Raw genomic sequence first — 57,671 nt, forward strand, 5'->3', positions numbered from 1 at the left:
GCCGGACAATCTTTCAGAAAGGGCCACCCCCAACGGGGTGGCCCTTTCTGCTTATCGGTTGATCGACTCGGGTTCCCGAAAACCGCGGTGTCCGGGGTCGTTCGCGAACGCTCACGTGACTTCGTACGCTCACCTCGGCCACCGGCGCCTGCTCGGCCGGATCCTCCCAGCGCAGAAAAAACTCGACGATCTCCGGGTACGCGTCGCCGACCCGGTTGCTGCCCAGCGAGAGCCTGGCCATCCTGTTTCCTGAGCTTGCGAGCGAACTGGTAGAGAACCTGACGCGTCCGGAGATGAGCGCGCAGTGGCTGCTTCCCGGGTCGGCGGACCGGTGCGTCTGGCAGTGCAGGACCTGCCAGCACGTCTGGCGTACCCCAGTGGCCGACCGGGCCCAGCGCAACACCGGCTTCCCGCCGTGCTCACGGCGGGAAAGCTCCTACCGGGCTCGTCTGAGCCGTACCGAACTCCGGGTCCGTGACGTCGCTCCCGAACTTTTCACCCAGGCCGTGCGCATCCTCGACGTCGACAAGACCCGCGACATCAAGCTGCTCGACCTGGCTCGGGGGTCGACCGTCCGAGTGCTCTGGCGATGCCCGGACTGTGCGCACGAGTGGGTGGCGCCAGTTGTCACCCGTACCTCCGGGCGGGGCTGCCAGCCGTGCGGCATCCGCCGGCGCACCGCCTCTCGCCAGCAGCCTTCGCCCGGTGGATCGCTGGCCGACCTGCATCCCGAGATCGCGGGCACCTTCCTGGCGAACCTGGACCACCCCGATCGAGGGCCTGATCGGCTCCGCCCGGGATCCCACGACCGCTGCCGGTGGCACTGCCCCTGTGTGGGTCGAAGGAGTGGGAAACGACGGTCTCAGCCCGAATCCAGCGGCAGGGCTGCGGAGGGTGCCGCGGCCTGAGGATCGGCAGGCCCGGCAGGCGGGGCGTCATCGCCAACAAGGACGAGGGACCGCAGTTCGATGTCCTTCTACTGTTCTGACGGCTCGCACGGGTCCGGGGCGTGCCGATGCAACAGGCGAGCGGCGGTGGCGCCGAGCAGCGTCAGCAGGTACGTCGCGCCGCATGATGCGCTGGCCGGTACGGCGAGTTGCACGGCTTCGTCGACCAGGTCCGCCTCACCGAGGCTCTGGATTACGGCGAACAGGCCGCAGGCCAGCAGGATGACCTGCACCACGACGATGTGGAACCATGCGCGCCGGATCGGCTCCCGGTCCACGAGCCAGGTGTAGACGACTGCGCAGACTGCGGCGGCGACACCCCACGCTGTGCCGGTCACGACTCGCGCCGCCGGGGTTTCGGGCAGGTCCATCAGGCCGGCGATGAGCAGCGCCAGCGGCATCCGGAACGACAGGCCGGACAGGAACGACTCTTGCAGGTCGGCCGAGCGCCGGCCAGCCGACGGTTCCATTGCCCGCTTGAACGCGCCGACGAGCGAAAGCCCAACGCTGATTCCCGTGCCAGCCAGCGCACTCAGCAGGCTGGACAGCAGGACGTCGCGCGCGCTCAGGTCGGCGAGACCGAGCGCCAGGACGAGCAGTTTGACCCCGACAACCACGACGTACACGATCGGCAGGCCGAGCACGAAGGCGAGGATTGCCGTGAAGGTGGCCTCGCCCGTGTGCTCGTCAAGCAGTGCCCACAGCAGCACGCCGATGCCGTACACCACGGCCAAGCCCACTTCGCCTTGCCCGCCCAATGCCTCGCCGACGAACCAGCCGAGCGCGCCCGGCACGGCGACGGCGAGCGCGCCCAGCACGAGCAGCATGTCCTCAGTGTGCGGCCGCCCGTCTAGCCGCGGGTTCAACCCTGGTTCGGGTTAAAGCCATTCGTCGATTGCGACGACGTTGAAGTCTGGCTCGGTGGCCCGACGATCTTAAGAGGCCCCTTGTATGAGCAGTCCTGCTTCCGAGTTGCGCTGAGCCACGGTGGGCGGCGAACGCCTCCAGGATCGCGCGAACCGCCCTCCTCGCAGCGATCGGGCGCAGCACCGTGGTCACACTCGTTGTGGCAGGTTCACGCGGAGTTGCGCCACTTGCGGCCGTGCCGGCCGATGAGCCGGTCGGCGTCGGTCGGGCCCCAGGAGGCGGCCTCGTAGGTGGGGATCGGCGAGTTGTCCTTCCCCCAGTTCTCGATGATCGGGTCGACGATCCGCCAGCACTGCTGCACCTCGTCGCTGCGGATGAACAGCGACGCGTCACCGATCAGCGAGTCCAGGAGCAGACGCTCGTACGCCTCCGGAGACTCCTCGACGAACGTCTGGTCGTAGGAGAACTCCATCGTGGCGGTGCGGACCCGGAAGGAGTGGCCCGGCACTTTGGCACCGAAGCGCAGCGAGATGCCCTCGTTCGGCTGGATCCGCAGGATCAGCGCGTCAGCATCGAGGCCGGTGAGCTGGTCGGTCGGGATCGGCAGGTGCGGCGGCCGCTGGAACTGTAGCGCCACCTCGGTGAGCCGGGCCGGCAGGCGCTTGCCGGTGCGTACGTAGAACGGCACCCCGGCCCAGCGCCAGTTGTCCACGTTGAGCCGCATAGCGGCGTAGGTCTCGGTCCGCGACAGGGGGTCGACGCCGGTCTCCTCGCGGTAGCCGGCCATCAGCTCCTCGCGGGTGCCACCCCGGGTGTACTGTCCCCGGACCGCGGCCTCGGCGATGTCCCGGTCGGTGGGGAGCCGGATCGCCTGCAGCAGCTTCACCTTCTCGTTGCGCAGGCCCTCAGCCTCGAATGAGGCCGGTGGCTCCATCAGTGCCAGCGCGAGGACCTGGAGTACGTGGTTCTGCACGATGTCCCGCATCGCGCCAGCTTCCTCGTAGAAGCCGCCGCGGCTGCCGACGCCGAGGGTCTCGGCGACGGTGATCTGCACGTGGTCAACCCAGGAGCGATCCCAGATGGGCTGGAAGATCGAGTTCGCGAAGCGCAGCGCCAGCACGTTCTGGACGGTGTCCTTGCCCAGATAGTGATCGATACGAAAGACCTGGTGCTCGTCGAACGCGCTGTGCACGACGCCGTCGAGCTCGCGGGCCGTGACCAGGTCGCGCCCGTACGGCTTCTCGATGACCAGGCGGGAGAAGGAGCCTTCGCGTGGTTGGTTGAGCCCGACACCGGCCAGTCCGTTGATCACCGGCTCGAAGGCCCCGGCCGGGGTGGCCAGGTAGAAGAGCCGGTTGCCGGACGTGCCCCGCTGTGCGTCCAGCTCGTCGAGGGTCTCCACGAGCCGCTTGTAGGTCTCCGGGTCGTCGTAGCCGCCGGCCACGTACCGCACGCCGCCCTGGAGCTGGCGCTTGCTGGCGAGGGTGCGTTCGCCGAGGGCGCTCTCGGCGAACTGTTCGTCGGTCATCGATGTGCGCGCAACGCCGACCAGCGCGAACTGGTCCGGGAGCCGCTCGTGCCGAGCCAGGCTCTCGACTGCGGGCAGCAGCTTACGCCGGGTCAAGTCACCGGAGGCACCGAAGATCACCAGCGTGGCCGGCGGGGCACTCCGCTCCTGGATGAGCTGGGATGCGTGGTCCATGGTCTGCGTTCCTCCGGGCACAAGGGGTGTGGGGTTGGGGGTGAGGTGCTGTCAGGCAAGGAATTGTGCGGCTATGGCGGTAGTGTCCGGGGGCCACGCGGCGTGGCCCGTTGGTCGCGGAGCTTGAGCGTCGCATGCCGGGCGGACGGGTGGGCGACTCGATGACGATTCGGTGCGGTCCGTCGGCGTACGAGGTGGTGGTGCGAACGATCGTGGCTGGGCAGCAAACCAGCGAAGTGGTCGCCCTTCCGAAGGGCTCAACCGATCGTGTCGCGGCCATACCGCTGACCACCAGTGATTCGTGCTCCGGGGTGTTTGACCTCCCAGTACGGGTCGACATGGTCAGGCGCGGCTGCTCCCGAGATGGCAGACGCCGGCCGGCGTTTCGGGGTCGCCTGACGCCACGCCGGTAGGTGTGCCGACGGTCGATGTGAAGCGTTGCGGGCGAGCTCGCTGGAGTCCGCTCCGGTTCCGTCATCTGGGACACCGGTCCCACGGGCAACGTCCTGAGTGGACCCTTCAGGCTGGAGACCCCTTCGGCGAACCCGAAGAGGTCAAACCCCCACCTCTGGTGGAGAAGGCGGGAGACGGTGCCTACCCGTCGACCACGTTCAAGCTGGGATCGGCATGACAGCGCCGCCTGTGCCAGCCCTGTCGTGCTGCGGGTGCTCCGCAGGTAGCGAGGTGCGCTTCTGCGTGGCCCAGCACCGATCTGCCCGCAGTGCCACTTCACCTTCGTCTCGCGTTGCCCGAGCCCACTGGTCCGTATCTACCTTGACCATTGCGAACGGCCCTGAGAGCCTGACCGGATGTACTTCCGCGCCGACGACAAGGGGAACCCGGATTTTACGCGTCCGCTGAGCCAGCTAGAGCACGTTGAGGCTTACTGGGACAGCGCCGACGATGATCCGACCTCACTCGCAGATCTTTACCTGAATTTTCACGACTTTGATCGGATCGAGTTCCTACTGTTCAAAGACCGGCTGAGCGCTGCAATACTCATCGCCCGCTCAGCCGGAAAGGCCATCTCGCGACTGCAGGATAGGTTTGAGCAAGAACGGCAAGATGGATCGCATCGCGTGCCGGGGTGGGAGGCCGAGTCCGACCTCGTCCTTGAGGAATCGCTCGGTGTCGTTCAGGATGCACAAGGCATTGCGGTTGGCGCCGCAATACTGAGTGCCGTCGCCGCACTGGAACTCTTGCTCAAGGAGTTGTCGGCGAGTACTGGCAAGCGGCGTGGGCTCGATCAATCCCTCAGGGACTTGCTGGCCCAACAAAACGCCTCCTCAGATGAGACGAAACGCATCATCGAGATGGTCTCGAGGGTGCGGAGGCGTCGGAACGCTTTCGCGCATTCCCTGACGGGATCATATTGGGATGCGCCGACCGCAGAAGACATGTTCACCCCGGAGTCCATGGAGGATACGCTGTTCACGGTCGCCAAGATAGCTGTCGCGCTGGAAGCCCTGATTGACGCAACGAGGCAGGCAGCGACCGGTCCGGGTGCTGTGCAACAGCCATGATGCCGTCGAAACCACCGATCATGGCGTGCTCCGTCCTGTCGTGGCGACTTCGCCGACTGCTTGGGTAAACAGGGCGTCACGGCGCGTGATGGAAGAATGACAGCGACCGGCGGGGTCATGCCGTACGACATTTCGGTCAGTCGGGAGGACGTCTGTGCGGGCGTTGTCTGCCGACAGGCCCGGTAATCTGCGGGAATGGGCAACCGGCAGAGGCAGCAGTACCTCGGAGATCTGGGCGAAGCCGAGGTCTACAGGGAACTCCTTCATCTGGGCGCAAGCATCAACTACCTAACCCAGTCAGATAGCGGCTGGGATCTACATTTGCACCTACCTTCTGAGCCGGTCGATGTCGTTCGTTCGCCACTCAAAACGTGGACGTTGGATGGCCGCGTGGCTCACGTGCAGGTAAAGAAGAAGACGTCAAGGGCCGCGCCGAAGTTGGATCCAGAGACGGCGCGTGGATGGGTAACGGGAACGCGATCCGGTGTGCCGACTTTTCTCTTCGTGGTAGACGAAGAGGGCGATTTCGAGTACGCAACACCGAAAAGTCTTTCAGAGTGGATCGGGCAAGCGTCAACGCCGCCGCAAGATGGCAAAGTGGGCACGAGTAGGCTGAGGACGTATTCGTACGCCCGTCCCAAGTTCGGCAGGGTGCTGCACCTGTGGTCACATTACCCCAACGCATTATTGGGCCTAAGTAAGCTGGACTCCGCCCTCCATGCGGAGGGTGACACAGATTCCACGGACATCCTCGAGATCGTCGCGGACGTCGCTGTTGGCTGGCTTGCCTTTGCCGGGTTGACGTATGCCGACGAGGGCGCCCAGGGCTGGGAGCGGGCGATCCGTACTTTCACCGGGACCGTCGACGAGCTAGGCCTAAGCGAAGGGTGGGCGCGGCGGGAGTTGCTGCGCAGCGCTGTCGAACGGCGCCAGAACTATGACAACGATCCGGGCCTGTCTGTCGCCACTTACTCGCTGCAGTCGGACGCGCAGAACTGCCTCGATGACGCACTTCAGATGCTACGCATGGCGTTCAGGGTTATTGGCACCGACTCTCGAAGGTAGTTTGCAAGGTTGGGATGCCCTGTTCGTCGAGGCATACTCCTGTGTCTACTATCGACAGTTTGCCGAGCGCTCCGCTATCCGCGCAGGCGGCTCGCGATCCGGTCGGCCTCATCGGCGTCCAGGGGGTAGGGGCTGCCGTGCAGGATTGGGCCGGTGACAACGGCGGGGCCGGTGACCGACGGCGAGCCATGCTCGGTGGCGAGCAGGCTTGCTGCGGGGTTGGGCTGCCCTGGTTGGGCCCGGCCAGGCCTGTCCTCGGCGTGCCACAAGGTCAGGTCGGTGCCGAGCCTGGTGGATCGGATGTTCTCCGAGCCGAGCAGTCGGGCCACCTCCCGCACGAGATCCATCCCGACGAAGGGTGTCGTCACCCGCTGGACGCCGCCGACGGTCACCAGCAGCAGCTCGGCCGTCTTGCCACGTTCCTGTGCTATTCCGGCATCTGCTATTCCGGCATCACTTGGCCCTCCTGTCGACGCGGTCGCGGTCTGACTGGACGGGGCCTGAGGCTGAGCCGGCCGGGACGCACGCTGTATCAGCACGACGATCCCGCTCACCACGGTGGCCAGCATCGCCACCGCCCCAAAGGGCACGGCCAGCAGGAAAGGCCACCGCCAACCGACCGCTCGTCCCACAAGCACCCCCGCCACGGGCCCGAGGCCCAGCGCCAGCAGCACCACACCGGCGACGAGGGGCGTGACCCACCCGCGTCGTGCCCCCATCTGCGTCACCAGTATGGCCGTGACGCCCCACGCCAAACCGGCCCCGAATCCCGTCACCGCGCGGCCGAGTAGCAGCAAGGCGTCCCCCGGGGCCAGCGAGGTCAGCAGCGACCCGGTAACCAGTAGCGCGATCGCGGACAACGCGACGGCAGTCGGCCACCGCCGACCGGCGAGAGCGCCGACCGCACCCGCCAGTACCGCCGGCAGCAGGTAAGCGACGAAGATCCAGAGGACTGCCGAGGTCGGCAGGTGCATGTCCCGCTGCATCGCAACCCATTGCGGCCCGACGGTGACGGCGAGCAAGAAGGCGCCTAGCGACGCAGCGAGTGTCGGCCCGATCAGCAGCCAGACTGGGCGGAGAATGTGCGACTGATCAGCGGGCACGACGGAGCGCGAACCGTACGGGGAAACCTGGTTGGCGGTGCTGGGGGAGGGCGCGGTCACGCCGGCGAATATACCGGGCCCGCGGCTCTGTGAAGCGTCCGAGCGAGGGCACTGTCTCGCATTCGGTGCCGACGGAGGGCTTCGACCGCCCCGGGTTGCGGCCGGGTAGCGATATGGCCCTTGTGGCCGATCCAACCTTCCAGGCCACCGATCAACATCCACGTCCGTCGCACGCAGGCCAACGAACTCGACCCGAAGGCGGTTCGCCTACCGCCGTTTGCAGTACTGAGAGGTTCATTGGCTGGTCGGGGCCGATTCATCTCAGATTCGGTCAAGATCATTAGCGTCGGCTCGATCCCCGGACCGAGCGGGGGCGTAGCGCGGCCTCGTCGCCCGCTGTCTTCTGAGTTGAGGATCCACGTGAGATCTAGAATCTTGAACGTAAGGCGGGTCACGCCGCTTGTCGGCGTGCTCGCCACGGCCGTCACGCTGGTGGCGTTCCCGGCCATGGCGAGCGCCGATCCTGGCCAGCCGGACGCACCCGTCACCGGCGGACTCCAACTGATCAACACGAATGAGAAGATCGGTCCGGGAATCGGTCTTCAGCACGTGAAGGCGTTGGACCAGAGCGGTTGGTACGACGCGCAGTATCTGACGGTGGACCTGTCGAACAGCGCGGTCAGCACCGACCTGCTGACCTCCGGCCCGGTCGCATCCGGCGGCCCGCTCAGCGTCTCGGCCAACAAGGCCGGCGCCGTGGCCGGCGTCAACGGCGAGTTCTTCGACATCGGCAACAGCAACGCCGCGCTCGGCGGTGAGATTCAAAACGGCCAACTGGTCAAGACGGCGGACATCGGCGGGCGGCAGCACGTCGGAGTCAGCAAGGACGGCATCGCCCAACTCGTCGACCTCGCAGTCGACTCGAACGCGAACTTCGCCGACGCCGACCACAAGGTCCTGTCGATCAACGCTGCCAACGGCGGCGGAGTACCCGCCAACGGCATGGTCGCCTACACCACAGCGTGGGGAACTTACAGCCGCAACCGGGGTTTCGCCGGGGTCGACGCCAGCCAGATCGCCGAGGTTCTCGTCTCCGGTGACAAGGTCGTCTCCGTCGCTCCGACCGGGCCGGCCGGCTCGGGCGCGATCCCGGACGACAGCTTCGTGCTCGTCGGCCGCGACGCCGCGGCGACCGCGCTGCGCGCGCTTCAGCCGGGCGACCCGGTCACGCTGAAGTACTCGCTGTCCAACGACGTCGCCAAGACGATGAAGTTCGCGCTCGGCGAGGGCGGAACGATCGTGTCCGGCGGCAAGGTCGTCGGCGGCCTGGACACCTCGATCGCGCCGCGCACCGCCCTCGGCTTCAAGGACGGCGGCCGCACCCTCGTACTCGCCACCTGGGACGGCCCGGGCGGCACCGGTAAGGGCGGCGTCGGCATCGACAAGGAGGCACGCGACCTAGCCACTCTGGGTGTGGAGACAGCGGTCAACCTCGACGGTGGCGGCTCCACCACGATGGTTGCCCGCGCGCTGGGTGGGAACGACGCGACGGTGCGCAACACGCCGTCCGACGGCCACGAGCGCAACGATCCGAACGGCGTCGGCGTGTTCGTCACCCCGGGCGACGGCAAGCTCCACCAGCTCCTGATCAACCCGGCCCCGGGAGGCGCGTCCAGCGACGCAGGCGTGAAGGTCTTCCCAGGGCTGCACCGCGCACTGCTCGCCCAGGGCGTCGACAACCACGAGACGCCCGTCGCGGTGAAACCACAGTCGATTCGCTGGGACGCCGATGGCGCGTCGGTGCAGTCCGGCATGCTGCAGGCCTCGTCGCGAGACCACGGCACGGTCAAGGTCACCGCCACCGTCGGCCGCGAGCGCGCCACGACCAAGGTCGACGTGCTCGGCAAGCTCGACAGCGTGGAGCTGTCGGCCGGCCGCCTGTCCATCGCCGACGTTACGTCCGACGGCACGGCCACGGTGAGCGTCACCGGTCGCGACGACCAGGGCTACACCGCCCCGATCGACCCGACCGACCTCAAGCTGGACTACGACCACAGCGTCATCGACGTCCGGCCCACGGCCGGTAAACTGCAGATCATCCCGCTGAAGGCCGCCGGCACGATCCTGACCATCTCCGTCGGGGGCAAGTCGGTGCAGCTGCCGATCACGATCGGCGTGCAAAACGTGTCGGTGTACGACTTCAACGACGACGTGCTCGCCCGCTGGCAGAACAACAGCACCGCGGCGACCACGTTCGCCAAGGACCCTGACGGCCTACGGATCGACTTCGCTGCTATGCGCAACGTCGGCATGGCCTCGACCTCCACCGCCAACCGGGTGACGGTGCCGGGTCAGCCGCTGCGCGTACGGGTACGGATCAAGTCGAGCATCGCGGTGCCGAGCGGGCTCACCTACCTCGGCTACACCGACGCCAACGGCAAGGGCACGGGCGTCTACGGAACAGCACTGGTGGCCAGCGACGACTGGCAGTACGCCACGTTCACCCTGCCGGCCAACACCGTGTTCCCGATCGCGATCTCGGGCTTCCAAGGGATCAACACCAGCGTGCCCCAGCAGCACGCGGGCACGTTCATCCTCAACCGCATCGAGGCCGACATCCCGACCTCGATCGACCTGCCGGCGCAGCCGGACCTGCAGCCAGACCGGCTCGTGTCGACCGACGGCTCGTCGCTGCACGGCGCGGGCACCTGGACCTTCGCCTCGTTGTCGGACGTGCAGTTCACCGCGGACAACCCGGGCCTGGCCCAGGTCGCGACGGCCGCCCTGCAGCGGATCCGTCAGACCAGGCCGGACCTGGTGCTCCTCAACGGCGACATCACCGACCGAGGCCTGCCGCAGGATCTCGCGCTGGCCCGGCAGGTACTGACCGACGCGGGATGCGACCTGATCCCGGTCGGCCAGGAGCCGGCCGAAAACAGCACTCCGAATCCGAACACCGGCAAGGTGCCCTGCTACTACGTCCCGGGCAACCACGAGTCCTACGGGCTCAACAACACCCAGTCGGACCTGTCCAACTTCAAGGCCGAGTTCGGGCAGCCGTACCGGACGTTCGACCACAAGGGCACCCGGTTCATTCTGCTGGCCAGCTCGCTGGGCACGCTGCGCGGCACCGCCTGGGAGCAGCTGCCGATGATGCAGCAGGCGCTCAACGACGCCAAGCGTGACCCGTCGGTACACAACGTTGTCGTGTCCGCCCACCACCCGGTGGACGATCCGGCCGAGACGAAGTCCAGCCAGCTCGGCGATCGCGACGAGGTGGCGCTCATCGAGAAGCTGCTCACGGACTTCCGCGACGAGAGCGGCAAGGGCGTGACCATGTTCGGTTCGCACGCCCAGATCGCCAACGTCCACCGCGTCGAAGGTGTCCCGTACGTCGTGCTGCCCTCGTCGGGCAAGGACCCGTACGGCACGCCGGATCGGGGCGGCTTCAACGGCTGGGTGAACTGGTCGGTGGACAGCCGCCGCAACGCGAGCCAGCAGTGGTTGCAGGCGGACGTGCGGGCCTTCGCGCAGTCGATCACGCTGGACGCGCCGGAGACGCTCGACCTGAACAAGACCGCGCAGCTCGGCGGCAGCATCGTCCAGCCTGAGGGGGTGTCCGCCGGCTCGCGCGTCGTGCCGCTGCGATACCCGATGTCCGTGCACTGGAGCGGATCGTCGAGCCTGGCGATCGGCAGCGGTACCGAGGCCGTCGCCGCTGCCCGCCACGAGGGCAAGGTCGCGATCCTCGACCCGCAGACGCGGACGCTGACGGCACTGCGCCGTGGTTCGGTGACGGTCTCGGTGACGAACGACTCGATGCGGCAGTACACCGATGCCGCCTCGCTCGCACCGGTCAGCACCGCGAAAACCATCCAGGTCGGACCGCCGGCGCCGACCGGGCCGAAGTTCTCCGCCGAGGCCCCCGTGTTCACCACACAGCCGGTGGGCACGATCGGTCAGGTGCAGAAGGTTACCGTCACCAACACCGGCGACAAGGCGTTGCGGATCTCCTCGATCGACGTTAAGAGCCTGGAAGCGCGAGACGCGTTGCGCGCCGACCGTGACCGGGACGTATTCCGGGTCGACCGTGACCAGTGCTCGGGCCGCACGATCGCCCCGGGGGGCACCTGTGTCGTGTCGGTGCGCTTCACACCGGTGCGGCCGGACGTGACCTCGACGGCGTCACTGGTCTTCCAGACGAACACCGCCGCGCGCCGCGACACGGTGACGCTGACCGCAACCAGCGCCAAGCTCCAGTGGAGTTGGGGTGCTGGAGACGGCCCGGCGCAGTACCCGAACCAGACCGGCTTGGCCTGGGCCGAGTAGTTCCTTAGCAGGCCGGGAAGACGGTCTGCAGGCCGGCATCGTGGCTGGGGGTGGGTGGTACGCGCCCACCCCCAGCCACGATCGGTGTCCGCCCTCCAGATAGAGGGGGCTGGACCATGCGTGCTCCGGACAGCCAGTTGACCATGGCCATTAGCCGTAGGCAATTCCAGCGTGATCGAGTAGACGACACATATCGTGGAAACCTTCCGCGCAGGCATCGACGACAGCACCATGCCGGCCGGAGGTCTTCGCGTACTGCAACAGGAAGTACGGATCGACGAGATCGGGGGCATAGATGTTGGCCTCGACGACCTCGCCGCTTGCCGGATTATCGAACTGGCAGTGCTCTCCGTGCGCGTACAGGTACCAGGTCGCGCCGTGATATCGCACCGACTCCGGGGGGTCCGCGTCGACGTCGCCTACCGATGACGAACCAGCCTCCATCTGCTCGATGAGCGCGGCTGCTACCCGGCGGAACTCGGCGACAAGGTTCTCCAGAGCTGGGCGTACGGTGGCGGCCTCCGAGTCGCTGACGAGCCGCAGCACAGTGAGGATCGGCCCCTGGCGTCCCGCGGAGGCAAAGACGGCCATGTCGGGCTGGAGCGCAACCCGTAACGCTTGCGCAGTGGCCGTGGCAGCCGGCATCGTGACGGTCTCGTCGAGGACGACGACCAGACCTTGACCGCGGGCGACCCGCCGACGAAGGTCGGCGGGGTCCGGTGCTCCTGCGGCAAGCGCACCGGCCCCTGATTCCATACGGGATGCTAACTCGAACGCATTCGCCAATCGGCCTGGCCGAGCGCACTCACCTCGTGGATAGGCCGGGGTGTTCAACGGTGGCGGCATACGGGTGGTGTGTGGAGGTCGTCGAGCTCGGTGACGGTCAGGTCAGCGACCAGGCGGTCAGCCGCTGGCCGATCCCGCTCAGTCCTCTGCTGCCGGCGTAGCTTCCGACTCGGACTGATCGGTTTCCCGGCTCGCAAGTGCGAAGCGGTGGGTGAACTCGACGCTCTTGTCCAGGTGCAGGGCGGTGACTGGCGCATCCTCCACCGGCGGTGTCTCGGTGCCGACCGAATATCGCGTACGCACCAGTTCGTCGTACGGGCCCTGCTCGTCTATCTCGGCGAGGATGAACGGTGTGCCGGGAGCCCACCTCCCGGAGGCTGTCCAGGTGTACCGCAGTTCGACCTCTCCGTCGCGGGGGCAATCCCAGGTGAGTTGGCTTACGGCCGCACTGCCGGTGTTGGCAACCGCTGTCCAGCCGGTGCCGTCACGCCGAAGACAGAGCCAGCTCGATTCCATCGAACCGTAGTCGTACGGACTGCTGTCCCAGAATCCCACGAGGTTCTCGTCCCGCATGCAGAGCATGATCGCAGAAGCGAGACGACGGAGTTCCCGACGCGGATCTCTCGCCTGCGCGCCGATCGACCCAGCACTGGTTCGGCGTGCCCACGGTTCGGGCGGTGCGACAGCGCGCCGGCGCCGCGCCCATTATCCGTCGAGCGAGCCATAGGTGTGTCGCGTGGTGGGCGCGTACCGAATCGTCCTGGCCACGGTTGCCACTCGTTCGTCCACCGCGACCCCGAGCACCGCGACCCCCCGCCTGACGAGCCGTCCGCCAGCACGGCGATCTGGTGATCGCCCCAGGTCCCACTCCGCCGCTGCCACAGGTCGTACCAGCCTGGTTCAATCCTCAGGACAAGCGGGCCCGACAGGCGGAGGACCAATGGGAAACTGGGGGAACGGCAACTTCGACAGCGACACCGCGGCCGACCATCTGGGAACCGTGACCGACCGACTCATCGCCGAAGTCGCCGAGGCGATGTCCGGCGATCCCGTCGAGATCGAGCCCGACGAGTACTGGGGCGTCGCCGTGCCCTGCAACCTCGAGTTGCTCCACCTCATTGCACAACAGAACTACGTCGGGGTCAGCCTGCCCGACCCGGACACCCTCGCCGGTTGGAAAGCCAAGTTCCTGACTGTCTGGGACGAGGCCATCGACGACCTGGAGCCCACGCCTGACCACAAGGAACAACGGCGCGCCCACCTCGTCCGAACCTTCGACCAGCTCGCCGAACTGGCCAAGGCCGAACAGGCGTAACGCTCCGGGCGTCTTCCGGGAGGATCGCATTCGCCGGCCAGACGGCTCGACGGGCATCTACGGGGTGGTGGAGAAGCCGGACTTCGCGCTGGTCCTGCCCCGCTGGGCTGAGGGCTTTTGGCTGGTCGAGCAGTTCCGCTACCCAGTTGGCCGGCGGGCCTGGGAGTTCCCTCAGGGCAGTTGGGGACACGGGGTCACCGGCGGCGCCTCCGCGCTGGCTCGTCAGGAGTTGGCCGAGGAGACCGGATTGCGTGCGGAGACGGTCACCCATCTGGGGCACCTGTACGAGGCGTACGGCTTTTCCACCCAGGGCTTCGACGTCTACCTGGCCACCGGGTTGACCGAGGGAGAGCCGGACCGCGAGGCGACCGAGCAGGACATGGTGCACCGGCCGCTCACCGACGCGCAGGTCCGTGCCATGGTGTTGGCCGGCGAAATCGTCGATGCGCCGTCGCTGGCTGCGCTGACCCTCTACACAATCTCTCGTTGACCCCGCCGCTCGGGCGTTCTGGTGGGACTTACGGCGGCTCGGCGTCGCGACAGCGATGCTGGGGGATGACGCCGAGCGCGCCTACGTCCGTGCCGCGGCACATGACCTGCTCGGCTACCTTGCCGAGGATCTCGACGAGGCTCGCCAACACCACATCGCGTCGCCCTGTACGGCCCGGATCGAGCAGACAGTGCGGTGCCGCCTCGGCGAAGCGATCTTCGCGGAGGCGGCGCTGGAGGGCACTCGCACGAGCTGGAGTCCCCTGGTCATGGTCACGCTCGCTTCTTGAGCGTCGAACGCGCCCACAGGTACCCGACGAGAGCGATGCCGACAGTTCGTCGTGCGTGCGAGCCCTGGCCCCGGCCGATCAGCAATTCTCGGTGGTGTACGGGACCCACGGGCTGAGGTACGCCGCGCTGATAAAGCCGGATCCACCGGTGCTGAAGCGCGCGTGCCACCAGACGGCGATGCCGTTGACCGTGTCGCCGCCCGTGGCGCAGTCCAGGTACGCCGTCACGCCGCGATTCACCTGGCCATAGGCTGTGCAGGACGTATGCGGCCCGGTGCGGTAACGGACACCAGCTCCCGTCACCACGGCCGTACGGCTGCTCCGGTCCGACCAGCCCTGGCCACAGGCCGCCGCCGCCGGCGTGGCGGGCACGACGTAGGTCACCGCCGCCGCGAGCAGCGCGATACCTGCCAGTCGGGCACTCATTCGTCGCGTGGTCATCGGTCTCCCTCCACAGAGGCGAATTTCAGCCCAGCTTATATCGATGGATGTGCTCTACCTCTCGCTTCTCGTGGACATCGGGTTGCGACGGACCGTCGGGCCCACCACCAGCTCAAGCAATACGCGCCACGACCACCCGCTACGACTGTGAGGATGATCAGGTGCGCCCGGTTCTTGCTGCCGCCAGGCCGGCGGGACGTGTCCCGATAGGGGCCTAACAACGCGCCAGCACAGTCCCCGGGCCCCGGCCTTGTGGAGCGCTCGTTGCCGGGCCCGGATGGTCCGAGGGGTCTGGATGACCTCAGAGAGCGCGAGTCGCGGCTGCAACTCGACCTCGGCCGGCACGTAGAACACGCCAACGTTGAAGGCGAGCGGGTCGAGGTGCTCCAGCGTAACCACCACCCCAGCCCGACACCATGATCAGCCTAGGTGCGGCATTGATGCTCTTGACACGTTACAGAAAGCACCGTTAACATCACCGCAACATTGTTAGCGCTAACAGCCGCCGGTCGCTGATCCGCGCTGGACGACACCGAGCCGATAGCCGTGCGCTAGAAGCTCAACTGGTCGAGCGGACAAGCTTTCTCCCACCCTTGGCACCTTCGAGGGCTGCCTCACACCCTGCAATTAACCACGCTAGGCCGGTTATCCGGAAGTCGGACACTTCTGCCCGTTGTTAGCGCTAATACGCCTAGACGGAAGGTAGGACCTGATGGTTATCGAGTGGGCTGCCGGCAATCGACGGCGAGGTTTAGCGGCTATTGCCCTTGCTCTCGCGGTAGGAGTGGGGGTGGGTCAACTGACACCGATCGTGCCGGCCTCGGCGGAGAAGCCTGTGCCGCCGGCGCCGCCGGCCGTCGGACCTCAAACCCCGTCCGCCAAGGTGCCACTGGCCGGTGTCGACATGGCCCAGACATATGTGAACCCGATCAATTTGCCCGGGATGGCCGTGCGCAACATCGTCGGGACGATGCCGCCTACGGACGAGAATGTCGCCAACACTTCGCAAATCCCGGCCAGCCTGGACCAGGAGACGTGGACGGCGGCGTCCGGGCGGACTCTCGCGGGCCGATCCACCGTCGGGTTCAGCAGGATTTCGGAGAACTCCGCACGGACCGGGGCGGACTGGTCCGCGCTGAACGTCGACGGGACCATCTATCTCTATGCATCAGGTGCCATGCAGAATGCCCCGAACAACAACCGCACTGTCTGGTCCACTACCGACTACCTCACGTGGACGCCCCACGAGATGAACCTGGGCCTGGTCGCCCCAACCGTCGTGCAGCTCGGCGCCAAGTTCTACATGGCCGGCAACAACACGCCGGTCTATCAAGCCGACTCGCCCACCGGGCCGTGGACCAGCATGGGAAATTTCCTGCGCTCGACCGGCCAGACCCTGAGCGTTGGCGACGTGCAGTTCTTCCTGGACACGGACGGTCGGCTGTACCTGACGTACAACATCGGCTCGCCGATCATGGGCGTCGAACTCGACCCGAACAATCCTCGACAGCTCATCAGCGACCCGGTCGTGCTCTGGACTTTTGACCCGCGCCAGGAGTGGCAGCACATCGGTGACAACAAGGCGACCTACACGCATGGGTACGTGGAGGGTTCGCAGCTGTTCAAGGTGGGGGACACGTATTACCTCTCGGTCGCGTCCGGTGGCACGGAGTTCACCACGTACGCCACCGGTGTGATGACGTCGAAAAAGCCGCTGTCCGGGTACAAGGTCACTCAGCAGAACCCGATCGGCTACGGAAACAACCATCCGAGTGCGGTATATCCGAACGCCGGGCACGGCAGTTTCGTACGCGACAAGGCCGGCAACCTGGTGTTCTTCTACACCTATGTCATCGCGTACGAGGAGTTCTTCGAGCGGCGACTGGGAATGGACGTCTGCAACGTGATTCCCGCCGGTCCGAAGCGGGGAGCAATCGATTGCGAGTTGTCGAACACGCCGCAACTGGCTCCGGGGAAGAAGATCTCGGGCAGGGACGACGTCGGGCTCTACAATGTGGCCACCAACAGCCAGGCGTACTGGGCAAGCAGCTATGCGCCCGGGCGCAACCCGTACTACGGAAGCGACCGCTCCCTATCCACCTGGTGGGAGCCGGCTGACAGCGACACCGCGCCCACGTACATCAGGGGCTTCGGGACCATTTTCCACATCTCCGCCGCGCAGATCCAGTGGAAGGAACTCGGACGCACGTTCACCAAGGACAACGCGGTGAAGTACACGCTGGAGTACAAGGACATCCCCACCAACACGTGGCGGCCCCTGGTCGACAGGAGTACGAACACCACCGCGTACACGGCTGACTACGTCACCTTCGACCGCGTGCTGACGAACGCAGTCCGGCTGAAGGTCCTGGGTACGACCGAGAGCGTCAAGGTCGGAGTCCCCGAACTCAACGTGTTCGGGGAGAACTACAACCTGGCCGTCGAGAAGGGCATGCTCACTCCATAGTCCGGGATGCTGGGAGAGGTAGCAGGGAGCGGGCGAGACCAATGGATCTCGCCCGCTCCTCCTTGTGGCGCAGCTCCGCACGCCTCGGGGTGGCTACCGCACCGTCAACTTCTGGTAGTCGGCGGCGTGGGGCCGGTAGGTCGGGTTGCCGGAGTAGGCAGCGTGGACCCGGTAGGCCCCGGGCCGCAGATGGGCGGTCTGCAGCTCGACGACGGCCTTACCGTCCGCCAATGGCGCGACGTGCACGGTGCCGCCGAAGGTGACGGTGACCTCGCCGGTCGGGGTCGGCGCGTGGTGCTTCCGCCCGCCCGCCGGCTCAACAGTCACGTTCAATCTGAACGTGCCCCCGCGGACAACCGACGCCGGCGCGGCTTTCGCCTGGACCTTGACCGCGGCCGGGCCGGAGGGCACCCCGAACGACGCCGTACCTTCCGACGCCTTCAGGTAGTCGAAGCCGAGGTACTCGGCCTTGACCGTCCGGGCCCCCGCGGGCAGACCCGTCGGCAGCGTGACCGTGGCGGCGCCGTCGCTCAGCTGGGTGACCTTCGACCACGAGCCGATGCTGAACCGCACCTGACCGCCGGTCTCGAACCCGTCGGCTGCCGTGACCTTTGCGGTGGCCCTGGTCGTCTGGGCGCCGCTCGCGTACGGCTCGACAGCCACCTCGGTGGTGGTCGTGACGTCGCTGTTCGGGATTCCGCGGATGTCGTTCCACTCGCGGACGGTCAGCGGGATCACGGTGCCGTGACGCGGACGGACGACACCCGCGTTCGTCATCGTGATCGCCTTGGCGTTCCAGGTCGGCGCCTCGATGTTCTCGTGACACGCGGCCTGGTATCCGCCACCGTTCGTGTACCGGTCACCCCAGAGGTAGAACTGGCCGGGGCAGGAGGTGTCACCGGGGTTGGCCTTGAAGATGACCGGTCCCTCGTACCCCTGGTTGGCGACCCAGGTCGTGCGTCCCAGAGCCGGCGCGACCAGCGTCCAGTTGTCGATGTTGCTGTCCAGGAAGTCGGTGTGCTTCTCCGAGAAGATGTCCGAGCCCTGGTTGCCGGCCTCGTTCTTGGTCACTCGGTAGTAGTGGTCACCGACCCGGATCGCGGTCGTGTCGATCCGCGACAGCGGAGCCGGGTCCTGCCAGACCTGGGGAGCGGAGAACGTCTGAAAGTCTCGCGTGGTGGCGTACCACATCTGCGCGTTTCCCTGACCGGTGCGGTTCACGGGGTCGCTCCACAGCGACTGCGCCCAGAACACGACGTAGGCGCCGATCTCCTCGACCCAGAGCGACTCTGGTGCGAAGGCGTTGCCCGCGTTGTCGGGTGCGACCTTCACGTGCCGCTGAGGGGTCCAGTTCACAAGGTCGTGCGACTCGAACACCTCGATGTACTGGGTGTCGTTGATGGCGTATCCACCCTGGTCGTACCAGTTCAGGTCCGTGGCGATCATGTAGAACGTGTCGCCGTCGGGTGAACGGACGATGTGCGGGTCACGAAGCCCCTGGTCGCCCAACTGAGAGATGAGTGAAGGCCGACCTCCGGTCAGACCGGTCCAGTCCAGAGCGGTGTTTCCGTTGGAGGTGGCGAACATGATCTGCTCGCCGTCGGCAATCCCTTCGCCCTTGAAGTACCCCATGAAGTACCGCTCGTACTCTTCGGTTCGCGGCATGGCGGCGATGGTCACCGGGAACGACTTCTTCTGCGCGGCCCTGCCCTTGGTGATGGTCGCGGTCAGGGTGGCGGCAACATTCCCATGGCCGAAGGCCGGGCGGCTGACCTCACCCGTCGGGGTGACGAGGCCGGTGGTCGACTTCCAGGTGATCGTGGATCCGAACTCGCCCTTGGCAGCGAGGTCGAGGTTTCCGCGTACGTCGTCGGTGGCGTCCAGGGTCAGGTCGAAGGCGTCCCGGCCGACCGCCTGCGCATCGTCGAACTCGGCCTTGACCACGACGGGGATCTCCCGTGTGGTGACCTCCTGGGCGCCCTTGCGGACAGTCGCCGTGAGCGTGGCTGTCGCGTCGGGCTGTCCCTGCGCGGGCCGGGTGATCCTGCCGGTCACCGCAACCTTGCGTGCGCTGGCGAGGGCTGGCGGGGTATTGACCTCGACGACCGACGGGTCCGAACTCGTCCAGGTGATGGCCGAGCCCGCCGCGGAGCCCACCTTGGGCAGAACGATATCGTGTACGACCGCACTGGTCAGGCCGAGGTCGATGGCCGCGGCGTCGGCGCGAACGCCATCGGAGACAGTCTTTTCTGCGAGGACGAGTGTCTCGTCGAGGCTCACTGCCCGGTCGTACACGCGGAAGTCCCGGATCGTTCCGCGGAACGAGTAGTGGCCCGACGTCTGCGAGCGGCCGAGGAAGTTGCAGTTGGTCCCCGCAGCGTTCACCGACGGCGCCGTGGTCAGGTTCGTCGACGTCGCGTGCAGCACGCCGTCGAGGTAGAGCCGGCCGGTCCAGGTCGTTCCGATCGAGTCCAGTGACTGGGTGTAGGTGACATGAGTCCACGCTCCCTCGAGCATGCGGACCCGGTTCTGTTGCACGTTCACCGGACCCACCGCGACGCGGAACCGCTGGGTGTTCGACGCGAAGATGGAGCCCTCGGCGCCGGTGTCGACGTCGCACGAGCCGGACTTACGGCCAAAACCCCACATCTGGTGCTCGCCGACGTTTGCCGGGTCGACCCACACGTCATAGTCGACGGTGAGGTTGGACATTCCGGCGGTGATGTTGTTCGGCAGCGCCACGTATGCGCCGTCGAGGGCGCTCTCGTAGGAGTCGGGGTTGAATCTGACTCCTTCGCCGGTCAAGGTCGCCTTCTCGGGATTCACGAGCGTGGCGTTCGCCGCCGCGCCCGCGCTACCCGAGTTGACCAACGTCGTCCCACTGGTCTCGTCGAGGGCGAAGTGGTGCACCAGACCCTCGTTGAGCTGCACTTCGGCAGCGTGCGAGGGCGTCGCCGCGAACGAGACCGAAAGAAGCGCACCCAGTGCCAGGACCGCGACACCTCTACCCTTCCGACTCAGCCCGAGACGTGGCCTTCGCTGTCGCAGTCGCAATTGGTCCTCCTTGACCGTGGTGGCGGTATTTCCAAAGTGGACGGGGCTGTTAACGCTAACTACGGTGTGCTGCCAGGTCAACGCAATGCGTTGCGTCCCGAGGCCACGGAGTCCCGTGGTTGATGTGCCCCACCGGTCGCCCTGTCGGGGTTCAGCTGGAGCACGGCGAGCACGGCCAGGCGGGGACGGGGGGCACGCGCGACGAGGCCGCCCGGAGTCCCGGGCGTGTCCGGCCGGTTGGATAACATCTGCCCGATGGACGGGCCGGGACGTCACCTTGTCGGACTCGTGGGCTTTCTCACCGCCGGCCTGCTGGCGGGGAGGTGGCCCGCCGCATCCGCATCCGCCGATCCCGCCAACCGGTGCGAGCCGGCCGGGCTCACCGGCACTACCACGGTCTCCACCCACCTGCGCGTCGAGGCCCGCGATCTCGACCTGCCCAAGGCCACGAGCACCACGACGGTGCGGGTCCCGCAGGACTGGCCACTCAGCATCGGCCTGAGCGCCAGCCCGGACTCGGAGATCCACCGGCTGGCGATGCGGTGCCTGCTGTCCTACGAACCGGCCGACATCTGGGGGTACGAGAGCCGGGACCGGACCCCCGCGGTCTCGATCGGCGACGGGTTCGTTTCCTTCACCGACGTCGTCTACGGCGACGTGCACTTCGACGAGCGGAACCCCGTACGGGTCGGGTCCTGGTCGATCACCACTTCGTCGACACCCTGGCGGGTCGAGCTGCTCCGGTCGCCGGCCCTGGAGAAGGCCACCTTCACGCAGGTCCGCGTCGAGCTGCCCGACTCGTGGGCGACAGGGGTGTTCCCCTGGCCGCCGACGGTGGCCGACTCGCGCGGCGCCACCTGGGAGAGACCCGCGTGGGACGCCGAGGCGCCCGGTGTCTTCGTCCAGCCGGACGCCCGGATCCTGAGCACCCACCTGTCCCAGCACGACGGCTGGCGATTGGCGTCAGACGTGTTGTTCTGGGTGTTCGACGCGGCCCTGCTGATCCTGTTGATCGTGGCGCTGCGGAGGGTCCGCCGGCCGGGGCAGACCCGGCTGGCCCGTCGGGTGGCCCGCCTGATCCTGGTGGTCCCGGTGCTCATGGTGTCCGGATACGTCAGCGACGACTGGATCGGCGACGGCCCCGGCACCATCGCCTGGGACTGGTTCCACTACCTGAGCACGGCACTGTGGAGCGTGACAATGGTCGTCGCGGCGCTGTTGCTGCGGCTGCCCAGGCTGCTGGTCGGCCTCCTCACCGCCGTGCTGCTGGCGGTGTCCGGCATCGCCCCGCTGGTGGTGCGCGACGAGCCGGCCCACTGGGGCTTCCGCCTGGCCGGTTCGGCCACGCTAACCCTGCTGGCATGCCTGGGATTCGGCTACGCGGTCCAGGCCGCGCTGCGGGGTCGCTTTCCGCAGCGGCTCACGACCCGGGCCTTCCTGCGGTCCCGTTCCGGCCGCTGGTCGCTGCTGCTGGCCGTGCCGGTCACCGCCGCTGTCCTGCTGCAGCGCTACCTCGACTCCGGAGCCGACTGGAAACGGCTCCGGTGGGTGCAGTTCCCGACCGACTCCCGGATGTGGGCGTTCGGCAACGACCTGGCGACGTACGCGAACGACCTGGTGAACTGGAACTACGGCTTCGCGTACTTCCTGGCGGCGGTGCTGCTGGTGCCGCTGCTGCGCGACCTGCTCACCGGTGACGACCTCATCCTGCCCCCGGGCGTCCGGGCGGTGGTCTGCCTCGGCTACGGGCTGGTCTGCCTTCCGCTCGGGGACGCCTGGGCGGGCTGGTGGTTCCCGTTCGGTCTCACTGTGGGCCTGGCCGGTCTGTTCGTGCTCACCGGGCCGGCCGGCCGGCTCAACGATCCGCTGTGGCGGGCACTGGCGGACGTCCCACATTCGGTGCTCGTCGCCGAGGCGGATCGCTGGCGGACGGTGGAGAGCCGCGCCGCTGCCCGGGAACGCGCCCTGGGCGCCGAGGGCGAGGCGACTCCCGGCGACGGCGGCCGGCGAACCGTTCCGCTGATCGGCCGGCTGCACTGGTTGAGCCGGCCCACCCCGGTCGCCGAGCCGGAGCCGGCACCGGACGCATCCGCGGTGGCCCTCCCGGCCGGGGTGACACCCCTGGACGCGCTGTTCGCGGTCGGCCCGTACCGGTCGGCGTTCCGCAACGGCGTGGCCGGCGCGGTGGCCGCAACGCTGATCGGGCTCCCCGCCACCGCGTGGCTGCTCTGGGCGGACTGGACGACGTCGTCCTGGTTGCGCCCGGCCGATCAGATGATGCTGGTCACCGGGCTGGTGGGCGGTGTGGTCCTGGGGGTGCTGAGCTGGACCGCGGACGGCTTCGTCCTCGGCGTCCTGTGGCGGCGACTGCCCGGCCGCCGGGGTCCGACCAAGTCGCTGGCCCTGACTGCGGTGTCGGTCCTGTCGTTCGGGGCCGACGCCGCGCTCAACGCGCTGCTCGGCGAGCCGGTGGACCGATTGATCCTGCTGCGGTCCGCGCTGACCTTCGCGGTGCTGTCGCTGACCTCGGTGGCGATGGATCTCAGGACGGTGCGGCAGCTCGGCACGGCGGGATTCCGGCCGGGGCGGATGCTGCTGATCGGGTACCGGATGGGCAACGCCACCGCGCAGGCGACCTTCGCGCTCGCCCAGCTCGCCTCGGTGCTGGCGATCTACAGCTACGTGCGCAGCGGCGGCGACGCGCCACCGTTCCCCGGGATCGACCCGTTCAGCGTCGGGAACCGTCAGGGTCCCTGAGCGCGGCCCGCGCTCCCGGGCTCGGCGGCGGCCTGGACGAACAGAAAGCCGTCGAGCAGCACGCGGGGGTCGGCCAGTGCGGCGACGGTCGCGGTCAGATCGGTGTTGAGCGTAGAACGCTCACCGCTGCCAGTTGTAGGGCGTCGTCGTCGACACCTTGATCAGACCGTAGCGTTCAAGAATCGGGCGCGAGTACTCGGTCGAGTCGCTGTTGATGAGAGTCTTGCCCATCCGGAGTGCTGAGCGGGCCCGCGCCGCGGTCAACGCGCGGTAGATCCCACGGCCGCGCCACTCCGCAAGGGTCGCGCCGCCCCAGATCCCGGCGAAGTCGGTCCCATGCACCGGCTCTAGTCGGCCGGCACTGACGATCCGTCCCCCCGCCTCTGCAACCCACAACTCCATTCCGTCGTTGCGGGCCAGGCGGCGCAGGAGGGCATTCGCCATGTCATCGCTAACCGGGTTCCCAAAGGCTTCGTCCTGCATCGCAGCCATCGCGCGGACGTCCGCCTCCTCGCTGACCCGACGCAGCGTCACGCCTTCGGGCAGCGGAACGTCCACGGCTAGTAGCTCCGCCTCGCCAATCATGATCGACTCAGGCTCATCCGCGGTGAATCCATTCTCCAGCAACGCCTCGTGCAACCCCGGCGCATGGTCGTGCCCACGCGTCTTCCACTTGATCCGCACGATCTCGGGGTCTGCCTGGTAGTGAGCGAGCGCCTCTGGGACGAGCCGACGAATCGTATCGGTGTCCGCCCCGCCGAGATCGCGGTAGGTGACAAAACCACGACCACCCGCGAAGGTCACGAGACGCAGTGGCCCGTGTTGGGTGACTGCGACCGCGCTCGGCGTCTCGGCGTCAGTCCGAAGCTGTTCGTCGTAGGCCGCAAGCAGTCGAACTGAATTGATCATGCTCGTACGCTGCAACAGCGGGGCCGTAGACGCAACTGGTTTTCGATCCGGCAGTTGGCGAGGTAGGCCGATGGCTGAACCGCGAACCCGTGAACGTCTGATCGTTCCACGGCGAAAGCCGTCACCACGGACGGTCCCTGGCCGCCATGGTCGTCGATCCCGATGCCTTCCGAACCGGTGAGATAGATGATTGTGCCGCAGATGATGAGCGTCGGGCGCTCGGCAGCAGGGTCCAGGTCTTCCCAACGCAGCGCCATGATCTCGCCGAGCCAACCCGGCACCACCCACTGGGACTTCACCACCGAGCCATCAAGTGCAGGGAACTGGCTCGGTGGTGAAGGGCTGTCGTTGTGGGTCTGGTCAGCGGCTGGCGAGTTCGGCGAAGATCTCCACCAATTCGGGTCGGTCGAACGGGCCGACGTGGGGTGCCGCGACGCTTCGTACCTCGGTCGGGTTGTCCGGGGTGAGGCGGTCGGCCTCGGTGATGAACCGGTCCTGTAGCGCAGGTGGGATCAGCCGGTCGCGGGTGAAGCGCACGTACGTCCGGGGAATCCGACCCCAGGTGCCTGCTTCACCGCGGCCGTCGGCCAGGGGGATGCTGGCGGGTTCGTCAGGCTCAAGGGTGTTGAGCAGCCGGCTCACCGCCTCGTCGGTGAAGTCGCCGGCGAGGCACTGTTTGATGCCGTTGAACACCGAAGGGTCGGCCGATCGCCAGTTGATCCGGGCCACCCCCAGGATCGCCGGATCGGCGACCACTGCCTGGGTCACCAGGGGGAGCAGGCTGTCGCGGTTCTCTGGCGTGGCAAGGTAGGCCGTCATGGTCGGCAGGTCGACGCAGCAGTACGCGGCCATGTAGACGACCCGGTCGAGCAGTTCGGGGATGGCGTTGCCGACCCTGCTCACGGTGACGCCGCCCTGGCTGGCGCCGGCCAGGATCACGGGCCCGTGGCGGCGAGCGCGGCGCACCACGTCCACGACGCGCTCGACGTAGTCGTCGATGGTGATCTTGGCGAGCGGTGACGGCTCGGTTGCCAGCCCTGCGAGGTCCTGCGGGGCCTGGTACGAGCGGGGGAAGAACCCTTCCGTCCCGTGTCCCGGTAGGTCGACGGCCACGCACCGGTGCCCCCGCAGGGTGAGTTCGGTGATCAGTCCCGAGCAGAAGTACGACGAGGAGTTGGTGCCGTGTACGAAGACCAGGGTCGGCGGTCGACGGTCGCTGGCGGTGTCTTTCGTCGTCATCGAGATTCTCCCTTGTGGTTGTGGAGTTGCTGGGGTGGTCAACGGCCCGGTTGGCGCCACATCGGCCACAGCAGTGGGCTGTCCGCGACGCGTACCGGTTCGCCGAGGTCCGCGAAGCCGTGTCGCAGGTAGAGGGCGCGGCTTCGGGGTGAACTCGCCTCCAGGTAGGCGGCGCGACCGTCGGTGTCCGCTCGCTCCAACCGGTGGCGCAACATCGCCGAGCCGAGTCCGGCGCTCTGTCGCTCGCCCACCACCCCCATGCACGAGAGGTAGAGGTGCGGTTCACCCCGGGGGTGCCGTTCGGTCAGTGCCCGCCCGAGGGTCCGCAACCGCACGCCGTGCTCGCCGAAGATCGAGTTATGGCCCATCTCGGGCGCGTTTGGATGTTCCCCGTCGGGTGCCTGGCCGGCCGCCAACGCCAGCCACACCGAGGCACCCTCGTCACGACCGATCAGGTATGCCTCGGCGGCGCTCCGATCCAGCAGCTGACCGTAGAAGTGCGACTGGAGGCGGCCGCGCTCATCCGGTGCGGGGAAGAGCCAACAGGCGACCGGGTCGTCCATGAAGGCCTCGGTGAGGATGTCGGAAACCGTCTGCCGTTCTGCGGCATCCGCCTGCCGCAGCAGTGCGTACGGCGTATCTTTCGTCATGCGTACAACGTATCGCCGCAGCCGGCGAATTTGCGTCGATGCCGCTTGTATAGGTCGTTGAAGTGTGCTAGCCAGAGGGATGACTGACCTAGTACAGTCCGGTCCTGCGCCAATCCCACCAGTAGATCGGAGGGCAGACATGCCTTCGCCGACGCCGCGTCCGGATCCGCCATTCCGGCGGATCGTCGAAGAGATCCGCGGCCGAATCCTGACCGGCGACCTGCGGCCGGGGGACCGGATACCTTCAGTCCGGCAGATCGCCCAGCGATGGGGCGTCGCGGCAGCGACTGCGTCCCGAGCGATGGCGACTCTCCGCGACAGCGGGCTGGTCGAAACGACTGTCGGTTCCGGCACGGTGGTCAGCAGCCACACCCGCCGCAAGTACCCGGTGAGCCCGGCCGTGCCGCAGCGGCAGGCCCGCGCGTTCAAGCAGCCACTGGGCCGGATGCACGTCCTGCGCGCCGCCATCGCGATCGCTGACGCCGAGGGACTCGACGCGGTGTCGATGCGACGTCTCGCGGTCGACCTCGGCGCCGGCCCGATGTCGCTCTACCGGCACGTGGCGAACAAGGACGATCTGGTGACGCAGATGGCCGACGAGGTCTTCGGCGAATCCGAACTGCCTGACCCCGGACCACCCGGCTGGCGGGCGAAGCTCGAACTCGTCGCCCACCAACAGTGGGAACTGTGCCGGCGACACCTCTGGCTGCCCAGAGCCGTCTCGTTCACCCGTCCGGCGCTTGTGCCCAACATGATGGCGCACACCGAGTGGATCCTGCGCGCGCTCGACGGACTCGAGTTGCCCATGACGACACGGATCCGCGAGGCGCTCACGCTTCACGGACTGGTCGCCACCGTCGCGCTGTCCATGGCGGCCGAGGTCGAATCGGAGCAGGAGACCGGTGTCACGCTCGACGGGTGGTTGCTGGCACAGCAGAAGCGAGCCGACCAGAAACTCGACAGTGGAAGATTTCCCCTGCTGGCGACCATCCCGCCGGAGACGGCCTCGGACCTCAACGGACTGTTCGAGTACGGTCTCGCACGCCATCTCGACGGCTTCGCCACCCTGGTACAGGGGCATGCCCGAACGAGGCCATGAGGGCGCGACGGACCGTCCTGGAGCCCGGGTCCTCTGGCTAGTGCGCTGACCATGAACGTTCACCGGGTCGGTGACACGCCGAGCTGCGCCCGGCCGGCGTGGCGGGTCGGCGGGGTGGATGGCTGAGCCGGCACCGGCATGACGGCTGACCGACGAGGAAGGCCGCAAGCCGCCGCAGATCGTGCGCCGGGGTGGACACGGCACGATCCAGCTTCGCCGAACCGCGACGATCCCGTCACGTCGCCGTCGGTATCACGCTCGTCGCTCGCCGGACAACGCATGGGCCGCCGCCGTACGAATCGAATGGATTCGATATAGCATCACGGCAGGGCAGTGTCACTCCGCAGGGGCGTACGGCGCGGAGTGCTCGCCATCACCGGGCGGACCGGGCAGCCGGCGGTGGTCACCGATTCGGGCGCGGCTGGGTTGACGCCGGCTCGGCGTCACCTGCGGCGTGCTGGTCCAGCGGCGAGCGCGGCGCTCCGATTGTCGGCCGTGCAGCGATCGTCGGTTCCGTGCCTCGGATTGGCAATGGACCAGGCAGAACACCGAGGAGAAGGCACAGATGAACGACGTACCCGCTCAACCGAAACGCCGAACCAGGGGTGCCGCCAGGCTGCTTCTGGGCGGGGCCTGCGCCCTGGCGATCACCGTGTCGTCGATGGCCCTGGCGACCTTCGCCCGCGCCGATCTCAGCGGACCACCCGGGGCCACCCTGAAAGCTGCCGCCGAGCGCAGCGGCCGGTACTTCGGCGCCGCCATGGGGGCGGACCGTCTCAACGACTCGGGCTTCCTGACCATCGCGAACCGCGAGTTCGACATGATGACGGCCGTCAACGAGATGAAGCCCGACGCGACCGAGCCCAACCGGGGTCAGTTCGATTTCCGTGCCGGTGACGCAATCTACAACTGGGCCACCCAGCGCGGCATGCGATTCCGTGGGCACACCCTGGCCTGGCATGCTCAGCAGCCGAGGTTCTGGGGAAGTCTCAGCGGCAGCGCCCTGCGGACCGCGATGATCGAGCACATCAACGGCGTCATGGCCCACTACAAGGGCAAATTCGCCTACTGGGACGTGGTGAACGAGGCTTTTGCCGAGAACGGCAGCCGGCGGTCGTCGAACCTGCAGTCCACCGGAAACGACTGGATCGAGGTGGCCTTCAGGACCGCGCACGCCGCTGATCCGAGCGTGAAGTTGTGCTACAACGACTACAACATCGAGAACTGGACGTACGCCAAGACCCAGGGCGTCTACAACATGATCAGGGACTTCAAGTCCCGGGGTGTCCCGGTCGACTGCGTCGGCCTCCAGACCCACTTCACCGGTGGCAGCTCGCTGCCGGGCAACTTCCAGCAGACACTGTCCAGCTTCGCCGCCCTCGGGGTTGACGTGGCGCTGACCGAGGCCGACGTCACGAACGCCTCGACCAGTCAGTACCAGGGCCTGACCCAGGCCTGCATGAACGTCCCCCGTTGCGTCGGCATCACGACGTGGGGCATTCGGGACAGCGACTCCTGGCGGGGCAGCGAGAACCCGTTGCTCTTCGACCGCAACAGCAACCCCAAGGCGGCGTACACCGCCGTCCTCAACGCTCTCAACGCCGCCTCCACCACCGTGCCGGGAACGCCCACGGCTCCACCGACCACCGCTCCACCGACGACGGCTCCACCGACGACGGCTCCACCGACGACGGCTCCACCGACCACTGCTCCACCGACCACTGCTCCGCCGACCACGCCGCCCAGCACCGGGCAGCCGGGCGCCTGTACCGCGACCTACCGCATGGTCAACAGCTGGGGCGGTGGCTTCCAGGGCGAGGTCACCGTGGCCAACAACGGCTCCACCACCCTCAGCGGCTGGACCGTACGGCTGACGCTGGCTGGTGGGCAGACCATTGCCAACGTCTGGAACGGCATCAACACCGGCACCAGTGGGGCGGTCGGCGTCCGTAACGCCGAATACAACGGGTCCCTCGGCGCGAACACCTCGACCACCTTCGGCTTCCTGGTCAACGGCAGCAGTAGCGCGGCGCCCGGCGGCCTCTCCTGCACCAGCCCCTGACCGGCGACACGCACCGGCCCTCCGCGTCAGGACGCAGACCGGGCCCGGAGCCACCGGCTCCGGGCCCGGGTGCCGTCGTGGTCGGTCGAACCCGGTCTACGACGGTCGACCGAAACCAACCTCTTCGCATATACTGATGTATGTCAATATGGCCGGAACTGGCGTGTCGTGTCGGAATGGCTCGGATCGTCACCGCGGGGGGCAACCGCGCCGCAGCGGTGCGAGCGGGAGCACCGCAGCGTCGGATGGCCAAAAACTTCCTGCTGCCCCGGCCCCTGTGGTGGGGGACCAGTTGTGATGGAGGATGACTATGCGCAAACTTCTCGCGGTGTTCAGCGCCGCCCTGATCCTCGGCGGCGCAGTCGGCAGCGTTCCGGCCGGGGCGTCGGGGGCCTCCCCGCCCTCGTGCCCGCGTGGCCTGCTCTTCTGTGAGGACTTCGAGCGACTGCCTCCCGGGGGGCCCAGCACGTTGAACTGGGGCGTCGACACCCGCCACGGCACGCTCACCGTCGAACGTGCCCACCGTGGCAACCAGGTGCTGCACATCCAGACGGTTGACAACGGACGCGCCTTCCTGCGCGTCGACGACTTCGCCGCGCCGGGCAACCGCTTCTACGGGCGGATGCGTCTGCGCGTCGATGCCTTCCCCACGGCCCCGGACTGGGCGCACTTCACGCTGGTGGAAGCGACCGGCACCGGCAGCGCGGAGGTCGTTCGTCCAGTCGGTGGCCAGTACGCGCCCACGGTCCCCGGAACCTTCTGGGGGGTTGGCGCCGACGGCGGCCCGACCGGCGACTGGACCAACTGGCGCGAGTCCGCCCCGGTCGTCGAGGACGCCTGGCAATGCTTCGAGTGGAAGATCGACGCGGCGGACAACCGCGTCGCGGTGTGGATCGACGGCGTGGCGAACCCGGAGCTGACCGCCTCCACGAGCGACCACGGTGGCAACGACGTTCCCTTCGTCCTGCCGACGGTCGACACGGTGAAGATCGGCTGGCAGCTTTACCAGGGCGGCACGACGCCGGGCGAGTTCGACCTCTGGATCGACGACATCGCCCTTTCGAGCAAGCGGCTCGGCTGCTGACCTGGAGCCCCGGAGGCTCTCGACCCTTGTCCTCATGATGTCAGTCCCGATCGGTGCCCCTGCCGGGGTGCGGCTTCGCTACCGCACCCCGGCAGCGGGTGTGGCTGAACGGGCGGCGCACTGGACGCGGGTCCGGCTCGTGACAGCACTGCCGCTGGACGTGCCGCCTGTACCGGTACTGCTGGCCGGATTGCGTGACATGGTCGCCAGTGCCCGCCTGATTTCGTTCCCGCCGCCGAGACCGGTGGGGACGAGTCGCTGTTTGGCAGTCAATGAGCGCTCAGACCTTCGTCAGGTAGCGCCGTTTGGGTGGGCGGTACCGGCGACGGATTCCGGCCTGTGCCCGACTCTCTGTTCGTTCGGTCCAGGATCGCTTCCGCCTCCCGTCGGGCAGCGGCAACGATTCCCTCGGCTTCGACTCGCGCCTCGGCACGGTGGTCCGCGGCCTGCTCCTCGGCGAGCCGGAGTATCTGTTCCACCCGAGTGCTCAGACCGCTGAGGGTTGGCCGTTCCCGATCCGGCCATCGTTCCTTGGCTTTCGTGGCCGTACCGGCGCCTGCTGGTTCGGTCTTCTCGTCACGATCGACCAGGCCGTCGCCTATGAGATCGGACTCCGTCGTGCCGACCAGGGAGAGCGCGACGCCGAGCGTGGCCACCGCGATGCCGGACCAGAGGGCGGTCGGCCCGAGGGACGGGCCGACCGTGGCACCCACACCGAGCCCGAACAGGACGGCGGCAGTCTTGGCCGGCTTACGCACAGGTCCTCCTCGCATGGTGCGGGCGGGCGGCTTCCGGTTCCAGCATCGCGCACCCGTCAACCTCGTGGGCTGGCGTGGTCACCGCCGCTCGTGCCGGCGGCCGTTCATGAACTGCGCCGGTCAGCGGAACCGTCGCGGGCAGCAGCAGCGCCATCGAGGCGGCGTCACGCCGTGCGGTAGTGGCCGGTGAGCCGGCCGAGCTTCATGGCCAGGTGCAGGCACAGCCGTTCGTTGCCGTCCTTGAGGTCGGTCCCGGCGAGCTGTTCCACCCGTTGCAGCCGGTAGTAGAGGGTGGTCCGGTGCAGTCGGAGCTTCTCGGCGGTGGCGTGCGCGTTGCCCGCCAGGTCGAGGTAGGCCTCCAGGGTCTCCAGCAGCACCTGGTGGACGTCGTCGCGTAGCAGCCGCTCCAGCCCGGGATGGACCCCCGCGACGTCGAGGTGCTGACTGTCCAGTTGCGACAGCACCCGGTAGATGCCCAGGCCGGCCCAGGAGACCACCCGACCCAGCGCGGGCAGTTGCGCACCGACACGGGCGGCCTGCGCGGCCTCCTGGTAGGACTCGACCGCGCTGGACAGACTGGCGCGGGGCTGGCCGATCCCGGTCACGGTCCGGTCCACCGAGGCCAGGCCCCGGGTCGCGGTGCCCAGCGCCTCGTTGAGGTGCCCGGCGGAGGCTTCCGGCGAGGGGCGGCCGGCGATCCTGTTGCCGCAGACCAGCAGCACCCCGTGATCGTGCCAGACCAGGTGCAGCGTCTCCCGTACTCCGATCCACCGGCGGGTGGTGACCAGGGCCTGTTCCAGGGCGATCCGGGCCACCTCGTCGGGCTGCCGCCCGCCGGCCGGCACGAGCTGGGCGACGAGCGCGACCGTCGACCCGTCGGCGGCCACCACGCCCTCCTCCAGCAGCGCCCGCGCCGCGTGCTCGCGCGCCTGCCGGCTCTCCACCAGTAGGGTGCGGGTAGCCTCCGTCTCCCGCTGTGCGGCGAGCTCACCGAGCAGGTTCTCCCGGTACAGGGCCAGCGACAGGTCGGTGAAGGGGCCGGTCGCGGTGGCGATGTCGGCGTCGGTCATCGAACCGTCGGCGTCGATGAACCAGACGAACCCGAGCAGCAGGTCGTCGTGCCGGATCGGCACGCAGACCCTCGCCAGCAGGTCCAGCTCGGCGCACGCGGGGGTGCGGATCGGCGCGTGCGCCGTGAGCACGCCCATGCCTCGGAACCAGGCGATCACCTCCGGCGTCGTCTGCCGGCGCAGGATCGACGTCCGGCGGACGTCGTCCATCGGGCCGTCGTGCTCGCTGTAGGCGACCACCCGCTGTCGCCGGTCCTCGATGAGGGCGGGTCGCCCCACCCGGGCGGCGACGGCGTCGGCGATTCGCTGGAGCTCACCGTGCATGTATCTCCCCTGGTTGCGCTGCGTGACAGGGATCGCGCGACCGCCAGTCCTTACCCTCCGGTGCGGGTGGGTCATCGCGCAAGGTCCACTGTCGAAGTCACGACAAAAAGACGGGCGGCCACGCGGCTGTTTCGGCATCTGTCCGAAGACCGGGGGCGACAGGCGTTCCTAGGGTTCCGGTACGCACCAATGGCGCCGCACGGTGCGGGTGGGATGGTGGGCGGTGCCGGCGCGGAAAGGGGTTTTCCGAGTGGGAACTGCCAGGCCCTGGCGGGGCGTGCTGGTCGCCATCACCACGCCGTTTCGCGCCGACCTGTCGGTCGACTTCGACCAGCTCCAGGAGCACGTCCGTTGGCTCGCCGCCGAGGGGTGCCACGGGGTCGCGCCGTGCGCGTCGACGGGGGAGTACCGGGCCCTCTCCGACGACGAGCGGGCCGCCGTGGTGAAGGCGACGGTGGAGGCCGCGCCGTCCGGCTGCGCGGTCGTGCCCGGCGTCGGCGGCTACGGCAGCAGGCAGGCCCGCCGCTGGACGGAGCAGGCCGCCGAGGCCGGCGCCCACGGCGTGCTCGCGCGGCCACCCGACGGGCCCGCCGCCCGCGCCGCCGACGTGGTCGCCCACTACCGGGAGGTGGCGGCGGTCGGCCTGCCGGTGGTCGCCCACAACGAACCGTACGACACCCGGTTGGACCTCACGCCGGACCTGCTGGCGACCGTCGCCGAGATCGACGGGATCGTCGCGGTCAAGGAGGTCACCGGCGACGTACGCAGGCTGCATCGCCTGCGGGACCTCTGCCCGCACGTCGACGTCCTGGTCGGCGCCGACGACGTGGTGCTCGAACTGGTGCTGTGCGGCGCCACGGGATGGGTCGCTACCCTGCCCAACGCGCTGCCCCGCCAGGCCGTGCGCCTGTACGAGCTGTGCGTCGCCCGTGACCTGGGCCGGGCGCTGCCGCTCTACGCCGAACTGCACCCGATCCTCGGCTGGGCCTCCCAGCCGGAAGGCGTGCAGGCCGTCAAGCTCGCCATGGAGTACGCCGGGCGGTTCGGCGGGCGGTGCCGCCCACCGCGCGGACCCCTGTCCGGGACTGCCGCCGACCGGGTACGCCGGGACGTGCTGCGGGCCCTCGCGGCGACGGCCGATCCGGCGTCCGGGGCCGGCCCTGGCTGATCCGCCGGTGGGCGCCGGTCCTTCAGGTGTCGGAAGTCGCCGGCCCACCTGCCGACATCTGCACGGTGACCGGCACCGGCCCGCCCTCCTAGATTCGCTGCGCGGCCTGCTGACAGGTGTTCCGCGATACCCCCACCGGGACGCCGGCGCCGCGTTTCTCCCCGACGAGAGGTGGTTCCGTGCACCGTGCTACCCCCCACCGAACCCGGCTGAGGCGGGCCGTGCTCGCCGCAGCCGTGGCGACCACGCTCGTGGCGACCGGGGCGGCGCAGGCCGCCGCGGCCCCGGCCAACCCGGCTGGCGGCACCGCGCCGTTCCAGGTCCTCGACCCGCAGGCCTGGCAGAACCCGGACACGATGACCTGGGACGACTACAAGGCCGTGCCCGGCAAGAACTGGGCCGACCCGAACGTGTCGGGCTCGGTCCGTAACTTCAAGATCGCCCTGGTGGCGCTCGACTATCCGGACGAGACGTTCGCGGTCTCCCAGCCGGCCCGCTCGACGGTTTTCGGCAACCCCCAGTCCGTCGCGACCGGCATTCCCAGGGCGGACGTGCCGAAGTTCTACCAGGACTTCCTGAACACCCCGAACACCCTCAACAAGGGCCACACCCTGCACGAGTACTGGATGCAGGACTCCAACGGCCGCTACGGCGTCGACCTCGCCGGGTTCGGGCCGTACCAGATGCCGGCCAAGTCCTACCAGTACGGGCTGGACAACGGGTTCAACCCGGGCGCCTGTCCGAGCGGGGACGTGTGCGGTAAGAACATCCGCACCGACGGCCTGGGCGCCTGGCGGGCGGCCGTCGGCGAGGAGGTCGCCAACCAGTACGAGCTGGTGTTCATCCTCAGCGCCGGCCAGGACGAGTCGTCGACCTGGCAGGAGTTCGGGCAGATGATCTTCCAGAACAAGGAGGACGTGCCGGACGCCTGGGGCCCGCCGGACCCCACCATGCCGAACTGGGCGAAGACCCGCTACGTGGACTGGACCTCGTGGAAGGCCGCGGCGACACTGTGGCCGAACGCCGGCGGCGGCTCCTCCACGCAGGGGGAGAGTTCCGGCATGGGCGTCTACGCCCACGAGTTGACCCACCTGCTGGGCATCGGCGACAACTACAACAATCCATACGGCGAGCCGCTGCGCAGGGCGTACACCGGGATCTGGAGCATGATGTCGCGCGGGTCGTTCAACGGCCCGGGCGGACCGCACACCCGCTGGCAGATCCCGCCGACCAACGGCGGCTCGATGGGCTCGCTGCACACCCTGCGGGACAAGCTCAAGATCGGCCTGCTCGGTGAGGAGCACGTGCTGCGGCTGTCGCGGGAGTCGCTGGCCTCCTCGGGCATGGTGGTCGCGCAGGTCAAGGCCCGGGCGGTGGACGCCGGCCCGAAGGGTCTGAGCGGCCTGAACATCGCGCTGAACAAGGACCTGTCGCCGACGTGTGGTGTCAGCACCGACCCCCTGTGCGACGGTGGCAACTTCAACAACTACACCGTCGAGGTCGTCGACCGGATGGGCGCGGACTCCTTCACCCCGGACAGTGGCGTGCTACTGAGCAAGACGAAGAACGCCGACAGCGCGCCGTTCCAGTGGGTGGTGGACGCCAACCCGCAGGACATCAACATGATCGACTTCTACCGGCCGGACGGCACCCCGCAGAAGATCACCATGGGTGACTACCGGCAGCTCTCCGACGCGCTGTTCCACGCCGGCGCGGGCACCGGCAGCCAGTACGAGTACGTCGACGAGGCCAACCGGCTGCACTTCTACGTGATCGACCTCAAGCGGGACGCGGCCGGCTCGCTCTCCTACACCGTGGCGGTGCGTTCGCTGGACGGCACCGGCGGGCCGAGCAGTCACGGCGTGCTGCTGGGCAAGGGCGAGGTGACCGGCGGCGGCAAGCCGACCAACCGCGGCGTGACCTGCTCGTTCGAGCTGACCAACACCGGTTCGTACTCGGCCGGCGGGCAGCAGCACCCGGAGGACGCCAGCGCGTACCTGAAGTCGGACGTCTACCGCCTGTCAGCGGAGGTGGCCGGCAAGGGCTGGCGGACCTGGCTGCCCAACCAGCTCGCCACCGCGCAGTTCGGCAAGGCCACCACGGTCACGGTGTCGGTGGGTGCCACCGCCGCCGCCGCGAGCACCGGTGTCGTAAAGCTCACCGCGACCTCGGAGAGCGACCCGACGAAGACGGTGACCAAGCAGTGCCGGGTCGCGAAGTCCTGACCGGCGCCCGAGGTTGACCCCGTTCCTGCCGGGTCCGCGGCGGCTTTTCGCCACGGACCCGGCAGGCGGGCGAGAGGAGGATGACGTGCGGCGAAGCATCATGGCGCTGCTGCCCCTGCTGCTGGCCGGCGCGACCGGCTGCGGCACCGTCGGCGCCGCCCAGGAGGCGGTCTCCCCGACGACCGTCCGGGTCCTGGTTCGCGACATCAACATCCGGGCCGCGGGCGTGGACTGCGCCGGCACCGGTCCGTACCAGCACTTCCACAACCGCGCGCCGTTCCGTGTGCTCGACCCGGACGGGGCGGCGCTGGCCAGCGGGCGGCTGGCGGCGGGGACCGCGGTGGCCGCCTTCGCCGAGGATCTGGGGGTCGAGCGCCTGCCCACGTACTGCGAGTTCGCCGTCGGAGTGCGGGTACCGCAACGGGCCTCCTATCGGCTGGAGGTGGACGGCCGGCCGGCGCTCGACCTGACGCCGGACAGCAGTGAGGGCCCGGCGCTGGTGGCGGTGGTCCCGTCATGAGGCGGACACTCCTGCCGCTGTTGCTGGCGGCGGCGCTGCTGGGCGGATGCAGCACGGCCGAGCCCGCACCCGCGCCGGTGCCCGCCGGAGGGGCAGCGGCGCTGCCCGGGCCGGTCCCCGCTGACCTGGCGCTGCGCCCGGCGCCCGGCACCGCCCCGGCCGCACCGGCGTTCACCGGGGCACTGACCGACGGCACACCGTTCGCCGCCGCCGAGCTGTGGGCGCAGCGTCCCGTCGTGCTCACCTTCTTCAACTCCTGGTGCACCACCTGCGCCAGCCGTCAGGCCGCCCTCAGTGAGCTTGCCCGCAGCTATCGGGACCGGGTGGTCTTCGTCGGCGTGGCCGGGGCGGACCAGGCCGACGAGGTCCAGGAATACCTCCGCGCGCACCGGGTGGAGTATCCGGTCATCCTGGACGACCAGCAGACGATCTGGCGTTCGTACGCGGTGCGGGAGCCGCCGGCCGTCGTACTGGTGGCCAAGGGCGGCGCCCTGCTCCGCGGCTGGCCGGGTGGCCTGGACGCCCCGACACTCGACCAGCGGTTGCGGGAGCTGGTGCTGGCCGGCCAGTCGTAGTCCCGTCGCCCAGGCCCCTCGGTGCGGCCCGACCCGGCACCGGTCGGCGTCTGGGCAAGAGGCCGGGCCGGTCAGCCCGAAGAACGACACCATGTCTGCCGTACGATTCGTGACCGGATTTCTGCTGGAACGAGGACGAGCGATGCCGCGTGTGCTGTTGGTGCTGACCTCGCACGGTCAGCTCGGGTCGACCGGTATTGCGACAGGGGTGGGTCTGCAGACGTTCGCCTCGCCGTACTACCTCCTGACCGAGGCTGGGATCGACGTCCAGGTCGCGTCGCCGATGGGCGGGCAACCACCGGTCGATCCGTTGAGCTTCGGAGATGGTGTCGAGACCGCCGCGTTGCGCCGCCTGTCCGCTGACAAAGAGGCTCAGAGCCTTCTGGAACACACGATGGCGCTCCCAGCCGTCGACAGCGAGCGCTACGACGGCCTGTTCTTCACGGGAGGCCATGGCGGGATGTGGGATCTTCCGGAGAACGAGAGCGCGGGACACCTCATCAGCGCCGCGCTGAGCGCCGACAAGCCCGTTGTCGCTGTATGTCACGGCGTCGCAGCCCTGTGCTCACCTGATCCAGTCACCGGACACGCTCCAGTGAAAGGCCGTCGAGTGACAGGACTGTCGAACCGCGAAGAGGTCTTGCTCGGCAGACATCAATCGGTCCCGTTCCTCTTGCAGGACCGATTGACATCTCTCGGAGCGGTTTTCGAGGAGGCTGCGGAATTTTCCTCGCACGTGGTCGTCGACAACCAATTGATCACCGGACAGAACATGAGATCGGCCGACCAGGCTTCACGCGCGTTGCTCGCGGTGCTGAACCGTTCCTGACGACGTACCGGTGAATATGCCCGAGACGGCGACGCCGTCTCCTCGGGAGCGACGGCCGACCTGGCGTTTTCACGCGCGGTCGACTATGGGTGGCCGTCAGCGCGGAAGAAGCGCGTGACGGCCAGGCGGGTGGCCCTGCGTCGGTTCCCGTCTGCGCCGATCGTGAACAGCAGGTCCCGGTCGGCTTGGTTCGTGGCCAGCGTGCGCAACAGCGACAGGCAGGCCCGGCCGGTGTCACCGTCCGGGTCGGCGGCCCAGTGCCCCAGCAACGCCGCCAGTACGTCGGTCCGTAGCGCGAGGTCGTCGGTGCCGCGGACCACGTCGGTGCTGACCAGCAGATGCCCGACGGCGGCGGCCCAGCTCGGCTCCGCCAGCCGGTCGCGCAGCAGCGCGTCTGGCGCCTCCATCCGCTGAAACACCTGCACCCCCACGAACCGCGTGCTGGTGGTGTTCATCAGAGACGCCCAGGCTTCCGGGCTCCACCTCCGGGTCAGCGGTCCGGCCGCCAGGTGGTCGATCAGACTGGGCCAGACCGAGACCAGGGCGTCCCGGTCGGCCCGGAAGAGGTCGGTGGCGAGCAGCAGGTCCCGGATCCGCTGCGGCCAGTTGTCGAGATGCTGGGCCGGCGGGTAGGGCGCGTCCTCCGCCGACCACTTCGCCACCTCGGCGACCGGGTCCGCGCCGGCCACCGCCGCAGTGGCGGCGACCTCGACCAGTTCGGTGTGCCGCTCGGCGAGCCAGTCGGCGACCGCCGGGCCCTGCGGCGGGTGGTCGCGCAGCGCCCGGCAGGTGGCGTCGAGGCTTCCCCGGCCGCCTCGCAGTAGGGCCTGCACGAAGTCCTCGAACAACGCCGCCGGGCCGGGCCGGCTCACCGGGGCTGCCCGGCGGTTGCGCCAGACCAGGGCGGCGACGGTGGCGACCAGCGGGTTGCGCACCGGGTCGGTGATCCGCTGGGTGTGCGTCCAGGTGAGGAAGCCCTGGGCCTCGCCGTGGTCCGGGAACCACCGGCCGGCCAACGCGGTGACGTCGGCGCGGGTGAACGGAGCGAGCTGGTACGCGGGATAGTCCTCCCCGAGCGTGGCCAGCTCGTCGGCGTCAAGTGGCCGGGTGGTGACCAGGATCCGGCACGGCGAGGCGTCCCTCGCCGAGGAGCGGCCGGCCTCGGCGAGCCGGTTGAGCACGTTGCCCCGGTCGCCCGGGTCGGCGACGGCGTCCACCCGGTCCACGCAGATCAGCCAGCGCACGCCGGGTGCCGGCGGCCGGCGGAAGTCCAGCGGTGCCTCGCCGTACGCGTCGCGCAGCGCGTCGGGCAGGGCATGGTGGATCAGCGCGGTGGCCGGCAGACGCACCAGGACCGGGCCCACGGGCCGACGCCGCCGGCGGCCCCGGGAGCGGAGCCAGCGCTCGGCGGACCGGGCACTCTCGTACGCGATCAGCGCGGTCTTTCCGCTGCCCGGCTCGCCGACCAACAGCACGTTGCGGGCGCCGGTGAACAGCTGTGCCGCGTCGAGGGCCTCCTCGGCCCGGCCCAGCCGGGGCACTGCCCGGCGGGGCACGTACACCTCGGAGAGCGGGGGTACCTGCGTGCCGAAGTGGTGCGGGTGGACGATCGCCGCGTCGGTCTCCCGCTCCCACAGTCGGGTCAGCGTCGACCACCAGCTCTGTCGGCCGCGGTCGCGCAGGTGCCGGCGGACCGCGACTGCGGCGGCGGCCAGGGCCAGGCTGCCGCTCACCACGCTGGCGACCTTGTCCCAGACATCCAGGGTCATCGGCGCTCCGGCACCGCTTCGCCGGTGCCGTGCGCAGCCCCGCACCCCTGGCAGTACGCCCCGGTCTGCCGCTCGCCGCAGTGCGACCAGGGCGCGACCCGGGGCGCCGGTGTGGGTGGGCGGGGCTCGGCGCCGGCCGCGCCCCAACGGGTGGTGGTGTGCACCACCACCCGGGACGACTCGGCCAGCCGCCAGTCGACGCCCACCTTGAGCCGGACCAGACCGGCTGCGGCGTCGTGCACGTCCACGATCCGGGCGATCCGCTGCACGTCGGTGTCCTTGCCGGTGGCGTGGGCGAGCGCCACCGCCTGCCCGAGCTTCTCCTCGGCCTCGGCGATCCGGCCCTCGCGGGCAGCGGCGAGGCCACTGTGGAACGCGGCGGCGTAGTCCTGCTGCACCGTGTAGAAGGCGACGCTGGGGTGGATCTCCGAGTGGCTCAGCACGTCGTCGGTCCACTCCACGGTCAGCGGCACCTCCACCGGGGCTTCGTCGGTGTCGGTGTCGACGCTCAGCCAGCCGATGCGCCGTCGGGTGCCGGCGGCGAGCGGATCCACCTCCAGGCCGACGTGGTAGTCCCGGTGGTCCTGCGGGCTCCAGGCACCGATCGGGTACGCGGTGGTCAACTCGCCGGCCGACTCGCCGCGCCCGGTGAGGTCGGCGATGGCCGGGTGCACCTGCTTGACGAACCGGACCCGGGCCAGCTCGGTGGTGCGGATCCGCAGCCGCGCGTTCGCTACCCGCCGGGCCATCGCCCGGGCAAGCACCGTCCGGAACTCGTCGCCGAGGCCGGCGAGGTCCTCCACCGGGACCACCGGGTTGGCGCCCAGCGCCTCGGCGATGCCGAGCAGTTCGGCCGCGTCCCAGTCGTGCACGCCGTCGGCCGAGCCGATCGCCCGGCAGTCGACGGTGAGGTGCCCCTCGCACTCCTGGACCGCGGCCCGCAGATCGTCGGGGTGCTGGGACTCGTTACGGCCGTCGGTGAGCAGGATGACGTGCCCGATCGCGTCCGGCCGGGTCGCCAGCAGTTGCCGGGCCAACAGCAGCCAGGTGCCGATGGCGGTGCCGCCGTGCGGTGCGACGGACTTCAGCGCGCGGCGGGCGGCAGCCCGGGTGCGTTCGTCGGCGACCGCCAGCCGCACCTCAGTCGGGAAGACCATGGTGGCGGTGCCGGTGCCGGCGACCACCGCGAAGGCGACCCCGTCGGGCAGGGCGTCGATCGCGGCGATGCTGGCCTGCCGGGCGGCCCGCATCTTGGCCTGCGGCGCGCCCATCGACCCCGACGTGTCCAGCAGGATGACCTCGGCCAGCCCGTCGTGGCGTACGTTGCTGGCCGGTTCCGGGCCGTGCACGGTCGCGATCACGTCGAGCACCGCGCCGTCCGCCGGCAGGAATTCCCGGTGGTGCGCGGTGACCGCGAGCGGCGAGCCGTCGGCAGGTCTCATCGGTGCTTCCTTCCGTCGGGGCCGCCGGCCGCGGTCACCACCACGTCACCGGCCGGTACGAGTTGGCCAGGTCGACCAGTGCGATCCGTTCCTGCTGGTCGGCGGTGCGCCGAGCGCGCGAGCGGCACCGGCGCTCGAAGGCGCGGCGCAGGCTGTCGTCGTCGAGCGGCTGCCCGAACAACCGCCGGCTTGCGTGGTCGGAGCTGGCCAGGTCGCAACTGAGCGCGATCCGCAGGATGTGCGACTCGACCGTCTCGCGCTCGGCGAACGGCGGCAGATTGTCCACGATCTCGGCCGCCTCCAGGGCGGTGGCCAGCCGACGCCCGTCATCCGGCGCGTCGAGCAGGATGCGCACCGCGCAGGCGACCGCCTCGGTGCAGGCGCGCGACGATTCCGGGACGCTCAGCAGGGCGTCGGCGGCCCCGCGCGGATCGGCCGTGGCCAGCCGGCACCGGGCCAGTCCGAACGCAGCCGCCAGTACCCCCCGGTCGGTGTCCCATACGCCCCGGTAGTGGTCGGCGGCGGCATCCGGATTGTCGGCGAGTTCGCAGGCGACCGCGTACGCCAGCCGGGTGGAGACCTCGCCGGGCAGCCAGTCGTACACCTGCTGGAACCAGCGTAGGGCGACATCGGTTTCCTGCCTGCCCAGGGCCACCAGGCCCCGGTGCCACCACAGTGCCCAGTCCCGCTGGGCCATGGGGACGTCAGCCAGCAGCGCGTCCGCCTCGACCCCCCGGCCGGCGGCGAGGTGAGCGCGTACCTCCCGGTAGACCACCTGCGCGGTCCGTTCGGGCGCGGTGGCCAGCAGTTCAATGAGTTCGTCGGGCTCGGCGGGGCCGAGCGAGGCGAGGAATCCGGCTGCGGGGTCGGTGCCGTCGACCAGCGGCACTGGCAGACCCAGCAGCACCTCCACCAGGTCCACCGTGTCATCGGTGTGCAGGGCGAACGCGCACGCCGAGGGGCTGAACAGGGTGGAGCGGCTGGGCCGGGGCTCACCGTCGGCGGCCGAGGCGACCTGCCGGCGTACGCCCCGCACCTGTTCACGCATCTGCGCGGCGGAGCCGAACCGGTCGGCCGGATCGGTCGCGGTGGCCCGGGCGAGCAGACGCAGGAACGGGTCGAGCCGGGCCGGCGTGGGCAGCCGCAGCAGCTCCGACCCGGCGGCGACCCGGGACACGTTCGTCGACTGGGCGACCAGGGTCAACGCGGCGAGGGTCCGCCCGACGGTGTAGATGTCGGAGCGGATGCTGGGCCCGGCCGCGCCGAGCCGCTTGACCTCGGGGGCGGTGAATCCCTCGGTGCCCCAGGCCGGGCTCACCCGGTTGTCGATCTTCCGGGCGGCGCCGAAGTCGACCAGCTTGATCGCGTCGTCGCCGACTCCGCCGCCGACCCGCATCACGTTCTCCGGTTTGAGGTCGCAGTAGAGCCAGCCCTGGTCGTGCAGGTAGTCGAACGCGTCGAGGATCTGCACCCCGTACCCCAGGGCCTGGGTCGGGTCGAGGGCGGCGGCCCGCCCGCCCGGGCCCGCGGCGCTGCGGGCCTCCTCCAGAGTGCCGCCGTTGACGTACTCCATCACCAGGTAACCGGTGTCGTGGTGCGTCTCGGGGCGCAGTGCGTGGGTGATGGTGACGATGCGTGGGTGGTTCAGCGCGATCAGCGCCTGCCGTTCGGCGACGAACGCCGCGATAGCCTCCCGGTCCTCCGGGTTGCGCTGCCCCTTGAGCACCCGCCAGGCGCCGTCCATGTCCTGGTCGCGGGCGAGGAACACCCACCCCACGCCGCCGTTGCCGAGGCACCCGGCGATCTCGTAGCGCGCGGCCCGCACGTCGCCGACGGCCAGCGGCGGGGTGAACGAGTAGCGGGTCCCGCAGTTCGGGCAGTGGCCGCTGATCCGGGGCAACCGGGTGTGGCAGGTGGTGCTGGCGCAGATCCGGGAGTGTTCCGGCACGACCGGCTCGGCGAGCACGGCGGTCAGCGGGTCCCGGGGGCGGGCCGCCGGAAGCTGCACCGGTTCCTCCCAGGGTTGGGACGACGACTGCGCCGGACGGGGCACGAACAGTGGCGTCGGGGCCGCGCCGAGGCCGGCGCATTCGTGCCCCCACAGCCGGCAGAACCCGTCCGCGTCCACCTCACCGGGGCAGTGGCGTTGCGCGCAGCCGCGGCTGGTCACCGTCATCGGGCTCCTCCGTTCACGGCCTGCTGGTAGGCGCGTACCGCCCGGCTCGCGGCGGCCACCTCGAACGACCCGGGGAGCAGCCCGGCCACCGCGTCCCGGTACGACTCTTCCAGTTCCGGATGTTCGGCTCGGCCCTCGTCGGCGGCCTTCTGCCGATACGCCTCCAGCCGTCCGCTCAGCTCCCGGTGGCACCGGCTACGCAGGCCGCGCCGGACCGCATCGACCCGTTCCAGGTCCCGGTCGAGGGCCTCGCCCAGAGCCTCGGCGTCGGTGTCGGGCCGGTGGCCCGGGCCGGCGGCGTCGAGCCGGCCGAGCAGCCCGTCGGCGGCGAGCGGGGCGATCGGGTCGGTGGCGCCGCCGAGCCCCTCGGAGGCGGCCTCCGCCGCGAGCCGGCGGAGCCGGTCCAGCGACGACCGGACCCGGAACCCACGCTCGGCCAGCCGGTACGGGTCGGGTGCCGGCCGCACGTCGACAGAGGCCGCGACGAGCGCGCGGATCAGGTCGGCCTGGTCGGCGGCGTGCTGCACGATCCGGGGCACCCGCAGCTCTTCGACCTGGACCTGGTCACCGGTCGCGGCGGTGAACCGGACCGGGCAGGGCGCGGCGAGGAGTTGGATCAGCGCCGCCTCGTCCGCGGGCCGCGTCGGGTCGAGCCGAGCCAGGGCGTCCTTGCGCTGGACGAGCGCCAGCGTCAGGCAGTTCAGCCGCAGCAGGTGCTCCCGGGCCGCCCGCGCGGCGGGTTGACCGTCGGTCGGCGGGAACCGGCCGGCGACCGCGCGTTCCATGTCCTCCATCAGGTCGCAGACGCGGGCGTGGGCGATATGGAAGGCCTGCAGCCGGTCCTGGACGGTCAGCATTCGTCGGCCTCCTCAGTCCGTCGGGGCGGCGGGCGGGCGCGGCGGTGGCCAGGAGGTGACCGGTTCGCCGGGCGAGGGCATCATCGGCGTCCGCGCGCCGGTGCCCGGGTCCCGTCCCGCGTCCGGATGCCCGACGAGCCATCTGGCGTGTGCTGTCAGCCACGCCTGCCGGGTGCCGGGCAGGGCGAGGGCGTGGTTGACGAAGGCGGCCAGTTCCAGGTCCTCCAGGCGGAACGCGAAGGCGTGCGGCTCGTCGGTGAACCAGCGGCAGTCGTCGCTGAGGTTGTATGTGCAGAATCGTTGGTCCGGCCGGGGCGGCTCGGTGACCAGCATGGTGTCGGGGGCCATCTGGGCGAAGCCCAGCAGGATGTTCTCGTCGGTGCTGACCCCGTCGACCTGGCCCTGGCGCAGCATCACCAGGCAGTCGATGGAGTGCTCCGCCGCCACCGGCACCAGCCGCTGCCCGCCCGCGGTCTGGTAGCGGCGGATGGCGACCAGCGAGGTGGTGTTGTTGGCGGCGCAGACCCGATGACCGCCGAGCTGTTCGACACCGGCGAACTCCGGCCTGCCGTCGCGTGCCCGGACCAGCACCGTCTGGCCGGAGTCGAGGTAGTCGTTGGAGAAGAGCACCTCCCTGGCGCGTTCGCAGGACGCGGTGAGCGAGGTGGCGATCAGGTCGATCTCGCCGCGGTTGAGCATCTCGAAAGCGCCCTGGCCGGGTGGGACGACCCGGAACTCGACCCGGTCGCGGGGGTTGACCTCCGGCCAGAGCGCCCGGGCCACCTCCAACAGCAGGTCGATGTTGAAACCCTCGAACTGCTGCGTCGACGAGTTCCAGTGGCTCATGGTCGCGTCGGACGGGTCGACGCCCGCGACCAGCTTCTGCTCGTCGCGGGCCAGGATCCGCTGCGGTGGGTTTGCGTTGGGCGGGACGCTGCGCCGTACCGGACAGATCGGGGTTGCCTCCCCGGACGGGGTGAGGGTCTGCGCCCCGGGCGGGCGGGCCGGTGGCGCGGGCGTGGTCGCCACCGGCGCGGTGCACCCGGCCAGGGTCGCCAGCAGCACGCCGGCAAGCAGCGTCCGGGCGGTCGAGGAAATCGCCATCGGACCTCCGTCGCGGGTCTTCACTGGTACTCCAGGTAGCGCTGGCGTAGGCCGGCGACCACGCCGGCCCCGGCGAGCAGGGTGAGCCAGGCGGCCGCGCCGCCGAACTGGCGTGGGGCCGCGGGAAGGTGCGCCAGCGCGTCGTCCGCGCGGTCGCCGTCGGTGTTCAGGGCCGTCTCGAGGCGGCTCTTCTCCTCTTCGAAGGACTGGCCGATCGACCCGTCCCGGAGCACCGTGTTGACGGCTTTGCTGAACGCGTCCTGGGTTTTGCTCTGCCGGGCGGTCCAGACCTCACTGATGGCCGGGCAGTCGAGCGACGAGGTCCGGACCTGCGGGTCGGGGCAGACCCCTCGGGCGTAGAAGTCGGCCTGGTGTCCCGCCGGGTCGACGCTGGCTCCGAGGGCCAGGTAGAGGTCGGCGCGCCCGGCGAGCAGGTCGCCCAGGTTCTGCTGGCTGGTGTTCTGCGCGGCGATCGCCGTTTCCAGGTCGCCGAACCGGTCGTCGGCGGCCGGCCAGTGCCACCACGAGGCGACCAGCATGGCCAGCACTGCCACGGTGGCGCCCGAGGCGAGCAGCAGCCCGGCGTTCAACCGCCGCCGGGTCCGACGACGCAACCAGAGCTGGGTGACGACGAGGGCGCCGAGCAGCACCAGCGGCACCAGCACCGAGGCGGCCACCCAGGGCCGGGCGTCGGCCCGGGCGTGCAGCAGCCGCCGAGTGTCGTCGTCCCAGAGTCGCTGGGCCTCGGTGAGCAGTTCGGTGGACATGTAGTGGGACGCCTCGCGGGCATACGCCGAGGCGAGCACCGCGCGGGCGGTCGACCCGGGATCCGGTGCCGCCGTGGCCGCCGCCGCGGGTGCTGGTGGGCAGGCCGTCGACGCGCCGGGGGCGGCGCCGGCGGTGGTCAGGGCCGCGCAGACCACTCCCCGGTAGACGGTCAGCCGGGAGCCGATCGCGGCCAGCCGGTTCAGCCGGTCGGGGTCGTTGACGGCCCCGCCCATCGCGTCGGTAAGTTGCCGTTCGACGATGTGCACGGCCGTGTCGTAGTCGGTTCGCAGCTTCTCATGCTGGTCCCCGACCGGGGGTAACAGGAAGATGGCACTCGCGGCCACATCGGCGTCGGCCAGCCCCTGGTAGATCTCGCTGGCGGTGCTGCTGGTGGTCACGGCGACACCGGCGGCGCGTTCACCCAGGTTGCCGGCCGGGCCGGCGGAGCGCACGGCCACCACGGCGGTGACGAGCAGGGTCAGGATCAGCAGGACGCCGTGCAGCACGATCAGCGCCGGGGTGCTGCGTAGTGGGTCCGGGAGCCGGCCGCGGGCGAGCCACGCACCCCTCTGGGTGGGCGCGTCGGAGGCGCGCACCGTCTCCTTCGCCATGCACGATCCTTTCTGGCCGGCCGGGGCTGCCCGACGGTGTGTGGGCGACCGTGGTGGACGGGACCTGACCTGCCTGTGGCGTGCCTCCACTTTAGAACCGCCCACCGTAGTCGGGCGAACACGGGAGCGGCCGATATTGGGGAGTGGTCAGGGTCGCAGGGCAGGTCAAGCGACCGTACCGACATGTCCGGTATCCGACGGCTCGGCCGGTTCGGTCGAGTCCGGGGCGATCAACCGGGCTGGCCGGGCGGCTTGCGTCGCGAGCGAGCGGCGGACGGTGACTACACGTCGATGCGGTAGTCGACCTGTATGTCAGCCGGCCCGGTGTACTCGGTAAGCGTGAACCGGTCGTCGTCGGTGGGGGTGACGGTGACCTCGACGGTGCTGCCGTCCTGGAATCGCAGCGTGAAGACCGGACTCATGTCGCACAGGAAGATGAAGCCCTCACGGTCGTCATCGCTCAGGTCGCTGATCAGTTGGCCGTGTGCGTCCCAGCCGGTCTCGGTGGGTGTGATCACGACTGAGATCTTGATGCCACCGAAGTTGATGGAGGAGTTCGCCCACCAGTCGAGCCAGCAGCGACCTTCGAACCGTTCCATGATCGCCATCCTCCTCCCGTGGTGATGTCAAGGTGACCCAGCCGAGGCGGGATCGGTTACGACAGGCGTGGTTGTTTCAGCACGTAGAGCAGACGGGAGTGCTCGTTCCAGGTGTAGGCATCGCCAGGGCCGCTGGCGTTGGTGGCCAGGACGGTGGCTCGTGCGCAGACGATGAATCCGGCCTCGGCGTCCGGTGTGGGCAGGGTCAAGCAGAGAAACTGGACTTGGTGGCGTGGGGACACCTGGGCGAAGGCGAGGATGCTGGCACGGGTGTCCTGGTCTGCGGGTTGAAGGATCAGCGGGTGGTAGGACGAGCGGAGCTTGACCGCGCGGACATCTTCGAAAAAGACGTTGATGTGCTCGTCGTGGCTGCTGCCGGCGTGCGCGTGCAGCAACAGTTGCGAATGGCCGACGCCGTAGCGCCATGGGCGGAACCGCCGATCCAGCGTGATGGGTTCCATCGCACGATCATGCCGCGTGCGAACTGCCCGGGGCCCCCGCAAGGCGGGAGCGGCGGACGAACTCCGGGGCGGCGGTGCGGGCGCGGTTGGCGGCCAGGGACAGCAGGTGGTAGCCGTGAGCGGACCTGATTCTTAATTCCGATGTCACCTCCCGAACCCGCAGGCGACGTGTCGGTGTCTGCCCGCAGGCGTTTGCTGTGAGCCGTCGCACATACCCTGACCAGGAGCTGATTCGAGTGCCTTCCTCCCGTCGTACCTTCCTCGCGGGCGGCGCCGCCGCCGGCGTGGGCCTTGCCGTCGCCGGTGGGCTGCCGTCTCTCGCGCAGGCCAGCCCGGGTCGGCCGCACTCGCCGGTCAAGGGTGGTCCCGTGCCCTTCCCGCCGCTCGTGGACGACCCCAAGGGGATCCTGGCCCTGCCGGAAGGTTTCAGCTACACGGTGGTGACCCGGACCGGCGTCACCCGACTCGACCGTGGCCAGGGCGTGACGCCGTCGGACCACGACGGCATGGCCGTCTACGACGCCGGCCAGGGCCGTTACACCCTGATTCAGAACCACGAGATCGACCCGGGCGCCGAGTTCGGCGTACCGCACGTCAAGGGCACGGTGTACGACGCGGGCGCCGTCGACGCCGGCGGGTGCACCGTGATCAAGACCGACCGCGCGGGCCGTAACCTGGGTGAGTTCGTCGCCCTGTCCGGCACCATCTCCAACTGCGCCGGCGGGCCGACCCCCTGGGGTACCTGGCTCACCTGCGAGGAGACCGAGGACCGGGCCGGCGACGAGTGGGAAGAGGGCGGCCGGTCCGGCGTCTACCAGAAGGACCACGGGTACGTCTTCGAGGTCTGGGCCGACGGCAGCGCGGACCCGAAGCCGATCAAGTGCCTGGGCCGTTACTCCCACGAGGCCCTGGCGGTCGACAAGGACCGCACCAACATCTACCTCTCCGAGGACGCCGATGGGCCCAACGGCCTCTTCTACCGCTGGTCGGCGCCACGGGGCGTCAAGCTCGGTCCCGGCGTGCTCACCCGCCTCGCACCGAACGCCGGTGTCCTCGCCGCAATGCAGATCATCATGGACGACGGCTCGGTGCTGCCGGACGTCGCCTACCTGACCTCCGCCCAGTTGGGCCGGCCCTTCCCGGTCCGGTGGATCGAGGTGCCGGACCGCGACGCGCGGCACACGTCCGTGCGCGAGCAGTTCGCCGACGGTCAGGTCACCCGGGGACGCAAGTTCGAAGGTGTGTGGAGCACCGACGAGGGCGTGTACGTGGTCAACTCCTACGCCTGGGACGAGGGTGACCTGCCGGCCGACGCCGCGCCGCACGACGGCATGGTCTGGTTCTACAACTTCAGGGCCCAGACCATCCAGCTGGTGACGTACTTCCCGCACCAGACGGCGTCGGAGGAGGGCACGCCGGTCAAGTACAACGACCTCACCTTCGACGGCCCGGACAACGTGTCCGTCACCCCGTGGGGCAGTCTGGTGCTCGCCGAGGACGGCACCGGGGCCTCCCACGTGCTCAGTACGACTCCGGGTGGGCCGACGTACGCGATCGCCCGCAACCAGCTCAACGATTCGGAGTTCTGCGGGCCGACCTTCACCGCCGACGGCAGGGTCCTCTTCGTCAACATGCAGGACCCGGGCCTCACCCTGGCGATCACCGGCCCGTGGGAGAAGTACCTGGGCTGACGGGGTCAGACCGACCGGTGGGGATCAGGTGATCGGCCTGGTCCCCACCGCCTACCCGGTTGACCGGCGGCAGGCCCCGAGGTCGTCGAGAATGGCAAGGGTGGCACCCGCCTTCGTCCTGCACCAGCACCGCAAACCACGACCGCACTTCGACCTGCGGCTCGAAGAGGACGGTGTGCTGCGCTCCTGGGCGGTTCCTCGTGGGCTGCCGGACAGTCCCGCCGACAATCGGCTCGCGATCGCGGTGCCTGATCACCACCTTGATCACCTCACCTACGAGGATGCCGACAAGTCGATTGCCGACATCGGCAGGTGGGAGGAGCACGACCGGACCGACCGCCGGATGCTGTTCACGCTGCACGGCCGCACCGGCTCCAGGCGGTACGCGCTCATCCGCACCGGCGAGGGGTGGCTGCTCCACCTGACGAAAGAGCAGCCCGCGGAGGGGCGCGGCTGAATCGCCCGCGGGCCTGACTAATGTCATGAGTGCCCATGCGCCCCACATCGAACGTCGTGACTGTGTTCACTGGGGCCCACCCCGTCCCGTCGATGAGACTCGATTCAACGCCGGAACACCAGCCGGCCGAGTTCGAGGGGCGGCGGGACAGTGGACGAACGCTACGACAGCTACTGCGCCGCGGATCCGCTGTTCTACGACTCGCTCGGTAGCGCCGTGGCGCAGCCGGTCTTCCCGGCCGCCGAACGGCCGCTGCCGACCGGCTGGCGACGCGAGCCGCTCGACGACTGGCTGATCTACGCTCCCGACGGCGGCTCGCTGCCGCAGCAGGGCTGGAAGATCCACGTGTCGGCGGGTCTGGCGAACGCCGAGCGGGTGCTGGATGCCGTCTGGGACTACTGCGTCCCCCGCGGCCTGTCCTTCAAGTTCCTGCGTGGGCCCCGCACACTGCTGCTGCGCAACTCCAAGTACGCCGCCCGGGCCGCCAGCGGCAAGTTCGTCACCGTCTATCCGCGCGACGAGGCGGAACTGGAGCTGACCTGCAAGGAGCTCGACGAACTGCTCACCGGTGAGACCGGGCCGTACATCCTCAGTGACCTCCGCTACGGCAACGGCCCGGTCCACGTGCGCTACGGCGGCTTCGCCGCCCGCTACTGCCACTCGCCCGACGGTCAGGTGGTGCCGGCGATCGAGGACGAAGCCGGCACGCTGGTGCCGGACCGCCGCGAGCCGGTCTTTCACGTACCCTCCTGGATCACCCTGCCCGACTTTCTCGGCCCGCACCTGGCCGCCCGCAGCGGCACCAGCACCGACCAGGTGCCCTACCGGATCGAGCGGGTGATCCACTTTTCCAACGGCGGCGGGCTGTACGTGGGCAGGGACCTGCGTACCGACACCGAGGTGGTGCTGAAGGAGGCCCGACCGTACGCCGGCCTGGACGCCGACGGCACCGACGCCGTCGCCCGGCTGGCCCGCGAGGCGGAGGCCCTGCGGCAACTCGCCGACCTGCCGCAGGTGCCGCGGGTGCACGACGAGTTCGCCCTCGGCGAGCACCGGTTCCTCGCACTCGAGTTCATCGAGGGACGACCGCTGAACAAGGTGCTGGTCGACAGGTACCCACTGATCGACGCCGATGCGACGGACGACGACCGGGCGGCGTACGCCCGCTGGGCCCGGCAGGTCTACGAGCAGGTCGAATCCGTCGTAGCGGCGATCCACGAGCGCGGGCTGGTCTACGGGGACCTGCACCTGTTCAACATCATGATCCGGCCGGACGACCGGGTCGCCCTGGTCGACTTCGAGGTGGCCGCCCCGATCACCGGGCACCGCCGACCCGGGCTGCGCAACCAGGGCTTCGCGGCACCGAGGGACCGGACCGGCCCCGGGGTCGACCGGTACGCCCTGGCGTGCCTGCGGTTGGCGCTGTTCCTGCCACTGACCCAGTTGGTCCGGCTCGCCCCGGCGAAGGTGACCCACCTGGCCGACATCATCGCCGCGAACTTCCCGGTGCCGAGGTCCTTCCTCGACCCGGCGGTCGAGGAGATCACCGGGGACCCGCGGGCCACCGCGGACCCGCGAGGGGCCCTTGGCGCGGACGACTGGCCCACCCTGCGGAACCAGCTGACGACGGCGATCCTGGCCAGCGCCACTCCCGAGCGGAACGACCGGCTCTTCCCCGGTGACATCGAACAGTTCCGCAGCGGCGGCCTCAACCTCGCCCACGGGGCGGCGGGAGTGCTGTACGCGCTCGACAAGAGCGGTGCCGGGCGGTGGCCCGAGCACGAGGACTGGCTGGTACGGCGGGCGACAGCGCCCCCGTCCGGCACACGCTGCGGCTTCTACGACGGGCTGCACGGTGTCGCCTACGCACTCGATCACCTCGGACGCCGGCAGGACGCGCTCGACGTCGTCGACATCTGCCTGCGCGAACCCCTGGACGGGCTCGACCACAGCCTGGCGAGCGGACTGTCCGGGATCGCGCTGAACCTGGCCGAGATGGCTGCGCGTACCGGGGAGGTGTCGTTGCACGCCGCCGCGTGGCGGGCCGCTGAGCGGGTGATCGGGCAACTGGCCGACGACCCGGGCCCGGACGTCAGCGGCGGACGCAACCCGTACGCCGGGCTGCTGCGCGGCCGGACCGGAGCGGCGCTCATGCTGCTGCGGCTCTACGAGCTCGACGGCGACGACGAGCTGTTGGGGCACGCCGCCACGGCACTGCGTCAGGATCTGCGCCGGTGTGTGCTGCGCCCGGACGGTGCACTGGAGGTCAACGAGGGCTGGCGCACGATGCCGTACCTGGCGCACGGCAGCGTCGGTATCGGACTGGTCCTCGACCAGTACCTGCGCCACCGCGCCGACGAACGGTTCGCCGAGGCGAGCGCGGGGATTCGCCGCGCGGCGCGGTCACCGTTCTACGCGCAGTCCGGGCTCTTCACCGGTCGGGCCGGCATCATCGCCTACCTCGCCGCCTCGGCCGACGAGGCCGACCGCCGCGAACTCGGCGCGCAGTTGGATCGGCTGACCTGGCACGCGCTGCCGTACCGGGAGGGGACCGCCTTCCCCGGTGAGCAGCTGCTGCGGCTCTCCATGGACTTCGGCACCGGCACCGCCGGCGTGCTCTTCGCGCTGGCCAGCGCGCAGCACGACCAGCCACCGGTGCTGCCCTTCCTCGCGCCCCTGCCGGGCGCGCAGAGACTCCCTCGCGACAGCGGGGGCGACCTGATCGGCGAACGGATGGAAGGGAGGTGAACGACATGGCGCTTCTGGACCTCCAGGGCCTGGAGATGGCTCCGGCCGACCGCACGGGTGGCGGTAGCCGGGCGAGCCTGCTGCTCTGCGGCGACAGCTCGCTCTCCGTCACGACCTGCAACTGATCCACACACACGTGGGGCCCTGGGTGGGTAGACGTGCTCACCCAGGGCATCCGCGTACCAACGGGAGGACCGATGCCGACGTTGGCCACCGGGGACCGGCTGCTCCGGCAGACGGTCCGGGCCGGCGGTGGCTGGACCGGCGGACTCGCGGCGGTCGCGCTGCTCGGCGCGGCCGCCGAACTGTTGCTACCCGCGGCCCTCGGCCGCGCCGTCGACGCCGCCCTCGCCGGCGGCTCCGGCTGGTGGGCGGTGTCCGCCTGTGGCCTCGTCGTCGTCCTCATCTGCGTCGACACCCTCACCGACCTGACCAGCGGGTTCGGTGCGGCGCGCGCCACCGCCGGGCTGCGCCGCCGCCTGCTGCGTCACCTGTTCGCCCTGGACGTCCGCGCCACCCGCCGGCACCCGGTGGGTGATCTCGTCGGCCGGTTGGTCGGCCAGGCCGCGGACGCGGGACAGGCCGGCAACGCCGTGGTCCTGGCCATCGTGGCGGTGCTTCCGCCGCTGGGCAGCGTCGTCGCGCTCGCCATCATGGAGCCGGTCCTCGGGGTCACCATGCTCGCCGGTCTCGGCCTGCTCGCCGTCCTCATGCGCGCCTTCGTGGCCGACGCCTCGGCCGCGACCACCGGGTACCAACGGGTACTCGGCACCATCGCCGGCCGACTGCTGGAGTCGCTCACCGGTGCCCGGACCATCGCTGCCGCCGGCACCACCCGTCGCGAGGAGGACCGGGTGCTGGCGGCCCTGCCGGAGCTGGACCGGCACGGCCGGCGTGCCTGGGAACTGCTGGCCCGGGCGAGTGCGCGCACCTCGGCCGTGGCGCCGCTGCTGAACCTGAGCGTCATCGCGGTCGGCGGGTACGCCCTGACCACAGGCTGGCTCACGCCGGGCCAACTGGTCGCCGCGGTCCGGTACGCGGCCATGGGTGCCGGGCTGGGTGGAGTGCTCGCCACCCTGAACCACCTGGTCCGCAGCCGCGCGGGAGCACACCGGGTCGCCGAGTTGCTGACGCAGTCCGTCGCGCCGGCTGGTGATCGTCCCCTTCCACCCGGCGGCGGCGCCCTGCGACTGCGCGGGGTGTGCGTACACGCCGACGACGGCACGCCCATCCTGGACGGCATCGACCTGGACGTGCCGGCCGGCGCCACCGTGGCCGTCGTCGGGGCGTCCGGTGCCGGCAAGTCGACCCTGGCTGCCGTGGCGGGACGGCTGCACGACCCCGACGGCGGCGAGGTGCGACTGGACGGTGTGCCGCTGCGGAACCTCGACCCGGCGGCGCTGCGCCGAGCCGTCGGCTACGCCTTCGACCGGCCGGTGCTGATCGGCGCGACGGTCCACGACGCGATCGGCTTGGCGCTGCCGGTCGACTCGGCGGTGCCGCCGGCCGACCGTGGACCGGCCACGCCGGCGGTCCTCCGGGCGGCCCGCATGGCGGCGGTCGCCGACGTGATCGACCGCCTGCCCGACGGTTACCGCACCGCGCTGGTGGACACACCGCTCTCCGGGGGCGAGATCCAACGCCTCGGCCTGGCCCGCGCGTTCGCCGCCGAGCGGCTGCTCATCCTGGACGACGCGACGTCCAGCCTGGACACCGCGACCGAACACCGGATCACCGAGGCGGTGGTCGGGCGGGCCGGGGAGCGTACCCGACTGGTGGTCACCCACCGGACCGCGGCGGCCGCGGCGGCCGACCTGGTCGCCTGGCTGGACGGCGGTCGGCTGCGCGGCCTGGCGCCGCACCGGCAACTCTGGGCCGACCCGGACTACCGCGCGGTCTTCCAGCCGGCCGGCGGTGGGTCGTGAGCGGTCCCGGTGTACGTCGGGTGACCTGGCGGGCGCTACGGACCCGCCGACGGGAGCTCGCCGGCCTCGGCGGGTGGTCGCTTGTCGAGTCGCTACCCGCGCTGCTCGCCGGTTATCTGGTCGCCCGTGCCGTCGACGACGGCTTCCTGGCCGGACGTCTCCTCAACGGCCTGGCCTGGTTGGGGGTCCTCGCCGTGGCCGTGCTGGTCGGCGCGGCGGCCACCGGTCGGACGTACCGGAGCCTCGGCGCGGTGGTCGAGCCGTTCCGCGACGAGGTGGCCGCTCAGGTGGTCCGGGGTGCGCTACGTGCTGCCACCCGGGCGGGTGGACGCCCGGACAGCGCCGCCGTGACCCGGCTGACCCACCAGATGGAGATCGTCCGCGACACCTTCGCCGGCCTGCTGATGGTGACCCGCGGCTTCCTCTTCTCGGCTGGCGCGGCCCTGCTCGGCCTGCTCACCCTGGCACCGGTGGTGGCGGCGCTGGCCGCCGCGCCGCTGGTCGCCGGCCTGGTCGTGTTTCTCGCCGCGCTGCCGGCGATGGTCACGCACCAGCGCGCGTACGTCCGGGCCGGTGAGCAGCTCGGCCAGTCGGCGGCGGCGGCGCTGGCCGGTCACCGCGACGTGCTGGCCTGCGGCGCCGAGACGCGCGTGACGGCCGACGTGGAACGCCTGGTGTCGGCGCAGGCCGCCGCCGAACGCACCCTCGCCCGGATGGCCGCGATCCGCAGCCTCAGCCTCGGCATCGGCGGCTGGCTGCCGCTGCTGGTTCTGCTCGTGGCCGCCCCGTGGCTGGTCGAGCGTGGTCTGACCGCCGGCGCGGTGCTGGGCGCGCTGATCTACGTCTCCACCGGGCTGCAGCCCGCACTGCACACCCTGGTGCAGGGCCTCGGCGGCGGCGGGCTGCGCTACGCGGTCACCCTGGAGAACATCCTGCGCCACTATCCGGTGTCCGACGACCGCCACCCGTCGGCCCCCGCCACCCGGCCGCCCCGCGCCCGGACGCCCACCGGTCCGGCCGGCCGCTCGCCAGCCGTGGAGGTCCGGGGACTGACCTTCGGCTACGGCCCGCGCGCCCGGCCCGTCCTGCAGAACTTCTCGCTGACACTGGCCGACCGGGACCATCTCGCCGTGGTGGGCCCGAGCGGTGCGGGTAAGTCCACGCTGGCCGCACTGATCGCCGGTCTGGTGCTGCCGCAGGCAGGCACGGTCCAGGTGGCCGGCGCGACGGTCGCCGAGGTCGAGCCGGCCGTTCTCGCCCGGATGCGAGTGCTCGTGCCCCAGGAGGCGTACGTCTTCACCGGCAGTCTCGCCGACAACCTCCGCTACCTTCGGCCGGACGCCGACGACCACACGCTGGAGGTCGCCCTCGACGCGCTCGGTGCGCGTCCCCTGGCGACCCGCCTGGGCGGCCTGGACGCGCTGGTCGCGCCGGCCCTGCTCTCCGCCGGCGAGCGGCAGCTCATCGCGGCGGTCCGGGCCTGGCTGGCGCCCGCCCCGCTGGTGGTCCTCGATGAGGCGACCTGTCACCTGGACCCGGCGTTGGAGGCGACGGTCGAGGCCGCCTTCGCCCGGCGGCCGGGCAGCCTCGTGGTGATCGCACACCGGATCAGTTCCGCGCTGCGGGCCGGTCGGGTGCTGGTCCTCGACGGCGACGAGCCCGTGGCGGGGACGCACGAACAGTTGATGACGCGCTCGGCCACCTACCGGGTGCTCGTCGGCTGCTGGGACGAGCCGGTGCTGCCGTCCCGGGCGGCGTCGGCCCGGCAGGGCTGAACCGCGCGTCCGAGTCGACGGCTCCGGTCAGATCCAGCCCTTCTCGCTTGCCATCCGCACGGCCTCGACCCGGGTACGCGCGCCCACCTTGCGGGCGATCCGACCGAGATGGTTGCGGACGGTGCCATGGGTGAGCCCGAGCGACACCGCCACCTCCGCGACCGGCGCCCCCGCCGCCGTCAACCTCAACACCTCCGTCTCGCGGCTGGTCAGTGGGCCGTCCGAGCGCAGCGCCGCGACGACGAGATCCGCGTCGAGCACGGGCTCCCTGCGGGCGAGCCGGCGGATCCCGTCGATGATCCGCTGGGGGGCGGCGTCGCTGCGCAGGATGCCGACGGTCCTGGTCGGGCAGAGCATGCCGCGCAGTCGCCGGGCCCGATGCGGGTGGGCCAGCACCAGGACAGGGCACAGGCCGAGGTGGCCGGGATCGACTCCCTCGACGAAATCGAGGTCGGCCACCACCACGTCCGGGCGTTGGGCGTGGACGGCCGCGGAGACCGCGTCGCCGCGATCCACCTCCGCCACGACGCGAATATCCGCCTCGGCGGCGAGGACGAACGACAGCGCGCCCAGAACCAGGGCACCGTCCAAAGCGAGCAGGGTACGGATCACGACGAACCTTCCCGCACTCCGATGACGATCACACAACGTCAACATTCAAACACGCCTGCACTGGGTTCGCACGGCGACGGGGCGGGCCGGACATGTCCGCCGGACCCGCCCCCCGACGGCTACAACCAGCCGTTACGCCGTGCGCGCCACACCGCCTCCAGTCGGTTGCGAGCCCCGGTCTTGCGTAGGATCACCGACAGATGGTTGCGCACAGTTCCATGTGCCAGGTACAGGCGGACAGCGATCTCCTTCAGCGGCAGACCCTCGGCCGCCATCCGCAGCACGTCCATTTCCCGAGGCGTCAACGGGATCTCCGGGGGACTCAGCACTGCCACGGCGGCGGCCGGGTCGATCGCCCGATCCCCGGCCGCGAGCGCGCGGATCGCCCGCACCAACTCCGCCAGCGAGCTGTCCTTCCCGACCAGGCCGCGCGCGCCGGCCGCCAGCGCAGCCTCCACCAGGGCGGGGTTCCACCGAGGGCTCATCGCCAGCACGGCGGCGTGCGGCGCCTCGGCGCTGATCCTGGCGACCACCTCCACCGGATCGGGCAGCTCCGGCGTCAACGCCAGCACCACCACCTGGGGTCGGCACCGCCGGACCACCGTCAACAACTCGCCGACACCCTCGACGTCGGCGACCACCTCCATGTCCTCCTCGCGTGACAGCGCGGCGCAGAGCGCCCCGCGGAGCAAACCCATGTCCTCGGCGACGACAACGTGGATCACCACGTTTCTCCGATCTCAGGTACGCGTCACACGGCCGCCGATCCCGGAACATCCACGGGTTGGTCGCAACGGTCGTGCGCGACAGACGGATAGGCATCGGCCCACGGCACCGTCACAGCGGACGGGCACGGGCACCGATCGACCAGGCCAGCGGGTGGAACCGGCCACGCGGGCCAGCCACCCGGACTCGGTCGACCCGCCTCAGCCAGGGCGAGCGATCACGGATGGAGTTCGGCTGTCGGACAGCAGCGGCACGAGATCGCAGGGCTGCCCAGGACCGACGTGCGACTGCCGGTCGACCGGC

Annotated in this window: 45 protein-coding genes and 1 pseudogene; 23 read left to right on the top strand and 23 right to left on the bottom strand. The window is 69.8% G+C overall.

Annotated features, from left to right (window positions below):
- Positions 1–215 precede the first annotated feature (215 nt).
- Positions 216–908 (top strand): zinc-ribbon domain-containing protein, encoded by a 693-nt coding sequence (locus C7C45_RS35770; RefSeq protein ID WP_110562116.1) that lies wholly within the window; start codon positions 216–218, stop codon positions 906–908.
- Positions 909–976: 68 nt separating this feature from the next.
- Here C7C45_RS35770 and C7C45_RS03115 read toward each other — a convergent pair whose 3' ends face one another.
- Both C7C45_RS03115 and zwf read right to left on the bottom strand, forming a co-directional pair.
- Positions 977–1,774: a hypothetical protein gene (locus C7C45_RS03115; protein ID WP_110562117.1), complete on the bottom strand. Its 798-nt coding sequence runs from the start codon at positions 1,772–1,774 to the stop codon at positions 977–979.
- A gap of 248 nt (positions 1,775–2,022) precedes the next feature.
- A complete protein-coding gene (zwf, locus tag C7C45_RS03120; RefSeq protein WP_110562118.1) occupies positions 2,023–3,516 on the bottom strand; it encodes a glucose-6-phosphate dehydrogenase in 1,494 nt (497 codons plus the stop codon).
- Positions 3,517–4,325: 809 nt separating this feature from the next.
- Here zwf and C7C45_RS03125 point away from each other — a divergent pair.
- Both C7C45_RS03125 and C7C45_RS33480 read left to right on the top strand, forming a co-directional pair.
- Positions 4,326–5,039, top strand: a complete 714-nt coding sequence (locus tag C7C45_RS03125; RefSeq protein ID WP_110562119.1) for a hypothetical protein — start codon at positions 4,326–4,328, stop codon at positions 5,037–5,039.
- 195 nt (positions 5,040–5,234) lie between these two features.
- Complete coding sequence (locus C7C45_RS33480) at positions 5,235–6,104, top strand: hypothetical protein (protein WP_146247242.1); 870 nt, start codon at positions 5,235–5,237, stop codon at positions 6,102–6,104.
- Between the two features lie 74 nt (positions 6,105–6,178).
- Here the strand turns inward: C7C45_RS33480 and C7C45_RS03135 are convergent, their stop codons facing one another.
- Positions 6,179–7,267, bottom strand: a complete 1,089-nt coding sequence (locus tag C7C45_RS03135; RefSeq protein WP_146247243.1) for an MFS transporter — start codon at positions 7,265–7,267, stop codon at positions 6,179–6,181.
- A 360-nt stretch (positions 7,268–7,627) separates the two neighbouring features.
- Between C7C45_RS03135 and C7C45_RS03140 the strand changes: the two genes are divergently transcribed.
- Positions 7,628–11,536: a phosphodiester glycosidase family protein gene (locus tag C7C45_RS03140; RefSeq protein ID WP_146247244.1), complete on the top strand. Its 3,909-nt coding sequence runs from the start codon at positions 7,628–7,630 to the stop codon at positions 11,534–11,536.
- A 150-nt stretch (positions 11,537–11,686) separates the two neighbouring features.
- Here the strand turns inward: C7C45_RS03140 and C7C45_RS03145 are convergent, their stop codons facing one another.
- Both C7C45_RS03145 and C7C45_RS03150 read right to left on the bottom strand, forming a co-directional pair.
- Positions 11,687–12,292 (bottom strand): hypothetical protein, encoded by a 606-nt coding sequence (locus C7C45_RS03145; RefSeq protein WP_146247245.1) that lies wholly within the window; start codon positions 12,290–12,292, stop codon positions 11,687–11,689.
- Positions 12,293–12,460: 168 nt separating this feature from the next.
- Positions 12,461–12,895, bottom strand: coding sequence for a hypothetical protein (locus C7C45_RS03150; RefSeq protein WP_146247246.1), 435 nt, complete (start codon positions 12,893–12,895; stop codon positions 12,461–12,463).
- Positions 12,896–13,262: 367 nt separating this feature from the next.
- Here C7C45_RS03150 and C7C45_RS03155 point away from each other — a divergent pair, with 367 nt between their 5' ends.
- The 3 genes from C7C45_RS03155 to C7C45_RS03165 all read left to right on the top strand — a co-directional run bounded on the left by C7C45_RS03155 (position 13,263) and on the right by C7C45_RS03165 (position 14,416).
- Complete coding sequence (locus C7C45_RS03155; RefSeq protein ID WP_110562125.1) at positions 13,263–13,637, top strand: DUF4259 domain-containing protein; 375 nt, start codon at positions 13,263–13,265, stop codon at positions 13,635–13,637.
- Between the two features lie 64 nt (positions 13,638–13,701).
- Positions 13,702–14,127: an NUDIX domain-containing protein gene (locus C7C45_RS03160; RefSeq protein ID WP_244200218.1), complete on the top strand. Its 426-nt coding sequence runs from the start codon at positions 13,702–13,704 to the stop codon at positions 14,125–14,127.
- 55 nt (positions 14,128–14,182) lie between these two features.
- On the top strand, positions 14,183–14,416 hold the full coding sequence (locus C7C45_RS03165; protein ID WP_110562127.1) for a hypothetical protein: 234 nt from the start codon (positions 14,183–14,185) through the stop codon (positions 14,414–14,416).
- A gap of 78 nt (positions 14,417–14,494) precedes the next feature.
- On the opposite strand, the gene C7C45_RS03170 is transcribed toward C7C45_RS03165, so the two are convergent.
- A complete protein-coding gene (locus C7C45_RS03170; protein ID WP_146247247.1) occupies positions 14,495–14,857 on the bottom strand; it encodes an SH3 domain-containing protein in 363 nt (120 codons plus the stop codon).
- A 712-nt stretch (positions 14,858–15,569) separates the two neighbouring features.
- Here C7C45_RS03170 and C7C45_RS03175 point away from each other — a divergent pair.
- Positions 15,570–17,324, top strand: a complete 1,755-nt coding sequence (locus C7C45_RS03175; RefSeq protein ID WP_110562129.1) for a family 43 glycosylhydrolase — start codon at positions 15,570–15,572, stop codon at positions 17,322–17,324.
- A gap of 93 nt (positions 17,325–17,417) precedes the next feature.
- Here C7C45_RS03175 and C7C45_RS03180 read toward each other — a convergent pair whose 3' ends face one another.
- Positions 17,418–20,378, bottom strand: coding sequence for an immunoglobulin-like domain-containing protein (locus C7C45_RS03180; protein WP_146247248.1), 2,961 nt, complete (start codon positions 20,376–20,378; stop codon positions 17,418–17,420).
- A gap of 255 nt (positions 20,379–20,633) precedes the next feature.
- Here C7C45_RS03180 and C7C45_RS03185 point away from each other — a divergent pair, with 255 nt between their 5' ends.
- Positions 20,634–23,135, top strand: coding sequence for a DUF6185 family protein (locus C7C45_RS03185; RefSeq protein WP_146247249.1), 2,502 nt, complete (start codon positions 20,634–20,636; stop codon positions 23,133–23,135).
- Between the two features lie 120 nt (positions 23,136–23,255).
- On the opposite strand, the gene C7C45_RS03190 is transcribed toward C7C45_RS03185, so the two are convergent.
- The 4 genes and pseudogenes from C7C45_RS03190 to C7C45_RS03205 all read right to left on the bottom strand — a co-directional run bounded on the left by C7C45_RS03190 (position 23,256) and on the right by C7C45_RS03205 (position 25,933).
- On the bottom strand, positions 23,256–24,044 hold the full coding sequence (locus C7C45_RS03190; RefSeq protein ID WP_110562132.1) for a GNAT family N-acetyltransferase: 789 nt from the start codon (positions 24,042–24,044) through the stop codon (positions 23,256–23,258).
- 173 nt (positions 24,045–24,217) lie between these two features.
- Positions 24,218–24,313 (bottom strand): annotated as a pseudogene (locus C7C45_RS03195) (site-specific integrase); the annotation flags it as partial.
- 91 nt (positions 24,314–24,404) lie between these two features.
- Positions 24,405–25,283, bottom strand: a complete 879-nt coding sequence (locus C7C45_RS03200; protein ID WP_110562133.1) for an alpha/beta fold hydrolase — start codon at positions 25,281–25,283, stop codon at positions 24,405–24,407.
- Positions 25,284–25,321: 38 nt separating this feature from the next.
- Positions 25,322–25,933 carry a GNAT family N-acetyltransferase gene (locus C7C45_RS03205; protein ID WP_110562134.1) on the bottom strand — a complete coding sequence of 204 codons (612 nt, stop codon included), beginning with the start codon at positions 25,931–25,933 and terminating at the stop codon, positions 25,322–25,324.
- Positions 25,934–26,072: 139 nt separating this feature from the next.
- On the opposite strand from C7C45_RS03205, the gene C7C45_RS03210 reads away from it, so the two are divergent.
- From C7C45_RS03210 to C7C45_RS03220, 3 genes are all read left to right on the top strand, one after another.
- Positions 26,073–27,032, top strand: coding sequence for a GntR family transcriptional regulator (locus tag C7C45_RS03210; protein WP_110562135.1), 960 nt, complete (start codon positions 26,073–26,075; stop codon positions 27,030–27,032).
- A 565-nt stretch (positions 27,033–27,597) separates the two neighbouring features.
- Positions 27,598–29,094, top strand: a complete 1,497-nt coding sequence (locus tag C7C45_RS03215; RefSeq protein WP_110562136.1) for an endo-1,4-beta-xylanase — start codon at positions 27,598–27,600, stop codon at positions 29,092–29,094.
- A 310-nt stretch (positions 29,095–29,404) separates the two neighbouring features.
- On the top strand, positions 29,405–30,178 hold the full coding sequence (locus tag C7C45_RS03220; protein WP_208641049.1) for a hypothetical protein: 774 nt from the start codon (positions 29,405–29,407) through the stop codon (positions 30,176–30,178).
- A gap of 269 nt (positions 30,179–30,447) precedes the next feature.
- Here C7C45_RS03220 and C7C45_RS35775 read toward each other — a convergent pair whose 3' ends face one another.
- Together C7C45_RS35775 and C7C45_RS03230 are read right to left on the bottom strand one after the other, a co-directional pair.
- Entirely contained in the window at positions 30,448–30,936 is a 489-nt protein-coding gene (locus C7C45_RS35775) for a hypothetical protein (protein WP_425271108.1), read from the bottom strand.
- A 164-nt stretch (positions 30,937–31,100) separates the two neighbouring features.
- Positions 31,101–32,330 carry a PucR family transcriptional regulator gene (locus C7C45_RS03230; RefSeq protein ID WP_167454628.1) on the bottom strand — a complete coding sequence of 410 codons (1,230 nt, stop codon included), beginning with the start codon at positions 32,328–32,330 and terminating at the stop codon, positions 31,101–31,103.
- A 250-nt stretch (positions 32,331–32,580) separates the two neighbouring features.
- Between C7C45_RS03230 and C7C45_RS03235 the strand changes: the two genes are divergently transcribed.
- From C7C45_RS03235 to C7C45_RS03255, 5 genes are all read left to right on the top strand, one after another.
- A complete protein-coding gene (locus C7C45_RS03235; protein WP_110562139.1) occupies positions 32,581–33,498 on the top strand; it encodes a dihydrodipicolinate synthase family protein in 918 nt (305 codons plus the stop codon).
- Positions 33,499–33,677: 179 nt separating this feature from the next.
- Positions 33,678–35,723 carry a M6 family metalloprotease domain-containing protein gene (locus tag C7C45_RS03240; protein WP_110562140.1) on the top strand — a complete coding sequence of 682 codons (2,046 nt, stop codon included), beginning with the start codon at positions 33,678–33,680 and terminating at the stop codon, positions 35,721–35,723.
- An 85-nt stretch (positions 35,724–35,808) separates the two neighbouring features.
- The gene (locus tag C7C45_RS03245) at positions 35,809–36,243 is read left to right on the top strand and encodes a hypothetical protein (protein WP_146247250.1); all 435 of its coding nucleotides are present in this window, start codon (positions 35,809–35,811) and stop codon (positions 36,241–36,243) included.
- Positions 36,240–36,818 carry a TlpA family protein disulfide reductase gene (locus C7C45_RS03250; protein ID WP_110562142.1) on the top strand — a complete coding sequence of 193 codons (579 nt, stop codon included), beginning with the start codon at positions 36,240–36,242 and terminating at the stop codon, positions 36,816–36,818. Before C7C45_RS03245 ends, C7C45_RS03250 begins: the two co-directional genes overlap by 4 nt.
- 109 nt (positions 36,819–36,927) lie before the next feature.
- Complete coding sequence (locus tag C7C45_RS03255; protein WP_167454629.1) at positions 36,928–37,647, top strand: type 1 glutamine amidotransferase domain-containing protein; 720 nt, start codon at positions 36,928–36,930, stop codon at positions 37,645–37,647.
- 83 nt (positions 37,648–37,730) lie between these two features.
- Here C7C45_RS03255 and C7C45_RS03260 read toward each other — a convergent pair whose 3' ends face one another.
- From C7C45_RS03260 to C7C45_RS03300, 8 genes are all read right to left on the bottom strand, one after another.
- Positions 37,731–39,416, bottom strand: coding sequence for an NACHT domain-containing protein (locus tag C7C45_RS03260; protein WP_110562144.1), 1,686 nt, complete (start codon positions 39,414–39,416; stop codon positions 37,731–37,733).
- A complete protein-coding gene (locus tag C7C45_RS03265) occupies positions 39,413–40,858 on the bottom strand; it encodes a VWA domain-containing protein (RefSeq protein ID WP_110562145.1) in 1,446 nt (481 codons plus the stop codon). The genes C7C45_RS03260 and C7C45_RS03265 overlap by 4 nt, the downstream gene beginning before the upstream one ends.
- 34 nt (positions 40,859–40,892) lie before the next feature.
- Positions 40,893–43,034: a serine/threonine-protein kinase gene (locus C7C45_RS03270; RefSeq protein ID WP_110562146.1), complete on the bottom strand. Its 2,142-nt coding sequence runs from the start codon at positions 43,032–43,034 to the stop codon at positions 40,893–40,895.
- Positions 43,031–43,891 carry a hypothetical protein gene (locus tag C7C45_RS33875; RefSeq protein ID WP_110562147.1) on the bottom strand — a complete coding sequence of 287 codons (861 nt, stop codon included), beginning with the start codon at positions 43,889–43,891 and terminating at the stop codon, positions 43,031–43,033. Before C7C45_RS33875 ends, C7C45_RS03270 begins: the two co-directional genes overlap by 4 nt.
- A gap of 12 nt (positions 43,892–43,903) precedes the next feature.
- Positions 43,904–44,995 (bottom strand): transporter substrate-binding domain-containing protein, encoded by a 1,092-nt coding sequence (locus tag C7C45_RS03280; RefSeq protein ID WP_167454630.1) that lies wholly within the window; start codon positions 44,993–44,995, stop codon positions 43,904–43,906.
- 20 nt (positions 44,996–45,015) lie between these two features.
- A complete protein-coding gene (locus C7C45_RS03290; protein ID WP_110562149.1) occupies positions 45,016–46,374 on the bottom strand; it encodes a hypothetical protein in 1,359 nt (452 codons plus the stop codon).
- A 281-nt stretch (positions 46,375–46,655) separates the two neighbouring features.
- Complete coding sequence (locus C7C45_RS03295) at positions 46,656–46,973, bottom strand: hypothetical protein (protein ID WP_110562493.1); 318 nt, start codon at positions 46,971–46,973, stop codon at positions 46,656–46,658.
- A gap of 56 nt (positions 46,974–47,029) precedes the next feature.
- The gene (locus C7C45_RS03300) at positions 47,030–47,434 is read right to left on the bottom strand and encodes a hypothetical protein (protein WP_110562150.1); all 405 of its coding nucleotides are present in this window, start codon (positions 47,432–47,434) and stop codon (positions 47,030–47,032) included.
- Between the two features lie 236 nt (positions 47,435–47,670).
- On the opposite strand from C7C45_RS03300, the gene C7C45_RS03305 reads away from it, so the two are divergent.
- From C7C45_RS03305 to C7C45_RS03330, 6 genes are all read left to right on the top strand, one after another.
- Positions 47,671–49,125, top strand: a complete 1,455-nt coding sequence (locus tag C7C45_RS03305; protein WP_110562151.1) for an alkaline phosphatase PhoX — start codon at positions 47,671–47,673, stop codon at positions 49,123–49,125.
- 91 nt (positions 49,126–49,216) lie between these two features.
- Entirely contained in the window at positions 49,217–49,582 is a 366-nt protein-coding gene (locus C7C45_RS03310; protein ID WP_110562494.1) for a DNA polymerase ligase N-terminal domain-containing protein, read from the top strand.
- 150 nt (positions 49,583–49,732) lie between these two features.
- Positions 49,733–52,330: a class III lanthionine synthetase LanKC gene (gene lanKC / locus C7C45_RS03315; protein WP_110562152.1), complete on the top strand. Its 2,598-nt coding sequence runs from the start codon at positions 49,733–49,735 to the stop codon at positions 52,328–52,330.
- A gap of 5 nt (positions 52,331–52,335) precedes the next feature.
- The gene (locus C7C45_RS03320) at positions 52,336–52,455 is read left to right on the top strand and encodes a SapB/AmfS family lanthipeptide (RefSeq protein ID WP_013734295.1); all 120 of its coding nucleotides are present in this window, start codon (positions 52,336–52,338) and stop codon (positions 52,453–52,455) included.
- Between the two features lie 72 nt (positions 52,456–52,527).
- Positions 52,528–54,255 carry an ABC transporter ATP-binding protein gene (locus C7C45_RS03325; protein ID WP_110562153.1) on the top strand — a complete coding sequence of 576 codons (1,728 nt, stop codon included), beginning with the start codon at positions 52,528–52,530 and terminating at the stop codon, positions 54,253–54,255.
- Positions 54,252–56,030 carry an ATP-binding cassette domain-containing protein gene (locus tag C7C45_RS03330; RefSeq protein WP_110562154.1) on the top strand — a complete coding sequence of 593 codons (1,779 nt, stop codon included), beginning with the start codon at positions 54,252–54,254 and terminating at the stop codon, positions 56,028–56,030. Before C7C45_RS03325 ends, C7C45_RS03330 begins: the two co-directional genes overlap by 4 nt.
- Before the next feature lie 27 nt (positions 56,031–56,057).
- On the opposite strand, the gene C7C45_RS03335 is transcribed toward C7C45_RS03330, so the two are convergent.
- A complete protein-coding gene (locus C7C45_RS03335; protein ID WP_110562155.1) occupies positions 56,058–56,642 on the bottom strand; it encodes a response regulator transcription factor in 585 nt (194 codons plus the stop codon).
- A 119-nt stretch (positions 56,643–56,761) separates the two neighbouring features.
- Positions 56,762–57,367: a response regulator transcription factor gene (locus C7C45_RS03340; protein WP_244200221.1), complete on the bottom strand. Its 606-nt coding sequence runs from the start codon at positions 57,365–57,367 to the stop codon at positions 56,762–56,764.
- Between the last annotated feature and the right edge of the window lie 304 nt (positions 57,368–57,671).

It is taken from the genome of Micromonospora arborensis, from assembly GCF_003205615.1.
GTDB classification, from domain to species: domain Bacteria; phylum Actinomycetota; class Actinomycetes; order Mycobacteriales; family Micromonosporaceae; genus Micromonospora; species Micromonospora arborensis.

Excerpts from the sequence above, each read along its gene's own strand:
- C7C45_RS03125 (WP_110562119.1), top strand. The coding sequence starts at position 4,326 with ATGTACTTCCGCGCCGACGACAAGGGGAACCCGGATTTTACGCGTCCG.
- C7C45_RS03300 (WP_110562150.1), bottom strand. The coding sequence starts at position 47,434 with ATGGAACCCATCACGCTGGATCGGCGGTTCCGCCCATGGCGCTACGGC.
- C7C45_RS03145 (WP_146247245.1), bottom strand. The coding sequence starts at position 12,292 with ATGGAATCAGGGGCCGGTGCGCTTGCCGCAGGAGCACCGGACCCCGCC.
- C7C45_RS03295 (WP_110562493.1), bottom strand. The coding sequence starts at position 46,973 with ATGGAACGGTTCGAAGGTCGCTGCTGGCTCGACTGGTGGGCGAACTCC.
- C7C45_RS03290 (WP_110562149.1), bottom strand. The coding sequence starts at position 46,374 with ATGGCGAAGGAGACGGTGCGCGCCTCCGACGCGCCCACCCAGAGGGGT.
- C7C45_RS03250 (WP_110562142.1), top strand. The coding sequence starts at position 36,240 with ATGAGGCGGACACTCCTGCCGCTGTTGCTGGCGGCGGCGCTGCTGGGC.
- C7C45_RS03165 (WP_110562127.1), top strand. The coding sequence starts at position 14,183 with ATGCTGGGGGATGACGCCGAGCGCGCCTACGTCCGTGCCGCGGCACAT.
- zwf (WP_110562118.1), bottom strand. The coding sequence starts at position 3,516 with ATGGACCACGCATCCCAGCTCATCCAGGAGCGGAGTGCCCCGCCGGCC.
- C7C45_RS03175 (WP_110562129.1), top strand. The coding sequence starts at position 15,570 with ATGGTTATCGAGTGGGCTGCCGGCAATCGACGGCGAGGTTTAGCGGCT.
- C7C45_RS03220 (WP_208641049.1), top strand. The coding sequence starts at position 29,405 with ATGCGCAAACTTCTCGCGGTGTTCAGCGCCGCCCTGATCCTCGGCGGC.
- C7C45_RS03155 (WP_110562125.1), top strand. The coding sequence starts at position 13,263 with ATGGGAAACTGGGGGAACGGCAACTTCGACAGCGACACCGCGGCCGAC.
- C7C45_RS03200 (WP_110562133.1), bottom strand. The coding sequence starts at position 25,283 with ATGACGACGAAAGACACCGCCAGCGACCGTCGACCGCCGACCCTGGTC.
- C7C45_RS03325 (WP_110562153.1), top strand. The coding sequence starts at position 52,528 with ATGCCGACGTTGGCCACCGGGGACCGGCTGCTCCGGCAGACGGTCCGG.
- C7C45_RS03185 (WP_146247249.1), top strand. The coding sequence starts at position 20,634 with ATGGACGGGCCGGGACGTCACCTTGTCGGACTCGTGGGCTTTCTCACC.
- C7C45_RS33875 (WP_110562147.1), bottom strand. The coding sequence starts at position 43,891 with ATGCTGACCGTCCAGGACCGGCTGCAGGCCTTCCATATCGCCCACGCC.
- C7C45_RS03230 (WP_167454628.1), bottom strand. The coding sequence starts at position 32,330 with ATGCACGGTGAGCTCCAGCGAATCGCCGACGCCGTCGCCGCCCGGGTG.
- C7C45_RS03280 (WP_167454630.1), bottom strand. The coding sequence starts at position 44,995 with ATGGCGATTTCCTCGACCGCCCGGACGCTGCTTGCCGGCGTGCTGCTG.
- C7C45_RS03215 (WP_110562136.1), top strand. The coding sequence starts at position 27,598 with ATGAACGACGTACCCGCTCAACCGAAACGCCGAACCAGGGGTGCCGCC.
- C7C45_RS03265 (WP_110562145.1), bottom strand. The coding sequence starts at position 40,858 with ATGAGACCTGCCGACGGCTCGCCGCTCGCGGTCACCGCGCACCACCGG.
- C7C45_RS03115 (WP_110562117.1), bottom strand. The coding sequence starts at position 1,774 with ATGCTGCTCGTGCTGGGCGCGCTCGCCGTCGCCGTGCCGGGCGCGCTC.
- C7C45_RS33480 (WP_146247242.1), top strand. The coding sequence starts at position 5,235 with ATGGGCAACCGGCAGAGGCAGCAGTACCTCGGAGATCTGGGCGAAGCC.
- C7C45_RS03320 (WP_013734295.1), top strand. The coding sequence starts at position 52,336 with ATGGCGCTTCTGGACCTCCAGGGCCTGGAGATGGCTCCGGCCGACCGC.
- C7C45_RS03260 (WP_110562144.1), bottom strand. The coding sequence starts at position 39,416 with ATGACCCTGGATGTCTGGGACAAGGTCGCCAGCGTGGTGAGCGGCAGC.
- C7C45_RS03270 (WP_110562146.1), bottom strand. The coding sequence starts at position 43,034 with ATGACGGTGACCAGCCGCGGCTGCGCGCAACGCCACTGCCCCGGTGAG.
- C7C45_RS03150 (WP_146247246.1), bottom strand. The coding sequence starts at position 12,895 with ATGCGGGACGAGAACCTCGTGGGATTCTGGGACAGCAGTCCGTACGAC.
- C7C45_RS03170 (WP_146247247.1), bottom strand. The coding sequence starts at position 14,857 with ATGACCACGCGACGAATGAGTGCCCGACTGGCAGGTATCGCGCTGCTC.
- C7C45_RS03310 (WP_110562494.1), top strand. The coding sequence starts at position 49,217 with ATGGCAAGGGTGGCACCCGCCTTCGTCCTGCACCAGCACCGCAAACCA.
- C7C45_RS03205 (WP_110562134.1), bottom strand. The coding sequence starts at position 25,933 with ATGACGAAAGATACGCCGTACGCACTGCTGCGGCAGGCGGATGCCGCA.
- C7C45_RS03190 (WP_110562132.1), bottom strand. The coding sequence starts at position 24,044 with ATGATCAATTCAGTTCGACTGCTTGCGGCCTACGACGAACAGCTTCGG.
- C7C45_RS03210 (WP_110562135.1), top strand. The coding sequence starts at position 26,073 with ATGCCTTCGCCGACGCCGCGTCCGGATCCGCCATTCCGGCGGATCGTC.